Origin of the sequence: Streptomyces natalensis ATCC 27448 (assembly GCF_000935125.1) — a bacterium.
GTDB lineage: Bacteria > Actinomycetota > Actinomycetes > Streptomycetales > Streptomycetaceae > Streptomyces > Streptomyces natalensis.
In genome coordinates this window covers 345,859-402,811 of the sequence record NZ_JRKI01000061.1, presented here as the reverse complement: position 1 = coordinate 402,811, position 56,953 = coordinate 345,859, and the positions used below count along the sequence as shown (strand labels likewise).

The following is a 56,953-nucleotide window of genomic DNA, read 5'->3' as shown; positions in this document are numbered from 1 at the left end:
TGGGCGTGGTCCGGGTACTGCTCAGCGACCTCGCCGACCAGGGAAAGATCCGCGTCTACGGCACCGGGCACGGCTCCGGCCGGCCGAACCGCGCGCTGCTCGAAAGGGTGCTCGGTGGACTTCACAAGCTCTGACGCGACAACGGCCGGACCGGCGGTGAGCGGCGGATCCCTGGACGGCGGCCGGACCCCGGACACCGACGGCGGGCTCCAGGGCTGGCAGACCGACCGCAGCCGGGCCCCGGTCGCCACCAAGATCGTGGTCGCGGGCGGTTTCGGCGTCGGCAAGACCACCTTCGTCGGCTCCGTCTCGGAGATCACCCCGCTCCGGACCGAGGCGGTGATGACCCAGGCCAGCGAGGACACCGACGATCTGACCGCGACCCCGGACAAGACCACCACGACGGTCGCGATGGACTTCGGGCGGATCACCCTCGACGCGGACCTGGTGCTCTATCTGTTCGGCACGCCCGGCCAGCAGCGCTTCTGGTTCATGTGGGACGACCTCGTCCGCGGTGCGATCGGCGCGGTGGTGATGGCCGACACCCGGCGGCTGGAGGACTCCTTCCCGGCGCTGGACTACTTCGAGAGCTGCGGACTGCCGTACATCGTGGCCGTCAACCACTTCGAGGGCACCCGGTCCTACGCCGTGGACGACGTCCGCGAGGCGCTGACCGTGCCCGACCACGTCCCTGTCGTGATCATGGACGCACGGGAGCGGACCACCGTCGTGGCCTCGCTGCTGTCCCTGGTCGGCCATGCGCTGGAGACCGCCGCCGAATAGGCGGGTGCCGCCCCCCGTCACCCTCCCCTCACCGCAGTAACAGAGAAGAGCACCGCCATGCGGAAGATCCTTATCGTCGGAGCCGGCCAGTCCGGCCTCCAGCTCGCCCTCGGCCTCCAGGACAAGGGCTACGAGGTCACCCTCATGTCCAACCGCACCGCCGACGAGATCCGCTCCGGCCGGGTCATGTCGACGCAGTGCATGTTCGACACCGCCCTCCAGCACGAGCGCGATCTGGGGATCAACTTCTGGGAGAGCCAGGCCCCGCGCATCGAGGGCCTGGGCGTCTCGGTCGCCGCCCCCGGCAGCCACGAGGGGCCCGACGGCTCGCAGCGCGCCATCGACTGGGTCGGCCGGCTCGACGGCTACGCCCAGTCCGTCGACCAGCGGGTGAAGATGGCCGGCTGGATGGAGACCTTCGCCCAGCGCGGCGGTCAGCTGGTCATCCACGGCGCCGCCGTCTCCGACCTGGACTTCTTCGCCGGCCGCTACGACCTGACGCTGGTCTCGGCCGGCAAGGGCGAGCTGGTGTCCATGTTCGGCCGGGACGCGTCCCGTTCGCCGTACGACGCCCCGCAGCGCGCGCTGGCCGTCTCCTACGTCCACGGGATGGGCCCGCGCCCCGAGCACCCCGACGTCGAGGCGGTCCGCTGCAACCTCGTCCCCGGCGTCGGCGAGCTGTTCGTCATGCCGACCCTCACCACCTCCGGCCGGGCCGACATCCTCTTCTGGGAGGGCATCCCGGGCGGCCCGCTGGACGTCTTCCGGTCCGTCAAGGACCCCGAGGAGCACCTGGCCACCACGCTGGAGCTGATGAAGACGTTCCTGCCGTGGGAGTACGCGCGCTGCACCAAGGCCGAACTGACCGATGCGGGCGGCACGCTGGCCGGCCGCTACGCCCCGACCGTACGCAACCCCGTCGGCAAGCTGCCCTCCGGCGGCCTGGTCCTGGGCGTCGCGGACGTCGTCGTCGCCAATGACCCGATCACCGGCCAGGGCTCCAACTCGGCCGCCAAATGCGCCGCTTCGTATCTGACCTCCATCGTCGAGCGCGGCGAGGAGCCGTTCGACGAGGACTGGATGCAGGCCGCCTTCGACCGCTACTGGAAGACCGCGCAGCACGTCACCAAGTGGACCAACGCGATGCTGGCCCCGCCCCCGGAGCACGTCCTGAACATCATCGGCGCGGCCGGCCAGATCCAGCCGATCGCCGACCGTTTCGCCAACGGCTTCGACGACCCGTCCGACTTCGAGAACTTCTTCTACGACCCGGACAAGGCGAACGCCTACCTCGCCTCGCTCACGGGCTGAACCGGCCCCACCGGCTCACCCTGCCGTCAGGCCGGGCAGCCGGGCACAGGCCCTCCCGGCCGGCGGACTCCCGAAGACGGTCCGCCGGCCGGGTTCCTTGCCTTCAGGCCTCCGCCGGCAGATCACGTCGCACGCCGTCGGATGCCTGAACCTCCAGCCGCCGCAGGTCGGCCAGTTGCTCGGGGGACAGCCCCGCGAGCAGCCGCTCGACCTCCTTGAGCTTGCCCGCCGCCGTCTCGCGCTGGGAACATGCCCGGTCGGTGAGCGCCTGCTGCGCCTCCAGCGCGGCCCGCGCCCGGGTGGCCAGCACATCGGCCGTCTTCTCGTCGCCGGTCAGGCGCAGCACCGCGGCGCGCTGGCTGCGGGCCGCTTCCCGGATCAGATGCCGGGTGTCCATGGCCTGCTGGGGATTCTTCGCCAGCAGCACCCGCAGATACGACGCGACCGGCGAGGCCGCCCCCTGGTACTGGAGCCGCGCCAGCCGCCCCGCATCGGCCCGCCCGCCGGCCAGCTGCGTACGGGCCCGCGCCAGCTGCGCGGACAGGTCCTCGGAGTGCCGGCGGGCCGCCCGCAGATCCTGCTCCGTCGCGCGGTAGGCCGCGGTGGCGTCCTCGGACTCCCGGTAGAGCGTCTGGAGCTGCCGGAGCAGGGCGGCCGGGCTGCGGCGGTCGGTGGAGGGTTCGGCGGTCGCGCCCGTGGGGCCGCTGTCGGCCGGTTCGTCGGAGCCGCCGGTCCCGTCGGGCGTCCCGTCCGGCCCGGCGGGATCGCCGTTCATGCCTTCGGTGACCCTCCCCAGCTCGCCTTCGCCGGTGTCGGGGATCCAGGTGTCGGCCGTACCCGAGTCGGTGGTGGTGAGGGGGGTCGGCCCGGCCGACGGCTTGCCGGGCGAGGGCGAGGCGGCGGCCGGGGACCGGGTGTCCCGGGGCCGGGAGTCCGACGGTTTGGTGTCCTCCCACCCGGCGGACGCCGGGCCGCGCCGCGCGGGTCCCGCCGGGGCCGGCTCCCCTGCGGGTCCCGGATCGGCCAGGACGGACGAGGGCAGGGTCAGCGCCGCCGCGCCGAGGACCGCCAGGGTGCAGGCCCAGGGCAGAAAGCGCCGTGACACACGTCGGGTCGACACCGTTCCCACCTCCGCCGGAAGCATGCAAGCGCCCGGAGAGGCCCGGGCGATTCGGATGCTGTCACGACAGTCATACATTTCGGATGTACGGGCGTCGGTGGCGTCGCCCGGTCCACTCGATCAGCCGCCGGAACGGTCCCGCCGGAACAGCCGCCGCAGCCCGCCGCCGTCCTGCGGCGTGCCCTCGGGGTCGTACTCGTAGCGCCACCCGCTCGGCAGCCCCAGGCGCCCCACCCGTCCCGGAACCCGCCGGTAGACATGGACGGTCGGCGGCCGCCCGTCGTCGTTCGGCACCGGGATCTCATAGCTCTTCGGCGGCTGCCCGGTCGCGCCGACCAGCACGGGCAGGACCCGGCCGTCCAGGGGGCCGCCGACGAAGGGGGTGTTCTCACTGCGCACGCCCCCAGTGTCACATCCGCGCCGCCGGGCGGCCGATCACAGCAGGTGTGCGGCGCCGTGCGCGACCGGCAGGACCCGCCGGGCCAGATCGCCGACCGGCCCTGCGGCGGTCTCCAGCGCCAGCGCGGCCCGGGTGATCCGCGCGGTCTGCTCGTCCCGGGCCGCGGTGGCGGTCAGCAGTGCCACGAAATGGTCGACCAGCCAGTCGCGCAGTTCGTCGAGCGGCGGCCGCTTGCCCTCGTCGAGCCAGATCAGCGAGGCCGCCTCGACCGCCGTGATCCACATCCGCACCGTCATCCGCAGCCGCAGTCCCGGCTCCGGCTCGCCCAGATGCCGCAGGATCTGCTCGGCGGCCGCGCGCCGCACCTCGTCGACGATCGCGGTGGTGCGGGAGGTCTCCACGACGCTGCCGCCCTGGAGCAGCGCGCTGAACCCGGCGTCGTGCTCGTCGACGAACGCCAGATAGCGGTCCAGCGCGTGCGACAGCCGGTGGGTGAGCGGACCGGACTCCGGTTCGGCGAAACACCGCTCCAGCTGGTCGGCGGCGCTGCGCAGCGCCGCCTCGTACAACTGCTGTTTGCCGCCGGGGAAGTAGCGGTAGACCAGCGGCCGCGAGACCTCGGCGGCGGTGGCGACGTCGTCCAGCGAGACGTCCTCGGGAGCGCGCTGGGCGAACAGGCCCAGTGCGGCGGCGAGCAGTTGGCTGCGGCGTTGCTCGACGCTCAGCCTGCGGTAGGCGGGTCGGGGTACTGCTGGGGCGGTGCCGCTGCCGTTCATGAGCAGCAGCGTAACCGCCCCGTATTGCGCGTCGTACACCTGCTCGTGCCGAGGGGGCCGCATGCGCGTGCTTCACGCCAGCAGTCCGGAGCTGCGCCACAACCGGCGCCCCACACCCCGCAGTACGCCGATCTCGTCGAGGAAGTCGGTCAGCCGCAGGGCGCCGGACTGCATCACCTCGCGGCGGTGGCCGCTGGCCCTGACCTGTGCGACGGCCTCCCGCCGGTCGAGCCCGACGTTGGTGTAGACCTGCGGGTTGACGAAGGCGAGGGAGAAGACCCGGGCCGCCTCACCGCAGCTGACCCGGGTCAACTCCCGCTCCCAGCGCGGCGCGGTGACCATCTGGCGGCGCAGCTCCTCGCGGGCGTACCGGACGTGCCGGGCCTCCTCGACGACATGGATACGGGTCACGCCGCGCACCAGCGGCTGCACCCGCTCGTCGGGGAAGGTCAGCCGCTGCATCCAGTCGAGGATCTCCTCGCCGAGCAGGGTGCAGGCGAAGGAGCCGGGGGTGGTGGAGACCGTTTTGAGGATGCGGGCGAGGTTGTGGTTGAGGCGGGAGACGGGGTAAGTGGGCGCTTTGGAGCGCTGGATCATCCGCGCGAACATCTTGGAGTGCCGGCATTCGTCGGCGATCTCCGTGAGGGCGTAACGGACATGGGCGCTGGTGACCGGCTTGTCGTAGATGTGCCGGACCAGCAGCTGCATCAGGATGATCTCGAACCAGATGCCCAGCGAGGCGAGCGAGGCGGCCTCGTGCCGGGAGAGGTCCTGCTGCTGCTCGACGGACATCTTGTGCCACAGCGGGGTGCCGTAGAGCGAGAGGAGCTCCGGCGGCCAGAACCACTTGCCCTCTTCGAGGGGCGCGTCCCAGTCGAGTTCGGTGTCGGGGTCGAAGGAGTGCTTGGCGGAGGAGTCGAGCAGGCGCTCGGCGACCTGTTCCCGGTCCTTGAGCAGGCCGAGGGCGTCGCGCAGGACGTCGGTGTCCGTCATGGTCATTGCGGCTGGCGCGCTCGTCATGGCGTGGCTACCTCACTCATGGGTTTCTCGCTCATGCGGTACCGGAATCACGGGAGTTACCGGCGGTCACGCCGGAACGTCTCTTATGAGACTGCGTGTCAGTAAGCCCGTCAATCCCCCCTGCGCGACTTATTGACTCGCCAGTAAGAAACGTGTGAGCCTGCCAACGACTGCCCTCGGTGGCGCGTTTGATAAGCGTGTGTCGACTGAATCCGGTGTGTGTGCGATGAGTGTGAACAGCTGAGGAGGCGTCCGTGTCGAGCCGCGATCTGTACGTTCAGAACCCGGGCGAGGACCCGTGGGCGGTGCCCGCGACCGGGGCCGCCCGCTTCAGCTGGGAGTACGACGACGGCCGCGACCGGCTGCTCGCCCTCTACCAGAAGGGCAAGGACAAGCAGTGGGACGCCAATCTGCGCATCGACTGGGACCTGGAGGTCGACCCCAAGGACCCGCTCGGCACCCCGGATGAGTCCATGTCCCTGTACGGCACCAAGTACTGGGACAAGCTGACCGAAAAGGACCGCGGCGACCTCCGCCAGCACTACACCTCCTGGCAGTTCAGCCAGTTCCTGCACGGCGAGCAGGGCGCGATGGTGTGCGCTGCGCGCATCGTGGAGTCCGTCCCCGACATGGACGCGAAGTTCTACTCCGCCACCCAGACCATGGACGAGGCCCGGCACGCGGAGATCTACGCCCGCTTCCTGAAGGAAAAGATCGGGATGCTCTACCCGGTCAACGACAATCTCCAGTCGCTGCTCGCCGACACCCTGGGCGACTCCCGCTGGGACATGCCCTACCTCGGCATGCAGGTCCTGATAGAGGGCCTGGCGCTGGCCGCCTTCGGCATGATCCGCGACACCACCACCAAACCGCTGCCCAAGCAGATCCTCGCCTACGTCATGCAGGACGAGGCCCGCCACGTCGCTTTTGGCCGGATGGCGCTGCGCGACTACTACAAGCAGCTCACCGACGCCGAACTGCGCGAACGCGAGGACTTCGTCATCGAGGGCTGCTATCTGATGCGCGACCGGCTGCGCGGCCTGGAGGTGCTGGAGAACTTCGGCATACCCAAGCAGGAGGCCGCCGAGTTCACCGAGCGCTCCGAATTCCTGCACCTCTTCCGCAAGCTGCTCTTCAGCCGCATCGTGCCCTGCGTCAAGGACATCGGCCTGTGGGGCGAACGCCTCCAGCGCGCCTACGTGGACATGGGCGTCTTCGAGATGGGCGACTCCAACCTCGATCTGCTGATGGCCGAGGACGAGGAACTCGCCGAAAGACTGGACGCGGAACGCTTCGCCGCCGAGGAGGCGGCCCGTACGGCCGAGGTGGCCGAGGCCATCGCGCAGGGGACGCAGAACTGAGCGCGCGGCCCGCGGCGATCCCCGTCCGCGGCCCGCGGCCCCGGCGATTCATCGGACAGGTCCTACCGCCGCCCCGACCGCGCCAGCCAGCGGCCCTCGTGCCGGGACACCTCGATCGGCCGGCCGAAGCACGCGGTCATCCGTTCCCCGGTCAGCACCTCGGCCACCGGACCGCGCGCCTGCACCCGCCCATCGCGCAGCAGCAGGGCGTGGCCGATGGCCGGGGAGAGCTCCTCCAGGTGGTGGGTGACCGTGACGGTCGCCAACTCCGGCCGTCCCAGGGCCAGTTGGTGCAGGGTGTCGATCAGGTCCTCGCGCGAGGGCAGATCGAGGGCGTTGAACGGCTCGTCCAGGAGCAGCAGCGAGGGCTGTGACATCAACGCGCGGGCGATCAGGATCCGGGCCCGCTGGCCCCCCGAACACACCCCGTACGGCCGGTCCGCCAGCTCCTTGCAGTCCAGTTCGGCCAGCAGCTCGTGCGCGCGCTCGCGGACCTCCGCGTCGTATGTGCGCCACAGCGGCTGCACGGTGCCACTCGCACCGGTCAGCACGACCGTATGGCCCGTCGCGTCCTGCGGCACCTTCTGCGCGCCGGAGACCAGCCCGATGACGGCCCGCAGCTCGCGCACATCGACACGGCCGAGCCGGTGCCCCAGCACCTCGACACTCCCCACGGTCGGGAACATCAGCGCGCCGATGAGCCGCAGGATCGTCGTCTTGCCCGCGCCGTTGGCACCGAGCAGCGCCCAGTGCTCACCGGCGCGTACGGACCAGTCGATGCCGTCGAGGATGATCTGGTCGGTGGTGAAGCGGCGGACGCCCACGCCGTCCAGCGCGGCGATCACACGGGCGGGCCGGGGGGGCGAAGGCGGTGCGACGCTCGTCGGAAGGGTCATCGCCGCACAGTAGCTGCATACGGCAGCTTTCTGCGGGGCCGTCCGGCGTATGGACTCCCGCGGCGGCTACCGCAGGCCCAACAGGGCCCGTACCTTTGCGTACTTGGCCGTCAGCCGTTCCCGCGTCGCGCCGTCCAGGGCGGCCAGCCGGACCGGATCCGCGTTGTGCGCCAGATCCGCCTCCTTGACGAGCAGCGCACCGGGCGTGGCCAGGATGCGGGCGGTGTACGCCTCGACCCCTTCGCCCGCCCGCTTGGTGACGGCCAGGACCATCTCCTTGGTCGCCGGGCTCAGCGGAGCCCCCGCCAGCCACTCCTCGCTCAGCGCCGCATCCTCGACGGCGTCGTGCAGCCAGGCCGCCGCGATCTGCTCCGCGGTGCCGCCCCGCTCCCGTACGCACGCCGCCACCGCGGCCAGATGCTCGGCGTACGGGCGGCCGGCCTTGTCGGTCTGACCCGCGTGCGCCTGCCGCGCCAGCTCCTCGACCTCGGTGAGCGACAGCGGGCGGGCGGGTGTCGTTTCCGTCATACGGTCATTGTGACGGCGGCACGGTGTGCCCGTCGCGCCGCAGTGCGGCCGCCATCACCGCGCGGGCCACGGGCGCCGCGACGCTGCCGCCGCTGATGTCCGACCGGTCCGCCGAGGCATCCTCGACCACCACGGCCACCGCCACCGACGGCTCGGCGCTGTCCTCGGCCCGCGCCCAGGAGACGAACCAGGCGTACGGCACCCCTTCGTTGCGCACACCGTGCTGCGCGGTACCGGTCTTCCCGCCCACCGTCGCACCGTCGAGCGCGGCCTGCCGGCCGCTCCCGTGCGCCACCGCGTCGACCATCAGCTCCTGGAGCTGCCCGGCGACGGCCGGGGACATCACCTGGCGCGCGGGCCGCTGCGGACCGGTGTCGAGGGTGGTCCCGCGGGCATTGGTCACCGCGTCCACCAGATACGGCGGCGTGAGGATCCCCCCGTTGGCGACCGCCGATGCGACCATCGCCATCTGGAGCGGGGTGGCGGTGGTGTCGAACTGCCCGATCGCCGACTGCGCGACCTGCGAGGCGTCCATCGTCGTACCGAAGGTGCTGGCCGCCACGGGGAAGGGGATCCGCAGCCGGCGGTCGTTGAAGCCGAACCGCTCGGCGACCTGGGCCATGGTGTGCAGCCCGATCCGGGCTCCCAGCCGCGCGAAGACGGTGTTGCAGGAGAGCCGGAAGGCGTCCCTGAGGCTTGCGTTGCGGCAGCCGGGCACGGAGTTGCCCAGCCGGGTGGCGGTGCCGGGCAGGGTGTAGGGGTCGGGGGTGTCCGTGGGGGCGTCGATGTCGGTCACCGTACGGCTCTCCAGCGCCGCCACCGCGGTGACGACCTTGAAGACCGAACCGGGCGGATAGGCCCGCTCGACCGCCCGGTCGAGCATCGGCCGGTGGGCCGCACCGGTCAGCCGCCGCCAGTCGGCGGCGACCGACGTGCCGTTGCCGGAGAGGGCGGTGGGGTCGTACGACGGGGTGCTGGCCAGCGCCAGGATCCGTCCGCTGCGCGGTTCCAGCGCGACCACCGCGCCCTTCCTGCGGCCCAGCGCCCCGAACGCGGCGCGCTGGAGGGCGGGGTCGATGCTGGTGGCGACGCTGCCGGGGGGCCGGTGGCCGCGGATGATCCGGTCCCACCAGGGGAAGGTGGCCAGCCGGTCGTCGGTGCCGGCCAGGATGCCGTCCTCGGCGCGCTCCAGCAGGGAGGTGCCGTAGAGCTGCGAGGCATAGCCGGTGACCGGCGCGTACAGGGGGCCGTCGGTATACGTGCGCTCGTACCGCAGCCGCCCGCCGCTGTCCCGGGAGCCGGTGACGGGCCGGCCCGCCACGAGCACGGGCCCCCGCGGCTGCGCGTAACGGGCCAGTGCGGCACGGCGGTTGGCGGCATTGGCGCTGTAGGACCCGGCCTCCCACAGCTGCACCCGCGCGGCGTTGACCAGCAGCGCGACCAGGAGCAGGGCGCACAGCGCGGCGGTCTGCCGGATGCAGCGGGTCATGGGCGGGACTCCGGGGCGGAGCGGGGTTCGGGGGGCGGGCTGTGTTCCGGGACGGGGTGGTGTGCCGTTTCGTCCCTCCGCTCACCCGCCCCCTCCGGCGCCCGTGCCCGGTCGCTGATCCGCGCCAGCAGCGCCACGATGATCCAGTTCGTCACCACCGACGACCCGCCCTGCGCCAGGAACGGCATCGCCATCCCCGTGAGCGGAATCAGCCCCATCACCCCGCCCGCGATGACGAAGACCTGGACGGCGGGCAGCGCGGCCAGCCCCACGGCCAGCAGCCCGCCGAACGGCTCGCGGATGCCCAGCGCGGCGCGGAAGCCGCACCCCACCAGCAGCGCGTAGAGCACGAAGAGCGCGGTCAGCCCCGCCAGACCCAGCTCCTCGCCGACCGTCGCCAGCACGAAGTCGGACTTCATGGCGAATCCGATCAGCTGGGAGTCGCCCTGGCCGAGCCCCGTCCCCAGCAGTCCGCCCGCCGCGAACGCGAACAGCGACTGCGCCAGCTGCCCCGGCCCCCGGCCCGCCGCGATCCCCGCGAACGGATGCAGCCAGTCCGTCACCCGCCCGTGCACATGCGGCTCCAGCGTCGCCACCGCCGTCGCCCCGCCCGCCGCCAGCAGCAGCCCGACCGCCAGCCACCCGACCCGCCCGGTGGCCACGTACAGCAGCACCACGAAGATCCCGAAGAACAGCAGCGAGGTCCCCAGATCCCGCTCCAGCACCAGGACACCCACACTGACCAGCCAGATCGCCACCACCGGCCCCAGCACCCGGCCGGGCGGCAGCCGCCCGCTCCACCCCGCGTGCCCGATGTCGGCCAGCACCTCGCGGTTCGCCGCCAGATACGCCGCGAAGAAAACGGTGATCAGCACCTTGGCGAACTCCCCGGGCTGGAACGAGAACCCCGCCACCCGGATCCAGATCTTGGCGCCGTTGACGGCCGGGAACAGGATCGGCGCCACCATCAGCAGCAGGGCGAGCGCGGCACAGGGGTAGGCGAACCGCTGGAGCGTGCGGTGGTCGCGCAGCAGCACCACCACGGCGGTGAACAGCCCGACGCCCACCGTCGACCACACCAGCTGCGCGGGCGCGGCCCGGTCGCCGGGCGTCTCCAGATCGAGCCGGAAGATCAGCACCAGGCCGAGACCGTTGAGCAGCACGGCGATGGGCAGCAGCAGCGGATCGGCGTACGGGGCGCGCAGCCGTACGGCGAGATGCGCGAGCAGGGCGAGCGCGGCCAGTCCGGCGCCGTAGGTGACCGCTCCGGCCGGCAGCGCGTGCCCGGTGGCGGCGCCCACCGTCAGATAGCCGCAGATGCTGATGAGTACGGCGCCCACCAGGAGGCCCAGTTCGACGCCCCGCCGCTTCGGGGGCAGCGGCAAGGGTGGGGGAGTGTCCGCGGGTCGCGCGGGAGCCGCCGATGCCGTTGCCGTCATGCCAGGCAACGTAGCAAGCGGTGAGCCATATATCCGTTATGTCGCACCCGGTGTTCGGGGCGGCGGCCGCTTCCAGGATCGCGCGCCGTCGCCCGCGCCCCCACCCGCGACGCACCCGGCACCAACTCCGCCCCTCGCGTCGTGCCGTTGGCCACCGTCGGTGCGGGTGTCGGTGTCGGTGTCGCTGTCACCGGCCCGTCGTACGGATCGCGGGGACCGCCCGATCGGGGCATGAGGCGTTCGCCACGCCCCGCACCCGCCGCCGGCGCCGCCCGGAAGGCGCCGGGCTGCCGGCCGGGACGACGGCACCCGGCATCCCGACGCCGTCCCGGCCTACTGGCAGGCCCAGTTCGCGACGGCAAGGCGGCGCGCAGGGGGGTACGACGGCCGGGGTACCTCCCTGACATCCCGCCGTCCCCTTCTTCGTTACGCCCTCGTTCCGTCAACGCCCCCAAGGGCACTTTGTAAACTCGTCCGGACCGACCGGACAACCTGAACGCTCCGACCGGCGTCAAGGAACTCGACGCACCGCCGCGCCGAACTCCCTCGACGGCCGCCGACCGAACGCAGCACCCGAAGAAGACGCGAAGAACACCCGAAGAACGCCCGCAGAACACCCCGAAAAGCCCCACCGCACCGCAGCACCGACCGCACCACCGCCGAAAAGACCCACCAGCCCACCAGGCAACCAAGCCCCTCAGCCCCCAGCCCTCACCGACCCCACAGACCGAAACCACACCGAACCACGAGGCCGAGCCGACACGCTGCTGCGGCCGACCGGGACACCGGTCGAGGGCATGGACCCCGCGCCATGACCCGCCGCCGCCGAGCGAGGGGCTATGGCGTACGTCTCATCCGTGCACGCCGAGTGGAGGTCCCGTGCCGTCTCGGCCCCGATGGGCCGCGGAGTGCGGGTGACCGACCCCCTCGACGAAAGGCAGTATTAGCGTCATGACGACTCTCCGTTCCCGGATCATCGCCTGGGCCGGCCGCATGTATCTGGCGAGAACGCGCAGGAAAGGCTTCGACCTGTCTCGAATGTCTTTCTTGCCCGAGTCCGTTCTGATGCCGCTGCGGCGCGAGGGGCTCGACCCCGTGGGCGAATTGGGTGCGGTCCGGGAGAAGGAGCCGATCTCCCAGCTTCCGGTGCCGATAGCCGCCAACGTCTGGCTGGTCACCGGCTATGACGAGGTCAAGCAGGTCCTCGGGAAGGTCAATGCCTTCAGTTCGGACTTCACCAACCTCGTCGGCAAGGCGGGTGCCGGCGCCGAACAGAACCCCGGCGGCCTGGGATTCGCCGACCCGCCGGTCCATACGCGCCTCCGCCGCCTCCTCACCCCCGAATTCACGATGCGCCGCCTCGGCCGCCTCACCCCCCGTATCCACGAGATCGTCGAAGAGCGTCTCGACGCCATGGAAGCGGCGGGCAAAAACGGCGACCCCGTCGATATCGTCCATTCCTTCGCCCTGCCCATCCCCTCCCTCGTCATCTGCGAACTCCTCGGCGTCCCTTACGAGGACCGAGTCGACTTCGAACGCCTCAGCGCCGCCCGCTTCGACCTGTTCAGCGGGGCGAACGCCTCCTTCGGCGCCATATCCGAATCCCTCTCCTATTTCCGGGACATCGTCAAGAAGCAGCGGGAGAACCCGGGCGACGGCCTGCTCGGCATGATCGTCAAGGAACACGGCGACTCGGTCAGCGACGAAGAACTCGCGGGCCTCGCCGACGGCGTGCTGACCGGCGGCTTCGAAACCACCGCCAGCATGCTCGCCCTCGGCGCCCTGGTCCTCCTCCAGGACCCGAAGCATTTCGACGCCCTCAAGAACGACGACACCGACTCCGACACCATCGAGCGCTACGTCGAAGAACTCCTCCGCTATCTCACCGTCGTCCAGGTCGCTTTCCCCCGCTTCGCCCGCGAGGACCTCGAAATCGGCGGCGTACAGATCTCTTCCGGAGACGTCGTCCTCTGCTCCCTCAGCGGCGCCGACCGCGATGGCAAACTCGGCCCGGAAATGGAGCAGTTCGACCCCTCCCGCAATGTTCCCTCCCACCTCGCCTTCGGCTACGGAATACACCGCTGCGTCGGCGCGGAACTCGCCCGTATGGAACTGCGGGCCGCCTATCCCGCCCTGGTCCGCCGCTTTCCCGCCATGCGCCTGGCCGCCCGGCCCGAGGACCTCGAATTCCGCAAGCTCTCCATCGTCTACGGAATCGAGTCCCTCCCGGTCCACCTCAACGGCTGACCGGCCACCACCCCGCTCCGCGCCGACCGCCGGGGGCCACGGGCGCGCAGCATGCGGCCGCGTGCGGCGCCCCGGGCCCGCAGCCGGGGCAGCGCGTCGGCCTCCCCGCGCCGCCACCGCCGTACGCAAAGGCCCCACGGGCAAAGGACGTCGCCGCCGGCGCACTCAAGCGCATCCACGGCTCCAGGCGCCCCCGCGGCCCGCTCCGCCATGCCAAGGGGCCGGACCACAAGAACGGCAAAGGGCGGGACCCACGAGAAACGCCAAAGGGCCGGGCCCATGAAACTGGGACCGACCCTTTGATTTTCGGCACTCGCGCAGATACCCGGCATGATCACGCTGGTTTCTGCGAAGTGCCCCCGGCAGGATTCGAACCTGCGCACACGGCTCCGGAGGCCGTTGCTCTATCCCCTGAGCTACGGGGGCGTTGTCGCCGGTGTTCTCTCGGCGACGGGTAGAACACTACCAGCTCTGATGGGGTGTTCAGGAACAGGGTTTTGCGGGGCCGCGGGGAGGGGCCCGGAGGCGGTCGTAGCGCATGGCGAGGGTGCCGTGGCGGGGGTCGGGGAAAGGTCCCCCGCATGGGGGCGGAAGTGGGCAAAACCGGGACGCAGCCGCAGGTGGGCCCCTAGTCTCATGGTGTGCCTGGCTTGTCCGGTCGGATCCTTGTTGTCGATGACAACAAGGTGATCCGCCAGTTGATCAGAGTCAATCTCGAGCTGGAGGGCTTCGAGGTGGTGACCGCGGCTGATGGTGCCGAATGTCTGGATGTCGTGCACGAGGTCAGACCGGATGTCGTCACCCTCGATGTCGTGATGCCGCGGCTGAACGGCCTGCGCACCGCCGCGCGGCTGCGGTCCGATCCCCGCACATGGGACATCCCCATCGCCATCGTCAGCGCCTGCACCCAGGGCGAGGTGGACAACGGCGAGTGGGTGGGCGTCGATGCCTTCCTGGCGAAGCCGTTCGAGCCGGGGGAGCTGGTACGGACCGTGGGGATGCTGGCTCGCGAGGGGCGGCAGCGGGAGCGCGGGGCCGAGGGGGACGGTGGGCGTACGGTCCAGCGGGGCGAGGGGGCCCCGGGGGACGCCGGGCGGGGCGGCGGATGCGAGGAGCTGCCCGGGCTCGGGGAAACGGGTGTGCGGGATCAGCGGCCGCCTGCCGCCTGAGGGTGTCCACAGGGCGAAACCGGTGGGCTGACCCGGACCCTTCTCCCATACGCTTGTCTCGTGACCCCCGCCGAGCTCTCCCGTACCGTCCTGCGCTCCGTGCGCGGTGCCGTGGACGATGAGGAGCTCTCCGTGCCGGTGCCGGCCCGGATCGTGGTGCGGCCGCCGCGGCGGGCCGGATGCGGGGACTACGCCTCGAATGTGGCGCTCCAGCTCGCCAAGGACGCCGGGCGGCCGGCCCGGGAGGTCGCCGAGATTCTGCGCAGGCGGCTGGCGGGGAGCGCCGGGATCGACCGGGTCGAGATCGCCGGGCCGGGGTTCTTGAACTTCACGCTGGGCGGCGGGGCGCGGGGCGCGCTGGTACGGGAGGTACGGGCCGCCGGCGCCCGTTACGGGGAGCAGCAGCGGAGAGCGGGGGAGGCCGCAACCAGTGCGCCGGTTGCCGGTGCGCCCGTTTCCCGCGGCCCGGTCCCCGACGCCCCCCTTCACCGCGGCGCCCGTGGCCTCGTCGTCGCCGAGGCCCTGGGGCGGATCGTGGCGGCGGCCGGGGGCGGGCGGCCGCGCGACGTGGCCGCGGCGCCGGAGGCCGCCCGGGAGTGTGCCGGGATGGTTGCCCGGCTGGGGGAGGACGAGGCGCGCTGGGCGCTGCTGCGGCCTGCGGCGCGGGATGCCGTACGCCTGCCGGAGCGGCCGGAGCAGCGGGAAGAGAATCCGCGGTTCCGGGTGCAGTACGCCTACGCCAGGACGCGGGCCCTGGTACGGCAGGGCCATGACCTCGGGTTCGCGCCCGAGGGCGGGGAAACGGTGACGTCCACAGGGACGCCCACGGGCACGGGTACGGACGCGGCCGCCGCCGAGCCCGCGGCTCAGGAGCTGCTCACCCTCCTGGCCACCTATCCCGCCGCCGTCGAGTCCGCCGCCCGGCTCCGCGCGCCGGACCGGCTGGTGCGGCATCTGGAGGCGACGGCGGATGCGTTGCCCGGGTGGTGCGAGGAGTGCCCGCCGCTGCCCGTCGGGGAGGGCAAACCCCTGGCCGTGCACCGCGGCCGGCTGGCTCTTGCCGAGGCCACCGGGACGGTGCTCGCCAACGGCCTGCGTCTGCTCGGCATCTCCACGCCCGACTACCTTTGATGTGTACTGAGAATTTGAGGGGATCCCCGCTGTCATGAGTCGTTCCGCGCACCCTGCCGGGCCCCGGCATGCCGATGTACTGCCCGAGGGGCACTACGCCGGGCCGCCCGCCGATCTCAATACCCTTGACCCGCAGATCTGGTCCCGTACCGTCCGGCGCAATGCCGACGGCGTGGTGACGGTCGGCGGGCTGGACGTCCGCGCGCTGGCCGAGGAATTCGGTACGCCGGCGTATTTCCTGGACGAGGACGATTTCCGGGCGCGCTGCCGGGCCTGGAAGGACGCCTTCGGATCGGACGCCGATGTCTTCTACGCCGGAAAGGCGTTCCTGTCCCGCGCCATCGTGCGGTGGCTGAACGAGGAAGGGCTGCATCTCGACGTCTGTTCCGGAGGAGAGCTCGCCACGGCGCTCGATGCGGGTATGCCGGCCGAGCGGATCGCCCTGCACGGCAACAACAAGAGCGTCGAGGAAATCACCCGGGCCGTGGAAGCGGGCATCGGGCGGATCGTGCTGGATTCGTTCCAGGAAATCGTGCGGGTCGCGCATATCGCCGAGAAGCTCGGCAAGCGGCAGCGGGTGCAGATCCGCGTCACGGTCGGTGTCGAGGCGCATACGCATGAATTCATTGCGACCGCCCACGAGGACCAGAAGTTCGGCATTGCGCTGGCCGAGGGGCAGGCCGCGGAGGCCGTACGGCGGGCGCTGAAGCTGGACGGGCTGGAACTGATCGGAATTCACAGCCACATCGGGTCGCAGATCTTCGATATGGCCGGTTTCGAGGTGTCCGCCCGCCGGGTCGTGCAGCTGCTCACCGAGGTGCGCGACGAGCACGGCATCGAGCTGCCGGAGATCGATCTCGGCGGCGGTCTGGGCATCGCCTACACCTCGGCGGACGATCCGCGCGAGCCGCACGAGATCGCCAAGGCGCTCGGCGAGATCGTGACCAAGGAGTGCGAGGCGGCCGGCCTCGGGGTACCGCGGCTGTCCGTCGAGCCGGGCCGGGCGATCGTGGGGCCGACGGCCTTCACGCTCTACGAGGTCGGCACGGTCAAGGAGCTGGAGGGCCTGCGGACGTACGTGTCCGTGGACGGCGGGATGTCGGACAACATCCGCACCGCTCTGTACGACGCGGAGTACAGCGTGGCCCTGGTCTCGCGTACCTCCGACGCCGAGCCGATGCTCTCGCGGGTGGTCGGCAAGCACTGCGAGAGCGGGGACATCGTCGTGCGCGATGCGTTCCTGCCGAGCGATGTGGCGCCGGGCGACCTCCTCGCGGTGCCCGCCACCGGCGCGTACTGCCGGTCCATGGCGAGCAACTACAACCACGCACTGCGGCCCCCCGTCGTGGCGGTCAGGGACGGTGCGGCCAGGGTGATCGTCCGCAGGGAGACGGAGGAAGATCTTCTGCGGTTGGATGTCGGGTAGGGCCGGATCCACGGGGCCGGGCCCCGGATGAAATAAATGTCTCGGAATCCGGACGACTGACGGAAACTGCCGTCCGGTGCGTGAGACTGGTGCATGAGCACGCTGCTGCGTGCCGGGGCGAGCTGCCGGTGCACCGGCCAACGAACAATCGCTGATCGATGAGAAGCAGGGGTCGAATGATGCGTACGCGTCCGCTGAAGGTGGCGCTGCTGGGCTGTGGTGTGGTCGGCTCAGAGGTGACGCGCATCATGACGACGCACGCCGACGACCTCGCTGCCCGTATCGGCGCGCCCGTGGAGCTCGCCGGAATCGCCGTCCGCCGTCCCGACAGGGTCCGCGCCGGCGTCCCGGCCGAGCTGGTCACCACCGATGCGACCGCGCTGGTCAAACGCGGTGACATCGACGTGGTCATCGAGGTCATCGGCGGCATCGAGCCGGCCCGTACGCTGATCACCACCGCGTTCGAGCACGGCGCGAGCGTCGTCTCGGCCAACAAGGCGCTGGTGGCGGCCGACGGCGCGGCGCTGCATGCGGCGGCCGAGGCCAATGGCGCGGACCTGTACTACGAGGCGGCCGTCGCGGGCGCCATCCCGCTGGTGCGGCCGCTGCGCGAGTCGCTGGCCGGCGACAAGGTCAACCGCGTGCTCGGCATCGTCAACGGCACCACCAACTTCATCCTCGACAAGATGGATTCGACCGGCGCCGGCTACAGCGAGGCGCTGGACGAGGCGACCGCGCTGGGCTACGCCGAGGCCGACCCGACCGCCGACGTCGAGGGCTTCGACGCCGCCGCCAAGGCCGCGATCCTGGCCGGTATCGCCTTCCACACCCGCGTGACCATCGACGATGTGCACCGCGAGGGACTGACGGAGGTCACGGCGGCCGATATCGCCTCCGCCAAGCGGATGGGCTGCACGGTCAAGCTGCTCGCCATCTGCGAGCGGGCGGCGGACGGGGCGTCGGTGACGGCCCGGGTGCACCCCGCGATGATTCCGCTGACCCATCCGCTCGCCTCGGTGCGCGAGGCATACAACGCGGTGTTCGTGGAGTCCGACGCGGCCGGGCAGCTGATGTTCTACGGGCCCGGAGCGGGCGGTGCGCCGACCGCCTCCGCGGTCCTGGGCGATCTGGTCGCGGTGTGCCGTAACAAGCTCGCCGGGGCCACCGGACCGGGCGAGTCCGCCTATACGCGGCTGCCCGTCAGCCCCATGGGCGAGGTCGTCACGCGCTACCACATCAGTCTCGATGTGGCCGACAAACCCGGCGTTCTCGCGCAGGTCGCCACCATTTTCGCCGAACACGGCGTATCCATCGATACGGTCCGTCAGCAGGGCAAGGACGGAGAGGCCTCCCTCGTCGTCGTCACCCACCGGGCGGCCGACGCGGCCCTGTCGTCGACCGTCGGGGCACTGCGCGAGCTGGACACCGTCCGCGGCGTCGCCAGCATCATGCGGGTCGAAGGGGAGTAAAGGAACCCATGTCTGCCAATTCCACCGCGTCCTCCGCCAACGGTCAGTGGCGCGGCATCATCGAGGAATACCGCGACCGGCTGCCGGTCAGCGACACGACCGAGGTCATCACCCTCCGGGAGGGCGGCACCCCCCTCGTACCGGCCCAGGTGCTCTCCGAGCGCACCGGCTGTGAGGTGCATCTCAAGGTCGAGGGCGCCAACCCCACCGGCTCCTTCAAGGACCGCGGGATGACGATGGCCATCACCCGGGCCAAGGAGGAGGGCGCCAAGGCCGTCATCTGCGCCTCCACCGGCAACACCTCCGCCTCGGCCGCCGCCTACGCGGTGCGCGCCGGCATGGTCTGCGCCGTGCTCGTCCCCCAGGGCAAGATCGCCCTCGGCAAGATGGGCCAGGCGCTGGTGCACGGCGCGAAGATTCTCCAGATCGACGGGAATTTCGACGACTGTCTGACGCTGGCCCGCGGCCTGTCCGACAACTACCCGGTCGCACTTGTGAACTCCGTGAACCCGGTGCGCATCGAGGGCCAGAAGACCGCGGCCTTCGAGATCGTCGACATGCTGGGCGACGCGCCCGACATCCACGTCCTGCCCGTCGGCAACGCCGGCAACATCACCGCGTACTGGAAGGGCTACCAGGAGTACGCGGCGGACGGTATTGCCACCCACAACCCGCGGATGTGGGGCTTCCAGGCTTCCGGCAGCGCCCCGATCGTGCGCGGCGAGGTCGTCAAGGACCCGCACACCATCGCCACCGCGATCCGTATCGGCAACCCCGCCTCCTGGCAGTTCGCGGAGCGGGCGCGGGACGAGTCCGGCGGCTTCATCGATGAGGTGACCGACCGTCAGATCCTGGCCGCCTACCGCCTGTTGGCCTCCCAGGAGGGCGTCTTCGTCGAGCCCGCCTCGGCCGCGTCGGTCGCCGGTCTGCTCAAGGCCGCCGAGGAGGGCCGGGTCGATCCGGGCCAGAAGATCGTCTGCACGGTCACCGGTAACGGCCTCAAGGACCCGGACTGGGCGGTGGCCGGTGCGCCGCAGCCGGTGACGGTCCCCATCGACGCGGACGCCGCCGCCGAGAAGCTGGGCCTGGCCTGACGGCCCCGGGTGCGGGCCCGCAGCCGTCCCGCACCCGTCCAGCACCGCACGAAAAGCAAAGAGTGCAAAGGCTGCAAAGCCCGAAGAGGCCGACGTCGGGGCACGGGAAGGCGCGCGACACGCTTCGTGCGCCTCCTGTGCGCCCTATGTCGTCACAGAACCTTCCTTCGATAGGCTGGCAGCCAACTCCCCTCCCCACGGCATAACGCAGTGGTGTGCAGGGCAGGTCAGAACAGACCCCATGAGCCGTCCGGGCGCTCCGGCGCCGGAGTTCTGGGGCAGTACCGCAGCATCAATCAAGGAGAGTCATCGAGCGATGGCCGGTCCCGCGTTCCGCGCCGCCGCCGTCCGGGTGCGCACCCCCGCTTCCAGCGCCAATCTCGGTCCCGGCTTCGACGCCCTCGGCCTGTCCCTGGGCCTGTACGACGATGTCGTGGTGCGGGTCGCCGATTCCGGTCTGCACGTCGATATCGCAGGTGAGGGCGCCGAGACGCTCCCGCGAGACGAGAGCCATCTGCTCGTGAAGTCGATGCGCGCCGCCTTCGACCGGCTCGGCGGGCAGCCGCGCGGCCTGGAAATCGTGTGCGCCAACCGCATCCCGCACGGCCGCGGTCTGGGCTCCTCGTCGGCGGCCATCTGCGCAGGCATCGTCGCCGCCCGCGCCGTGACGATAGGCGGCGAGCAAAAGCTCGACGACATCGCGCTGCTGGAGCTGGCCACCGAGCTGGAGGGCCATCCCGACAACGTCGCCGCGTGCCTGATGGGCGGTTTCACGCTCGCCTGGATGGAGACCGGGACCGCCACCGCGCGGGCGATCCGGATGGATCCCGCCGATTCCATCGTTCCGGTGGTCTTCGTGCCCGGAAAACCGGTGCTGACCGAGACCGCCCGCGGACTGCTGCCGCGTACCGTCCCGCACGGGGACGCCGCGGCCAACGCCGGCCGCGCCGCACTGCTCGTCGAGGCCCTGACCAGGCGCCCCGAGCTGCTGCTGGCCGCGACCGAGGACCGACTTCACCAGGAATACCGCGCCCCGGCGATGCCGGAGAGCCTGGCCCTGGTGAGCCGACTGCGCGCGGACGGCGTCCCCGCAGTCGTCTCCGGTGCGGGCCCCACGGTGCTCGCACTGGTCGAGGATGCGACGGCCGACAAGGTTGCCGCGCTGGCGGGTGAGGGGTGGGCGGCCAACCGGCTGACCCTCGATGTGGCGGGCACATGTGTGCTGCCGCTCGCCGGGTGATCACGCGTGTGATCGACTGATTGCCGGTCTTGGAGAGGGGGAATGTTTGTTGGATCCGGTAGTGTTAACCTCAAGTCAGTACCCGACACCTATGGGGTGCGGTGCTTGGTGTCCCCAGTTGGGACCACTTTCTTCCGGGAGCCTCCCAAACTGCTTGGAGCAATGGCCTGAGCAGGAGTGAGCACGCTCCGGAATTCGGCGTGACGTCATGAGTCACTCTGCATCTCTTCACGCCGGAACCATGAATTGATCTTTCCGCCGTATCCGGCGGGACCACCGCCCCGGCCAGGTCCGCAAGACCCGAGGACATCGAGCCGGACAGCACAACCCGGTCGCCGAGCCAGACAGGCCGACGCCCGCTCCAGGGAAGGACCCTTCGTGAGCGACACCACCGATCTGATGGGCGTGCGCGCCGATGGCGGTGCCACCGCGCCCGCCACGGACGCTCCTGCCGCGCCTGCAACCACGCGTCGCCGCCGTTCCGGCACCGGCCTTGAGGGCATGGTCCTGGCGGAGCTCCAGCAGGTTGCCTCCGGCCTCGGCATCAAGGGCACCGCGCGGATGCGCAAGAGCCAGCTGATCGAGGTCATCAAGGAGAAGCAGGCCGGAGGCAGTGCCCCGGCCAGGGCCGACGCGCCCGCCGCCGAGACCAAGCCCAAGCGCCGTACGACCTCCAAGGCCCGTACGGGTGAGGACACGGCCGCCAAGAGCGCCGACAAGGCCCCCAAGGGCGACAAGGCCGCCGAGCAGCCCGCGGCCGCCCAGCAGCAGATCGAGATCCCCGGCCAGCCGGTCAGCGACGAGCAGCCGGCCGGTGAGCGCCGCCGGCGGCGCGCCACCGCCGCCGCGGGCGCCCCCGAGGCCGCCGCGGGCGACGTCAAGACCGACACGAAGGTTGAGGCGAAGGCCGAGACCAAGGCCGAGCCGAAGGCCGAGACGGCGGTGGACACCGCCGAGGGCCGTCCGGGCAAGGACCGCCAGGACCGCGGCGACCGCCAGCAGAAGGGTGACCGCGAGGGCCGCGGCCAGCGTCAGCGCGACCGCCGCAAGGGCGAGACCGGCGACGGCGGACAGGGCGGCCAGGGCGGACAGGCCGGCCAGCGCCAGCGCGACCGCCGGGACGACCGCCGTGATGACGACGACGACTTCGAGGGCGGACGCCGGGGCCGTCGCGGCCGCTACCGCGACCGCCGGGGCCGTCGCGGCGGCCGCGAGGACTTCGGCAACGAGCCGCAGGTCACCGAGGACGACGTCCTGATCCCCGTCGCGGGCATCCTCGACATCCTCGACAACTACGCCTTCATCCGGACCTCCGGCTACCTGCCCGGCCCGAACGACGTGTACGTCTCCCTCGCCCAGGTCCGCAAGAACGGCCTGCGCAAGGGCGACCACGTCACCGGTGCGGTGCGCCAGCCCAAGGACGGCGAGCGGCGCGAGAAGTTCAACGCGCTGGTGCGCCTGGACACCGTCAACAGCATGGCGCCCGAACAGGGCCGCCAGCGGCCGGAGTTCGGCAAGCTGACGCCCCTTTACCCGCAGGAGCGGCTGCGCCTGGAGGGTGAGTCGGGCGGTCTGACGACCCGGATCATCGATCTGGTCACGCCCATCGGCAAGGGGCAGCGCGGTCTGATCGTGGCCCCGCCGAAGACCGGCAAGACCATGATCATGCAGGCGATCGCCAACTCGATCACCCGCAACAACCCCGAGTGCCACCTGATGGTCGTCCTGGTCGACGAGCGTCCCGAAGAGGTCACCGACATGCAGCGGTCGGTCAAGGGCGAGGTCATCTCCTCGACCTTCGACCGTCCGGCCGAGGACCACACCACCGTCGCCGAGCTCGCCATCGAGCGCGCCAAGCGGCTGGTGGAGCTGGGCCACGACGTCGTCGTCCTGCTGGACTCCATCACCCGTCTGGGCCGCGCGTACAACCTCGCGGCGCCCGCCTCCGGCCGCATCCTGTCCGGTGGTGTCGACTCGACCGCGCTCTACCCGCCGAAGCGCTTCTTCGGTGCCGCGCGCAACATCGAGGACGGCGGTTCGCTGACCATCCTGGCCACCGCGCTGGTCGAGACCGGTTCGCGAATGGACGAGGTGATCTTCGAGGAGTTCAAGGGCACCGGCAACCTCGAGCTCAAGCTCGACCGCAAGCTCTCGGACAAGCGCATCTTCCCGGCGGTGGACGTGGACGCGTCCAGCACCCGTAAGGAAGAGATCCTGATGGGCAGCGACGAGCTGTCCGTCGTCTGGAAGCTGCGCCGGGTGCTGCACGCCCTGGACCAGCAGCAGGCCATCGAGCTGCTGCTGGACAAGATGAAGCAGACGAAGTCCAACGCGGAGTTCCTGCTCCAGATCCAGAAGACGACGCCGGGTATGGGCGGCAACGGCAACGACTGACGCCCTTAGCGACGCCGCACACCGAGCCCTTCTCACCCCTGTGGGTGGGGAGGGCTTCGTGCTGCGCGCTCAACGGTGTGATGTGCACCGCGCCGCCGCCGCGCGCCGCTGAGACGTTCCGCACAGGGCACAGCGCCGTACACCCGTTCACACAATGTCCGGAAACAGCCTGTAAGCGCAGGTGAGAAGGACGAAAGTCCCGGCGCACGAGGCGCGGGCCGGCGCGTTTTCTAAGAAAGGGCTCATACGGCGCTGTGCAACCCTTCCCGTCTGCCCCCCGTCTGACACGACAGGCCGTGAGGTACGGAGCGACGTACGCAGCACGGTGCGGCGAGGGCCAGCCGAGCGACCAAGGACTGAGGAACACATGGCGGACAGCAACGGGACCGCGATGGCGGCCAAGAGCCGTGCCCGCGGCATACGTGCCACCGGCCGCCGGCGCAAGGGCCGGACCCGGCGCCGCCGGGCCCTGACCATCACCCTGTGTGCGCTGGTCAGCGCCGTACTGCTCGGCGGTGCCGGGCTCGGATACGTCTACTTCAAGCTCAACGGCAACCTCAAGGGCGTCGACATCAACGCCGCCCTGGGGCACGACCGGCCGCAGAACTTCGACAACGGCTCGATGGACATCCTGGTGATGGGCTCGGACTCCCGGGCGGGCAAGAACGGCGCCTACGGCCGGGACGAGGGCGGCGCCCGCTCCGACACCGCGATGGTCGTGCACGTCTACAAGGGCCACAAGAAGGCCAGCGTGGTGAGCATCCCCCGCGACACCATGGTCAAGCGGCCCGACTGCACCACCGGCAACGGCCACACCGTGCCCGGTGCGCAGCGCGCGATGTTCAACACCGCCTACGAGGTCGGCGGCCCGGCCTGCGCCGTCAAGACCGTCGAGTCGATCAGCGGCATCCGGATGGACCACTTCCTCGAGGTGGACTTCACCGGCTTCAAGAAGCTCATCGACGCGCTGGGCGGGGTGGACCTCACCACCACCCGGCCGATCAACGACAAGGACAGCCATCTGCACCTGCCCGCCGGCAAGCACACGCTCAACGGCGAGCAGTCGCTGGGCCTGGTGCGCACCCGGCACGGTGTCCCCGGCGGCGACGGCAGCGACCTGGGCCGCATCCAGCTCCAGCAGACCTTCGTCAAGGCGCTGATGAACCAGGTCCGCAACGTCGGGGTGCTGACCAATCCCGCCAAGCTGTACGACATCGCGGACACCGCGACCAAGGCCGTGACCACCGACACCGACCTCAACTCCGTCGGCGAGCTGACCGGCCTGGCCAAGAGCCTGGGCGCCATCGGCTCGGACCACATCGACATGATGACGCTGCCGGTGACCTACGACCCGGCCGACCCCGAGCGCGTGGTGCCGCTGACCCGGAAGAGCGCGCAGGTCTGGGACGCCCTGCGGCAGGACAAGGCCATCCCGAAGGCCGCGACCAAGGGCTCGGCCGGTGACCAGGGCGGCACGGGCCGGTACGTGAAGTAGCCGTCCGACGCCGGTACGGGGCCGCGCGGGGTCCCGTACCGGCGGGGGAATAGCGGCGGACGTCCCCCCGTTTTGGGAGATACGGCTAGTCCTGGCAGACTGGACCGTCGGCCCCGGTTCACGTGACGCAACCCGCGACACGACCCGGTGCACTCCCGAACCTAGGAGAATCCCTTGAAGCGCGACATCCACCCGGAGTACGTCGAGACCCAGGTCAGCTGCACCTGTGGCGCGTCGTTCACCACCCGTAGCACCGTTGCCGGCGGCAGCATCCGCGCCGACATCTGCTCCGAGTGCCACCCGTTCTACACGGGCAAGCAGAAGATCATGGACACCGGCGGCCGCGTGGCCCGCTTCGAGGCCCGCTTCGGCAAGTCCGCCGCAGCCGCCAAGAAGTAGCGACCCGCAAGGCGCCGGTTCGCGGTCGCCCCTCGATGGGGCGACCGGACCGGCGTCTTTGTCGTCCTGCCCCGCAGCCCACCGGCCGGGGCCCCGGAAGTCCAGTCAGCAGAGGAACACACGATGTTCGAGGCGGTCGAGGAACTGGTCGGCGAGCACGCCGATCTTGAGAAGCGGCTGGCCGACCCCGCGGTCCATGCCGACCAGCGCGAGGCCATGCGGCTCAACAAGCGCTACTCCGAGCTGACCCCGATCATCACCACCTACCGCTCCTGGCGGCAGACCGGCGAGGACATGGAGACGGCCCGCGAACTGGCCGCGGACGACCCGGACTTCGCCGACGAGGTCAAGGAGCTCGACGCCCGGCGCGAGGAGCTCACCGAGAAGCTGCGGCTGCTGCTCGTCCCGCGTGACCCCAGCGACGACAAGGACGTCATCCTGGAGATCAAGGCGGGCGCGGGCGGCGACGAATCCGCGCTGTTCGCCGGCGATCTGCTGCGGATGTATCTGCGCTACGCCGAGCGCATCGGCTGGAAGACCGAGATCATCGACTCCACCGAGTCCGAGCTCGGCGGCTACAAGGACGTCCAGGTCGCCGTGAAGACCAAGGGCGGTCAGGGCGCGACCGAACCCGGCCAGGGCGTCTGGGCGCGGCTGAAGTACGAGGGCGGGGTGCACCGCGTCCAGCGGGTGCCCGCCACCGAGTCGCAGGGCCGCATCCACACCTCGGCGGCCGGCGTGCTGGTCACCCCCGAGGCCGAAGAGGTCGACGTCGAGATCAACATGAACGATCTGCGCATCGACGTCTACCGCTCCTCGGGCCCCGGCGGCCAGTCCGTCAACACCACCGACTCCGCGGTGCGCATCACCCACCTGCCCACCGGTGTCGTCGCCTCCTGTCAGAACGAGAAGAGCCAGCTCCAGAACAAGGAGCAGGCCCTGCGCATCCTGCGCTCGCGGCTGCTGGCCGCCGCCCAGGAGGCCGCCGAGCAGGAGGCCGCCGACGCCCGCCGCAGCCAGGTGCGCACCGTCGACCGCTCCGAGAAGATCCGCACCTACAACTTCCCGGAAAACCGCCTCTCGGACCACCGGGTCGGCTTCAAGGCGTACAACTTGGACCAGGTGCTCGACGGCGAACTGGACGCGGTCATCCAGGCGTGCGTCGACGCCGACTCGGCGGCCAAGCTCGCCGCCGCCCAGTAAGCCGCACCGACCCGCAGCACACCCGCAGCACACCCGCACGACCCTGTACGTACCGGCTGGAGGACTCCCCGTGAACCTGCTGCTCGCAGAGGTGGCTCAGGCCACCCAGCGGCTGGCCGACGCCGGCGTGCCCTCACCACGGTTCGACGCCGAGGAGCTCGCCGCGCATGTGCACGGCGTCAAGCGGAGCCAGCTGCACACGGTCGCCGACGCGGACTTCGACGCCCGCTACTGGGAGGCGATCGCCCGCCGCGAGGCCCGCGAGCCGCTTCAGCACATCACCGGCCGCGCCTTCTTCCGCTACCTCGAACTCGCCGTCGGGCCGGGGGTGTTCGTGCCCCGCCCGGAGACCGAGTCGGTGGTCGGCTGGGCGATAGACGCGGTGCGCGCCATGGACGTCGTCGAACCGCTGATCGTCGACCTGTGCACGGGCTCCGGCGCCATCGCCCTGGCCCTGGCGCAGGAGGTGCCGCGCTCGCGGGTGCACGCCGTGGAGCTGTCCGAGGAGGCGCTGGGCTACGCCCGCAAGAACGTCGCCGGCACCCGCGTCAACCTCCACCACGGCGACGCCCTCACCGCGCTGCCCGAGCTGGACGGACAGGTCGATCTGGTCGTCTCCAACCCGCCGTACATCCCGCTGACCGAATGGGAGTACGTCGCGCCCGAGGCCCGCGACCACGACCCGCAGCTGGCGCTGTTCTCCGGGGAGGACGGCCTGGACACCATCCGCGGCATCGAGCGCACCGCCCACCGCCTGCTGCGGCCCGGCGGTGTGGTCGTCGTCGAGCACGCCGACACCCAGGGTGGCCAGGTGCCGTGGATCTTCACCGAGGAGAAGGGCTGGGCGGACGCCGCCGACCACCCCGACCTCAACAACCGTCCCCGCTTCGCCACCGCGCGCCGGGCGATGCCATGACGTATCCGGACCCGACGCCCGATGCAGCCGGTGCCGAGGTGGCCTGCGCTGTATCCGCTGTAACCGCTGTATCCGTTCCGCACGAGGAGGTCCGCTAAATGGCCCGGCGTTACGACTGCACCGACGCGACCGACCGCGCGACCGGTCTGCGCGAGGCCGCCTCGGCCGTCCGCCGCGGCGAACTGGTCGTGCTGCCGACCGACACCGTCTACGGCATCGGCGCGGACGCCTTCAGCGCCGAGGCGGTCAGCGATCTGCTGCAGGCCAAGGGCCGCGGCCGGGGAATGCCCACGCCCGTGCTGGTCGGCTCGCCCAACACCCTGCACGGCCTGGTCACCGACTTCTCCGAGCAGGCATGGGAGCTGGTCGACGCCTTCTGGCCCGGCGCGCTCACCCTCGTCGCCCACCACCAGCCGTCGCTGACCTGGGACCTCGGCGAGACCGGCGGTACGGTCGCGGTGCGGATGCCGCTGCACCCGGTCGCCATCGAGCTGCTGACCGAATTCGGCCCAATGGCCGTCTCCAGCGCCAATCTCACCGGCCACCCCTCGCCGCAGGACTGCGACGCCGCCCAGGAAATGCTGGGCGATGCGGTCTCCGTCTACCTCGACGGCGGCCCCACCCCCGCCGCCGTGCCGTCCTCGATCGTCGATGTCACCGGCAAGGTCCCGGTGCTGCTGCGCCAGGGTGCGATCAGCGCCGACGAGCTGCGCAAGGTGGTACCCGAGTTCGAGGTGGCCAATTGATGGCGCCCCTGGGGCGTGGCATAGCGGGACCCGGCGACGACCTCCTTCCTCCTGCGGTACGCCCCTTCCGCATCCTTCACGTCAGCACCGGCAACGTCTGCCGCTCGCCGATCACCGAACGGCTGCACCGGCGTGCCCTGGAGCTGCGGCTCGGCCCGGAGTGCAGCACCGGGCTGCTGGTGGAGAGCGCCGGCACCTGGGGGCACGAAGGCGCCCCGATGGAGGCGCACGCCGCCACCGTGTGCAGCGACTACGGCGCGGACCCGGGCGGCTTCATCGGCCGTGAGCTGCTCGACGAGCACGTCATCCGCGCCGACCTGGTGCTCACCGCCACCCGCGACCACCGCGCCCAGGTCATCTCCATGGGCCACTCCGCGGGGCTGCGCACCTTCACGCTCAAGGAGTTCAACCGGCTGGTACGGGCGATAGACCCCGCCACGCTGCCCGAACCCGACCCGGACCTGCCCGACGGCGGGCTGATCGAGCGGGCCCGCGCGCTGGTCGGCGCCGCCGCGGCGCTGCGCGGCTGGCTGCTGGCGCCCGACCCGGAGTCCGACGAGGTCCACGACCCCTACGGCGCGCCCATCACCTTCTTCCGCTCCATCGGGGACGAGATCAACCAGGCGCTGGACCCGGTCGTCACGGCCCTGACGGGCGTCCCGGAACGCGCCTAGGACCCCTGGCCGCGCCACCGAAGGGCCCCGACGCGGCACCGGAGGCGCCCGCCGCGCCACCGGCGGCCCCGCACGCCGCGCCCGATCGCCCCGCCGCGCCTACATTGGACGTACGTCCCCGTACGAGGCCCGGAGCCAGCGATGTCCGCCACCACCGCGTCAGCCCGTAGCGCCGGCAAGGCCGCCGAGGAGAGGGCCCGGGCCGCCGTCCGCGACGGCGGTGCCCCGCCGGCCGGCGCCCCCGACTTCGCCGCGCTGCTGGCCCAGGACCCCGAGATCGCCGGGGTGCTGCTCGGCGAGGGCGCCCGGCAGGCCGACGGCCTCCAGCTGATCGCCGCGGAGAACTTCACCTCGCCCGCGGTGCTCGCCGCCCTCGGCTCCCCGCTCGGCAACAAATACGCCGAGGGCTATCCCGGCGCCCGCCACCACGGCGGCTGCGAGATCGTCGACCTCGCCGAGCGGATCGCCGTGGAGCGCGCCAAGGCCCTCTTCGGTGCCGAACACGCCAACGTCCAGCCGCACAGCGGCTCTTCGGCCGTCCTGGCCGCCTACGCCGCCCTGCTGCGCCCCGGGGACACCGTCCTGGCGATGTCCCTGCCGCACGGCGGCCATCTCACCCACGGCTCGCCCGCGAACTTCTCCGGCCGGTGGTTCGACTTCGCCGGCTACGGCCTCGACGAGGAGAGCGGGCTGCTCGATTACGACGCGGTGCGCGCGCTGGCCCTGGAACGTCGTCCCAAGGCGATCGTGTGCGGCTCGATCTCCTATCCCCGCCATGTCGACTATGCGGCCTTCCGCGATATCGCCGATGAGGTGGGCGCGTACCTGATCGCCGATGTGGCGCACCCGATGGGGCTGATCGCGGGCGGTGTGGCGCCCAGCCCGGTCCCGTACGCCGATGTGGTGTGCGCCACCACCCACAAGGTGCTGCGCGGGCCGCGCGGCGGGATGGTGCTGTGCGGGGCGCGGCTGGCCGAGCGGATCGACCGGGCGGTGTTCCCGTTCACCCAGGGGGGTGCTCAGATGAACGCGGTCGCGGCCAAGGCCGTCGCCTTCGCGGAGGCCGCCACGCCCGCGTTCGGCGCGTACGCCCACCAGGTGGTCGCCAATGCCCGCCGGCTGGCCGCGGCGCTGGCCGAACGGGGCCTGACGATCGGCACCGGCGGGACGGACACTCATCTGATCACCGCGGATCCCGCGCCGCTGGGGGTGGACGCGCGCACGGCCCGGGGCCGGCTGGCCGCCGCCGGGATCGTCCTGGACACCTGCGCGCTGCCGTGCGCAGAGACGTCCGGCAAGGAGGCGGCTGCCAAGGAGGCTCCCCCGAGCGCTCAACTCCGTTCGAGCAGGGAGGGGCCCCCAGGCAAGCGCGCGCCGCGCCGTAACGGGCTGCGGCTGGGCACCGCGGCGGTGACCACCCAGGGGATGGGCGAGACGGAGATGGAGCGGATCGCCGACCTGATCGTGGCGGCGCTGCGGGAGGACGGCGCGGCGCGTGCGCAGACGGCCGGGCTGGTCCACCGTTTCCCGCCGTATCCGGATCGCGCCTGATCCGTCGGGCGGCGGGAACCATTCTGCGGCCGGATACGTCTTCACCTGTATTCACGGCCAGGGGGCGGACACGCATAAGGTGTGGGGCTGTGATGGCCAGCGATACCAATGGGGCAGCCCGTGCGTGAATACCTGCTGACGCTGTGCGTCACGGCCGCGGTGACCTACCTGCTGACCGGGCCGGTGCGGAAGTTCGCGATCGCCGCCGGTGCGATGCCGGAGATCCGTGCCCGTGACGTGCACCGCGAACCGACACCCCGGCTCGGCGGGATCGCGATGTTCGGCGGGCTGTGCGCGGGGCTGCTGGTCGCCTCGCATCTGACGAACATCAAGAGCGTCTTCGACACCAATGAGCCGCGGGCGCTGCTGTCGGGTGCCGCGCTGATCTGGGTGCTCGGGGTGCTGGACGACAAGTGGGGCGTGGACGCGCTGGTCAAACTGGGCGGCCAGATGATCGCCGCGGGCGTGATGGTCCTCCAGGGCCTGACGATCCTGTGGATCCCGGTGCCCGGCGTCGGCACGGTCTCGCTGACACCGATGCAGGGCACGCTGCTGACCGTCGCGCTGGTCGTCGTCACCATCAACGCCGTCAACTTCGTCGACGGTCTGGACGGCCTGGCCTCCGGCATGGTGTGCATCGCCGCCGCGGCGTTCTTCATGTACGCCTACCGGATGTGGTTCGGCTACGGGATCGAGGCGGCCGCGCCGGCCACGCTGTTCTCGGTCGTGCTGATGGGGATGTGCCTGGGCTTCCTGCCGCACAACATGCACCCGGCGCGCATCTTCATGGGGGACTCCGGCTCGATGCTGATCGGGCTGGTGATGGCGGCCGGTGCGGTGTCGGTGACCGGTCAGGTGGACCCGGATCTGCTGGGGCAGAAGGCCGGTGGTCTGCGCGAGGCCACGCACGCGATGGTGCCGGTCTACATTCCGCTGCTGCTGCCGCTGACGGTGATCGCGGTGCCGGTCGCGGACCTGATTCTGGCCATTGTGCGGCGCACCTGGAAGGGCCAGTCGCCGTTCGCCGCGGACCGCGGGCATCTGCACCACCGGCTGCTGGAGATCGGTCATTCGCACAGCCGCGCGGTGCTGATCATGTACTTCTGGTCGGCGCTGATCGCCTTCGGCGCGGTGGCGTACTCGGCGAACAACGCCAGCATGTGGATCGTCCTGGGCATCGTCCTGCTGAGCGCGGTGGGCCTGGTGCTGCTTCTGCTGCCGAGGTTCACGCCGCGGGCGCCGCGCTGGGCGGAGTGGATGGTTCCGCCGCGGTACCGCAGCAGCCTGCGCACCGCCGTCGCGGTGGTGGACGACGAGGGAGCCGGCGACGGTGGGGAGGAGCGCGAGCCGGTGCCGGCCGGACTGCACGGAGCCACCGCGATCGGGGACCGTTCACGCTTCGTGGATCGCCGGAAGGCGGGAAGTAACCGCTGACAGGGTGACCGGCGTCCCCCGGAGGGGGTCAAAAATCGCCATGGTTGACCCCATACCAGACATTTACCTGGCTGTCAGTGCACCAACGCGCGGGTTCACGCTCAGGTGTGACAGGGTCCACACGGACCAGGTAAAGACCTCATCAAATAGTTTGTGATACCGTTCACGAAACCCGGCGGCAGAGCCGAAGGGCCGTAGTGCGACGGCTCTTTGGCCTCAGTTGCATACCCAGGCCGGGTCTACGCTCGTCCTTGACGACACACCCCCACCTTTTGCCGGAGCGCCGCCATGCAGTCGAATGACGCCCGACTACTTCTGTCCGCCGTTGTGCCCACCCTCGCCACCGGCGTCCTCGCCGTTGCCGTGAGCGCCGTGGCCGTCGGCGGGACGGCAGTGATCGGCGCCGTCATCGGCACCGTGCTGACCGTGCTCGTCATGGGCGTGGGGCTCGTCGTCCTGCAGCAGACCGCCAGGAAGCTTCCGCAGCTGTTCCAGATGATGGGCCTGCTGCTGTACACCGTGCAGATCCTGCTCGTCGCGGTCTTCGTGATCGCGTTCAAGGACACAACGCTCTTCGACACCAAGGCATTTGCGTTCACGCTGCTCGGCGCCACCCTCGTATGGATCGCGGCCCAGACCCGCGGTCATATGAAGGAGAAGATTCTGTACGTGAATCCCGACTCCGCTCAGACCAAGAACGCGGAGACGGCGGGGTCGCCGACGTGAGACGTAGGGCCGGGATAAATGCCCTCATGCGGGCCTGCTATCGTCCGGTGCCAACTGCGGCGCAGAGGGCGCAGGCGGCTGAGCTTCCAGATTCCACGGAATCCGACGGGCAGTTCTCGCGGCCGATGCCTGTGATCCGGTCCGGCCCAGCGCCGACCAGCCGCCCCCCAATCCGTAAGACCAGTCCAGTGCCGCTCCGTGGCTCAACGCCGCGCCGACACAACGAGGTTGCCGTACCCATGCGCCACGCTGAAGGAGCCCGCGGTGAGTGCTGAAACGATGCTCGCCTTCGACACTCAGTGCCACCTCTTTATTCCGGGGTGTGGCTTTGAGGCCCCGGGCCTTCATTCCTTCGTCTTCGAGCCGCTCTTCACCATCGGTGGCTACGAGTTCAACAAGCCGATGCTGCTCGCCCTGCTCAGCACCGTCGTGGTCGTGTGGTTCTTCTGGGCCGCATTCGGCCGGGCCAAGGTGGTCCCCGGCAAGCTGCAGATGGTCGGCGAGGCGGGATACGACTTCGTGCGCCGCGGGCTCGTCTACGACGCGCTCGGCAAGAAGGAGGGCGACAAGTACGTCCCCTTCATGGTCTCGCTGTTCTTCTTCGTGTGGATCATGAACCTCTGGTCCATCATTCCGCTCGCCGCCTTCCCGGTCACGTCGGTCATCTCCTTCCCCATCGGGCTGGCGCTGATCGTCTACATCATCTGGATGTCGCTGACCTTCAAGAAGCACGGCTTCGTCGGCGCCTGGAAGAACCTCTCCGGCTACGACAAGTCGCTCGGCTGGGTGCTCCCGCTGATCATGGTGCTGGAGCTGCTCCAGCACCTGATCATCCGGCCCTTCACCCACGCGGTCCGGCTCTTCGCGAACATGTTCGCGGGCCACATGCTGATCCTGATGTTCACCATCGGCAGCTGGTACCTGCTGAACGGCATCGGCGTCGTCTACGCCGGCGCATCGTTCGTGATGACCGTGGTGATGACCGCCTTCGAGCTGTTCATCCAGGCCGTCCAGGCGTACATCTTCGTGCTCCTGGCCTGCAACTACATCCAGGGCGCGCTCGCCGAGAACCACTGAGCACCCCGGCTCCCCGCAAACCGCTAGTCGTCCGGTGGCCAACCCCCACCGGTCCGTGAAACTGAGAAGGAAGTAACGGCATGTCCGCTGCTCTCGAGACTGTCAACCTCGCCGCCGGCCTCACCGGCAACATCGCCTCGGTCGGTTACGGCCTCGCGGCCATCGGCCCCGGCGTCGGCGTCGGCATCATTTTCGGTAACGGCACCCAGGCCCTGGCCCGTCAGCCCGAGGCGGCCGGTCTGATCCGCACCAACCAGATCATGGGTTTCGCCTTCTGTGAGGCGCTCGCCCTCATCGGCATCGTCATGGGCTACGCGTACAAGTAAGCGCACCCTTCGACGACGCCCCATTAGACGGAAGGCATTGATGTGAACGCCGACGCCCTGGTGAACATGGCGGTGGAGGTTCCCGAGAACCCCCTGATCCCGCCGATTCCCGAGCTGGTCATCGGTCTGGTCGCCTTCTTCATCGTCTTCGCCATCCTGGCCAAGAAGCTCCTCCCGAACATCAACCGTGTTCTGGAAGAGCGCCGCAGCCAGATCGAAGGCCGTATGGAAGAGGCCGAGGCGCTCCAGGCCGAGGCCCAGCAGGTGCTCGCCGACTACCGGGCACAGCTGGCCGACGCCCGCCACGAGGCGGCCCGCCTGCGCCAGGAGGCGCAGGAGCAGGGCGCGACTCTCATCGCCGAGATGCGCGCCGAGGGCCAGCGGCAGCGTGAGGAGATCATCGCTGCCGGTCACGCCCAGATCGCGGCGGACCGCAAGGCTGCCGCGCAGTCGCTGCGTCAGGACGTGGGCAAGCTCGCCACCGACCTGGCCGGCAAGCTCGTCGGCGAGTCCCTTGAGGACGCCGCCCGGCAGAGCCGGACCATCGACCGCTTCCTCGACGAGATCGAGGCCCAGGCGGCGGACACGACGAAGGCTGAGGCCGGCCGATGAACGGAGCGAGCCGCGAGGCACTCGCCTCCGCACGCGAGCAGCTCGACGCGCTGACGGACAACACGTCCGTCGACGCCGCGAAGCTCGCCGAGGAGCTGGCTGCCGTCACCGCTCTGCTCGACCGCGAGGTGTCGCTGCGTCGGGTCCTGACCGACCCGGCGCAGGGCGGCGAGGCACGCGCCGAGCTGGCCCAGCGGCTGCTCGGCAGCCAGGTCGGCGGCCCGACCGCCGAGCTGGTGTCCGGCATGGTCCGCTCCCGCTGGTCGCGCTCGCGCGATCTGACGGATGCGATGGAGGAGCTGGCCTACAGCGCGGACCTGGCCGCGGCGCAGCGCTCCGGCGCGCTCGACGACGTCGAGGACGAGCTGTTCCGGTTCGGCCGGATCATCGCCTCGGCCCCCGAGCTGCGCAGCGCGCTGACGAGCGGCATCGCGACGACCTCGGCCAAGACGGAGCTGCTGCACTCGCTGCTGGGCGGCCGGGCCAACCCGGTCACCGAGCGGCTGGTGGTCCGTCTCGTGGGCGCGCCGCGAGGCCGTAGCCTGGAGGCAGGGCTCGATGCCCTCTCCAAGCTGGCCGCGCACCGCCGGGACCGCGTGGTCGCGGTGGTCACCTCCGCGGTGCCCCTCAGCGAAGGGCAGCGGCAGCGCCTCGGCGCCGCGCTGGCCACCGTGTACGGACGGCAGATCCACCTGAACCTCGACGTGGACCCTGAGGTCCTCGGCGGCGTCCAGGTCCGGATCGGCGACGAGGTCATCAACGGGACCATCGCGGAGCGCCTCGACGAGGCGAACCGGCGGATGGCCGGCTGACCCGGCCACCAACTCAACAGCTGCGACGCAGCACAAGCAGGACGGCGGCCCGAGTTGGGCCGTAAGCGGAAACCCACCGAGGGGACAAGCCCCTCGGCAACCCGCAAGAAACTTCGGGCCCAACAAGGAGAGCAGGGAACCCAGATGGCGGAGCTCACGATCCGGCCGGAGGAGATCCGGGACGCGCTGGAGAACTTCGTCCAGGCGTACAAGCCGGACGCGGCCTCGCGCGAAGAGGTCGGCACGGTCAGCGAGGCCGGTGACGGCATCGCGAAGGTCGAGGGCCTTCCCTCGGCGATGGCGAACGAACTGCTGAAGTTCGAGGACGGCACGCTCGGTCTTGCGCTGAACCTGGAAGAGCGCGAGATCGGTGCGGTCATCCTCGGTGAGTTCAGCGGTATCGAGCAGGGCCAGCCGGTGCAGCGCACCGGTGAGGTGCTCTCGGTCGCCGTGGGCGAGGGCTACCTCGGCCGCGTCGTCGACCCGCTGGGCAACCCGATCGACGGTCTCGGCGAGATCGAGTCCGAGGGCCGCCGCGCCCTGGAGCTTCAGGCCCCGGGCGTCATGGTCCGTAAGTCGGTGCACGAGCCCATGGAGACCGGCTACAAGGCCGTCGACTCGATGGTGCCGATCGGCCGTGGCCAGCGTCAGCTGATCATCGGCGACCGCCAGACCGGCAAGACCGCCCTGGCCGTCGACACGATCATCAACCAGCGCGACAACTGGCGCTCGGGCGACCCGAAGAAGCAGGTCCGCTGCATCTACGTCGCCATCGGCCAGAAGGGCTCCACCATCGCGTCCGTGCGCGGCGCGCTGGAGGAGGCCGGTGCCCTGGAGTACACCACCATCGTCGCCGCCCCGGCGTCCGACCCGGCGGGCTTCAAGTACCTGGCGCCCTACACCGGCTCGGCCATCGGCCAGCACTGGATGTACCAGGGCAAGCACGTCCTGATCATCTTCGACGACCTCTCGAAGCAGGCCGACGCCTACCGCGCCGTCTCCCTGCTGCTGCGCCGCCCGCCGGGCCGCGAGGCCTACCCGGGCGACGTCTTCTACCTGCACTCGCGTCTGCTGGAGCGCTGCGCCAAGCTCTCCGACGAGATGGGCGCCGGTTCGATGACGGGCCTGCCGATCGTCGAGACCAAGGCGAACGACGTGTCGGCGTTCATCCCGACCAACGTCATCTCCATCACCGACGGCCAGTGCTTCCTGGAGTCGGACCTCTTCAACGCCAACCAGCGTCCGGCGCTGAACGTGGGTATCTCCGTCTCCCGTGTCGGTGGCTCGGCCCAGCACAAGGCCATGCGCCAGGTCTCCGGCCGACTGCGCGTCGACCTCGCCCAGTACCGCGAGCTGGAGGCGTTCGCCGCCTTCGGTTCCGACCTGGACGCGGCCTCGAAGGCGCAGCTGGAGCGCGGTAAGCGGATGACCGAGCTGCTCAAGCAGGCTCAGTACTCCCCGTACGCGACCGAGGACCAGGTCGTCTCCATCTGGGCCGGCACCAACGGCAAGATGGACGACGTCCCGGTCGAGGACATCCGCCGCTTCGAGCGCGAGCTCCTCGACCACCTCCACCGGGAGAAGAAGGACCTGCTGACCAGCATCCGCGAGGGCGCCAAGATGTCCGACGACACCATCGGTGCGATCGCCGAGGCCGTCGACGGCTTCAAGCGGCAGTTCGAGACCTCGGACGGCAAGCTGCTCGGCGAGGACGCCCCGGCCGGCACCTCCAAGTGACGACGGAAGGGACCTGATCCATGGGAGCCAAGCTCCGGGTCTACAAGCGTCGCATCCGCTCCGTCACCGCGACCAAGAAGATCACCAAGGCGATGGAGATGATCGCCGCCTCGCGCGTCGTCAAGGCGCAGCGCCAGGTGGCGGCGTCGACGCCGTACGCGAGTGAACTGACCCGCGCGGTGACGGCGGTTGCCACGGGCTCGAACACCCAGCACCCGCTGACGACCGAGGTCGACAAGCCGACCCGGGCCGCGCTGCTGCTCATCACGAGCGACCGCGGTCTGGCCGGCGGCTACTCCTCCAACGTCATCAAGGCCGCGGAGCAGCTCACCGAGCGGCTCAGGGCCGAGGGCAAGGAGGTCGACGTCTACATCGTCGGGCGCAAGGGGGTGTCGTACTACGGCTTCCGCGAGCGCACGATCGTGGAGTCGTGGACCGGCTTCACCGACAACCCGACGTACGGGGACGCGAAGACGATCGCCGCACCGCTGATCGAGGCCGTCCAGAAGGACACCGCCGAGGGCGGCGTGGACGAACTCCACATCGTCTTCACCGAGTTCATCTCGATGATGACGCAGACGGCGCTCGACGACCGGCTGCTGCCGCTGTCCCTCGACAGGACCGCGGCCGAGTCGGCGGAGACGTCCAAGGGCGAGATCCTTCCGCTCTTCGACTTCGAGCCGTCGGCCGAGGACGTCCTCGACGCCCTGCTGCCGCGCTACGTCGAGTCGCGGATCTACAACGCTCTCCTGCAGGCCGCCGCCTCCAAGCACGCCGCCACGCGGCGCGCGATGAAGTCGGCGACCGACAATGCAGAAGATCTCATCAAGTCGCTCTCGCGGCTTGCCAACGCGGCCCGCCAGGCCGAAATCACCCAGGAAATCAGCGAGATCGTCGGTGGCAGTGCCGCACTGGCCGACGCGACCGCGGGGAGTGACTGACAACTATGACCACCACTGTTGAGACGGCCACGGCGACGGGCCGCGTCGCGCGGGTCATCGGCCCGGTCGTCGACGTGGAGTTCCCCGTCGACGCGATGCCGGACATCTACAACGCGCTGACCGTCGAGGTCGCGGACCCGGCCCAGGCCGGTGCCAAGAAGACCCTGACCCTCGAGGTCGCCCAGCACCTGGGCGAGGGTCTGGTCCGTGCGATCTCCATGCAGCCCACCGACGGCCTGGTCCGCCAGGCCACGGTCACCAACACCGGCAGCGGCATCACCGTTCCGGTCGGTGACATCACCAAGGGCAAGGTGTTCAACACCCTTGGTGAGATCCTGAACAAGCCGGAGGCCGAGTCCGAGGTCACCGAGCGCTGGCCGATCCACCGCAAGGCCCCGAACTTCGACCAGCTCGAGTCGAAGACCGAGATGTTCGAGACCGGCGTCAAGGTCATCGACCTGCTGACCCCGTACGTCAAGGGCGGCAAGATCGGTCTGTTCGGCGGCGCCGGCGTCGGCAAGACGGTGCTCATCCAGGAGATGATCTACCGTGTCGCCAACAACCACGACGGTGTCTCCGTGTTCGCCGGTGTCGGCGAGCGCACCCGTGAGGGCAACGACCTGATCGAGGAGATGGCGGACTCCGGCGTCATCGACAAGACCGCGCTGGTCTTCGGCCAGATGGACGAGCCCCCGGGCACCCGTCTGCGCGTCGCGCTGGCCGGCCTGACCATGGCCGAGTACTTCCGTGACGTCCAGAAGCAGGACGTGCTGTTCTTCATCGACAACATCTTCCGCTTCACCCAGGCCGGTTCCGAGGTCTCGACCCTGCTCGGCCGGATGCCCTCCGCGGTGGGTTACCAGCCGAACCTGGCCGACGAGATGGGTCTCCTCCAGGAGCGCATCACCTCGACCCGCGGTCACTCGATCACCTCGATGCAGGCGATCTACGTCCCCGCGGACGACCTGACCGACCCGGCGCCGGCGACGACCTTCGCGCACCTCGACGCGACGACGGTCCTCTCCCGTCCGATCTCGGAGAAGGGCATCTACCCGGCGGTCGACCCGCTGGACTCGACGTCCCGGATCCTGGACCCCCGCTACATCTCGCAGGACCACTACGACTGCGCCTCGCGCGTCAAGAAGATCCTGCAGAAGTACAAGGACCTCCAGGACATCATCGCGATTCTGGGTATCGACGAGCTCGGCGAGGAGGACAAGCTCACCGTCTTCCGCGCCCGTCGTATCGAGCGGTTCCTGTCGCAGAACACCCACGTGGCGAAGCAGTTCACCGGTGTTGACGGCTCGGACGTCTCGCTGGACGAGTCGATCACCGCGTTCAACGCGATCGCGGACGGCGAGTACGACCACTTCCCCGAGCAGGCGTTCTTCATGTGCGGTGGCATCGAGGACCTGAAGGCCAATGCCAAGGAGCTGGGCGTCTCCTGACCCCGGCACCGGTCCCGGGGGCGGCCCTGGCCGCCCCCGGCCCGTACGACCACTAGTATTTGACCCAACATCTGCCACGCCAGGCAGGTGGAGACCCGAGGAGCCATCGTGGCTGAGCTGCACGTCGAGTTGGTCGCCGCGGACCGTCAGGTCTGGTCGGGCAAGGCCAGCCTGGTCGTCGCGCGCACCTCGTCGGGCGACATCGGCGTCATGCCCGGACACCAGCCGCTGCTCGGCGTGCTGCAGTCGGGCCCGGTGACGATTCGTACGACCGGCGAGAGCGGGGACGGCACCGTCGTCGCCGCGGTGCACGGCGGCTTCATCTCGTTCGCCGACAACAAGCTGTCTCTGCTCGCGGAGATCGCGGAACTGTCGGACGAGATCGATGTCCAGCGCGCGGAGCGGGCCCTGGAGCGAGCGAAGTCGGACGCTGACGCGGCCGCCGAGCGTCGCGCCGATGTCCGCCTGCGCGCGGTGACGGGCGTCCACTGAGCCCCGTCACCGACGAGATCGATCCTCAGCCGCGGGCTGCCCGGAATCCTCCGGAGCGGCCCGCGGCTGAGGCAATGCAGGTGCGTTTCCCTGCCTCCGGACTCCACCCGGGGGTACACCCAACGAAGCGAGGAGGTCGGTCGAGATGGTCCTCGCTCTGCTTGTGAGCGGCATCGTCCTGGTCCTGGTGCTACTGGGACTGTTCGTCTTCGGACTGCGCCGGCGGCTCATCCAGCGCTCCGGCGGCACCTTCGACTGCAGCCTGCGCTGGAACGTTCCGGAGGGCCAGGACACGGCCGCCGACCCCAGCGGCAAGGGCTGGATCTACGGCGTCGCCCGCTACAACGGCGACCGCATCGAATGGTTCCGGGTGTTCTCCTACGCCCCCCGCCCCCGCCGGATCCTGGAGCGCGACGCCATCGAGGTGCTGCACCGCCGCACCCCCCAGGGCGAGGAGGAACTCGCCCTCCTGTCCGACTCCCTCGTGCTGGCCTGTCGCCACCGCGGCACCCGCCTGGAACTGGCCATGAGCGAGGACGCCCTCACGGGCTTCCTGGCCTGGCTGGAGGCGGCGCCGCCCGGTCAGAGGGTGAACGTGGCCTGACGGCTGCCCGGGCCTGACGACCACTGGGTCTGTGGGCCGCCCAAGGGGCCGCCACCCCCAACTCCTGTGCCGGCGCGGCCGCTTGCACCCGGCTGCGCAGCCCCCGCTTCCCCAGCAGCCGGCCCATATGCGTTTTGACGGTGGCCTCCGCCATCGCCGGCCGCAGCGCGATCTCCGCGTTGGACAGCCCCTGTCCCAGACAGCCCAGCACCTCCCGTTCGCGCGGCGCCGGCCCGTCCAGGACGGAGAGATCCATCAGGACGGGGTCGGGTCGCAGCTCGCGGGCGAGCCGTACCGCCTCCTCGCCGTCCGCCGCCTCCCCCGGCCGCCTCGATGGTGAACGAGGGGGACGGCCCGAACAGCGGGGGACCGCCGTGCGGATGCAGCGTCCTCAGCACCAGTCCGCACAGCAGCCCGCCGCCCGTGAGCAGCACATCGTGCCGGTGCGGGCGGCGGGGCGCGGCGGGAAGGCGGGTCTCAGCGCTCGCCGCCCGGCACCCACAGCACGTCACCGACCTCCTTGTTGGCCGTACGGGCCAGGATGAACAGCAGGTCCGACAGCCGGTTGAGATAGGTGGCGGTCAGCGGATTCATGGTCCCGCCGTGCTCCTCGAACGCCGCCCAGGTGGCGCGTTCCGCGCGGCGGACGACCGTGCACGCCTGGTGGAGGAGGGCGGCGCCCGGGGTGCCGCCCGGGAGGATGAAGCTGCGGAGCTTTTCCAGCTCGGCCAGGAAGCGGTCGCAGTCGGCCTCCAGCTTGTCGATATAGGTCTGTTCGACGCGCAGCGGCGGGAACTCCGGGTTCTGCACCACCGGCGTCGACAGATCCGCACCGACATCGAAGAGGTCGTTCTGTACGCGCAGCAGCACCGCGGCGACCTCGTCCGGCAGCGAGCCGAGGGCGAGGGCCACGCCGATGGCGGCATTGGCCTCGTTGGCGTCCGCGTAGGCCGCGATCCGCGAATCGGTCTTGGCGGTGCGGCTCATGTCACCGAGGGCGGTGGTGCCCTTGTCCCCGGTGCGGGTGTAGATGCGCGTCAGATTCACCATACGGGCGAGCCTACGCCGCGGCCCTGCGGAATGCCCGGGTGCGCAGGGCCATGGACAGGGCGGCGAAGGCGACCGCGACCAGTGCGCCGTAGAGCAGGGCCGAGGAGGCGTACGCGCCGACGTACGCCGACCGGACCGCGTCGACGAGATAGCGCAGCGGCATGACATGCGAGAGCACATCGAGCCAGGTGGGCCCCAGCGTCATCGGCAGCATCAGCCCGGACAGCAGCATCGACGGCATGGTGACGGCGTTGATGACGGGGGCCGAACTCCTGGGGTGTGTGCGCGTCATTCGTTCGAGGGTCATACGGGCGGCCACACCCCGGCTGGCCGGGTAACGGGAGCGCGATTGGTCCGGGAGCCGGACGGCTGGTATGTGGCGTTCCGCTGCGCGTTGCAACGAGAAAGCCCCGTGCAGGGAACTCACAGTGGGCCTGCTGTGGGACTGGACCGTGGCGTAGTGGTGCCACTCGCCACCTCTGCACCCGATATGCCGTATGTGAGTCACGGGCCGTGGCTGCACCCGAAGGAAAGGGAGCGGCTGCGCCGTTTCGAGCGCAAGGCCGCCCGGCAGCGGCGGTCGGCTCGGCGTGGTCGGCCCGTTTCGGGGAGGCTCCAGCGTACGTACACGCACATCGCAGAGCTGCGAGGCCGGGAGAAGCGACGTAGGGCGGACTGGCACCACAAGGTGACCACTGTGCTCGCTGATCGCTATGCCCTGATCGGCGTGGAGCAGTTGAACGTCCGCGCGATGACAGCCCGCGTCCGGGGCAGCGTCGATCGACCGAGCAGGGCCGTGGCGCAGAAGACCGGATTGAACCGGGCGATTCTCGGTGAAGGGCGGTCGCGCATCCTCGCATTGTTGGACTACAAGGCTGCCGAGCGCGGTGGTGTCGTAGTACGGGTGCCGACCGGAGCCGCGGACGACGACCCGCTGCCCGGTCTGATGGCCGGACAGATCAACTGGGTCCACCAGGCCCTGATGACCACCGTCACCGAGGAGATGATCGCCGGCCGCAAGCCCGCGGAGGTCTCGCGCGAGGCGCTGGTGCTCCTGGACGACATGGAGGAGCTGCTGAGCGAAAAGGTCCTCAACTACGCCGTACGGGCGGCGCGCTGACGGCTCGGCGCACGGCCCGGTGCACGGCCCGTGGGGCCATGTGGGTGTGACGTCCGTCATGGCGGAGGCGGCTGTGGGCCGTAACGGCCTCACCGCGGCGCGACGGGCGGAGTGACGCGCATCTCTTACCCGCCAAAGGATCGTGCTCGCCCGCTAACGTCAGCCTGACCGACAACTTTCAAGTGCACAGGGCGTTAGGGGACAGCAGTGGCAAGGAAGCTCGCCGTCATCGGGGCCGGACTCATGGGGTCCGGTATCGCGCAGGTCTCCGCCCAGGCGGGGTGGGACGTCGTGCTGCGCGATGTGACGGACGAGGCGCTGGCCCGTGGCAGGGGCGGCATCGAGGCCTCGTACGAGAAGTTCGTCGCCAAGGGCAAGCTGGAGGCGGCCGCCGCCGAGCAGGCGCTGGCGCGGATCACCACCACGACCGACCTGGAAGCCGTCGCCGACGCCGATGTCGTGGTCGAGGCGGTCTTCGAGAAGATCGAGGTCAAGCGCGAGATCTTCCAGTCGCTGGACAAGATCGCCAAGGACGGGGCGGTGCTGGCCTCCAACACCTCCGCCATCCCGATCACCAAGATCGCCGCGGCCACCTCCCGCCCCGAGCGGGTCGTGGGCACCCACTTCTTCTCGCCGGTGCCGATGATGCAGCTGTGCGAGCTGGTACGCGGCTACAAGACCAGCGACGAAACCCTCGCCGCCGCCCGGGAATTCGCCGAGTCGGTCGGCAAGACCTGCATCGTCGTCAATCGCGATGTGGCCGGCTTCGTCACCACCCGGCTGATCTCGGCGCTCGTCGTCGAGGCCGCCAAGCTCTACGAGTCCGGCGTGGCCACCGCCGAGGACATCGACATCGCCTGCAAGCTGGGCTTCGGTCACGCCATGGGGCCGCTGGCCACCGCCGACCTGACGGGCATCGACATCCTGATGCACGCCACCGAGAACATCTACACCGAAACCCAGGACGAGAAGTTCGCACCGCCGGAGAGCATGCGGCGGATGGTGGATGCGGGCGATATCGGCCGCAAGAGTGGGCAGGGGTTCTACGAGCACTGATCCCGCCGTTACCGCATCGGGCCGGCAGCCGGCAAGGTACCGGCCCGATGCACTCACCCTTCGGGGTGAATTCGGTATCGGTTCGCTTACAGGCGGCAACTTCGCCGCATGAGAGGCCATACCGAGCGAGAAGCCCTTGGTGCGCTTCCTGGCCACCGAGGTCAGCCCCACCGTGTCCAGCACCTCGGCGACCCGGGCGCGCGGGATGCCGTTGCTCTGCGCCAGACACAGCAGATGGTGGTAGGCGCGGCGGCCGCCGTGTGTCGCCTTGGCGTCCAGCAGCGCACCGACATACGTCAGCGGATCCCTCAGCTGCCGGTAGTGCCTGCCGTCGATACGGACCGTACCCTCGGTCGGATTGTCCAGATCGAGCATCATCCGCATGGTGGTCGACTTGCCCGCGCCGTTGGGACCGAGAAAGCCGGTGACGATGCCGGGGCGCACCGTGCACGTCAGATGGTCGACCGCCACCTTGTCGCCGTAGTGCTTGGTCAGCCCGTCCAGCTCGATCATGTACAGCACGCTAAGGGCGCCCCCGGGCCCCCGCCACCGCGCCGCGCGGGCCGCGCGCGTCCGCGCCCCCGCACCGCCACAGCGGCGGTACGAGGGCGCGGACGGCGGACCGGGAGCCCGTCAGCGGGACTGCTGGGCGGGCACGCCGCGGGAGATCTCGTCCTCGCCGGGCGCGCCGGCCGCGGCCACCGCCGCACCGGTGAGCGTCGCCAGCATCTCGCGGACGTTGGTCAGCTGCGCGTTGATGGAATCGCGACGGTTGGTCAGCGCCGCCAGCTCGCGCTCCGATTCGCTGCGGATCCGGTCGGCCTTGGCATTGGCGTCGGCGACGATGTCCTCGGCCTGGCGCTGAGCGGTCTCCACCGTCTGGCGGGCCCGGCGCTCGGCGTCCGTCCGCAGCTTCTCGGCCTCCAGGCGCAGCTGCTCGGCGCGGTGCTCGATCTCGGCCAAACGCTTCTCCGCCTTGGCCTGACGCGAGGCCAGATCCCGCTCGGACTGCTCGCGGCGCTTGGCGAGGTTCGTCTCGAAATCCGCGGCGGCCTGTGCGGCCTTGGCGCGGGTCTCCTCGAAGAGGGAGTCGGCCTCCTCGCGCTTGGACTGCGCGTCCTTCTGCGCCTCGGCCCGCAGCGTGGCGGCCTCGCCCTTGGCCTTCTCGACGATCCGGGCGCCCTCGTCCTCGGCCTTCGCCTTGCGCTCCACGGCGAACTGCTCGGCGTCGTTACGGACCTGCTGGGCGGCCGACTCGGCCAGCTCACGGTGCTGCTCGGCGGCCCGGCGGGCCTCCTCGCGCAGGTCCTTGGCCTCCTCCTCGGCGAGGCGGAGGATCTTCTCGACGCGCGCACCGAGACCTGCGTAGGACGGTTCGGCGTCATTGACCTGAGCCTGGGCGTTCTGCGTCTCGAGGTGCAGCTCCTCGATGCGCTTTTCCAGTGACGTGATACGGGCAAGGGCGCTGTCGCGGTCGGCGACGAGCTTGCTGATGCGGTCGTCCACCTGACCGCGGTCGTACCCACGTCGCACGAGCTCGAAGCCGTAGGGGGAGGATGTGTCGCTCATGGGGTTCCTGTCGAAAGAGACCGGTGGAGGTGATAAGGGGAATCCTAGGGGGCTTAACGGCGTGTCATCGAGTCATTGCGCGTTTGAAGTGGAGAATGACCCCTCATTTGAGTGGCTACCCTTCAGACTGCTTGCCACTCGAACGAGTTGCACCGGCTCCCGCGCCCGCCTTGACGCCCCCTTTGCCCTCCCCGCCGCCGGCGGGCGACTCAAAGGACTCCAGAGCCTCCAAAACGTCCTGAACCCGGGAGATTTCGGCGTTGATGTCCTCGCGCCGGCGCACCAGGACCTCCAGCTCGCGCTTACCCTCCTCCACGATGCGGCCGGCCTCCGCCTCCGCCTCGCTGCGCATCCGCTCGGCGTTGCGTACGGCTTCGGCCTTTTTGTTCTCGGCCTCCTTGATGAGCCCCTCGGCCTTCTTGACCGCCGCGATCCGCACCTTGCTCGCCTCGCTGCCGGCGTCCGACAGCAGCCGGTCGGCCTTCTCCCTGGCCTCCACCTGCTGCGCGGTGGCCTGCGCGATCAGCTTGTCGACCCGCTCGCCGGCGTTCTTCATCGCCTCCGCCGACTCCCGGCGGGCCCGGTCGTGCAGCTCCTCGACCTCGGACTCGACACGCGTGCGCAGCTCCTCGGCGCGCTCCCGTATGGCGGTGGCGTCCCCGCGGGCCTCCTCCAGCAGTGTGTTGGCGTCCGTACGGGCCTTCTCCACCCGCCCATTGGCCTCCGTCGTCGCCTCCGTGACGAGCCGGTCGGCCTCCTTGCGGGCCGCGCCGACCATCGTGTCGGCCTGCTCCTCCGCGGACGTGGCCGTCTTGAGCGCCTCTTCCTGCGCCTTGGCGATGAGCTGGTCGGCCTGCTCGGCGGCGTCCCCGCGGCGCTTGGCGGCGTCCTTGCGGGCCTCGTCCAGCAGCCGGTCGGCCTCCTGCTGGGCGTCGGTGCGCAGCCGCTCCGCCTCGGCCTCCGCGTCCTCCCTGACCTTGGCGGACTCGCTGCGGGTGCGGTTGGCGTGCTCCTGTGCGGCGGTGATCGTCTCGGCCGCCTCCGTCCGCAGCCGGTCCGCCTCGACGGTGGCCGCGGCCAGCATCTGGTCGGCCTGCTCGCGGGCCTCGGCCCGGGTGCCGTCCGCCTCCCGCTCGGCACCGGCGACGGTCTCCGCCGCCTCGGCGCGCAGCCGCTCGGCCTCCGTACCGGCCTCCGAGACCAGCTCGTCGGCCTGCTGCGCGGCGTCCGAGCGGGCCTTGTTGGCCGCCGTGCGCGCCTCGTCGCCGGTCCGCTCCGCGTCCGCCCGCGCCTTCTCCAGCGTCTCGGCCGCCTCGGTGCGCAGCCGCTCCGCGGTCGCCGACGCCTCGGCGAGGGCGGCGTGCGCCTGCTGCTCGGCCTCCGCCCGCAGCCGGTCGGCCTCCTGCCGGGCCTCCTGGACCATGCGGTCGGCGTCGTCCTGCGCCGAAGACGTCAGCTCGGTGGCCTCGGTGACGATCCGTTCGGCCTCCGTACGGGCCTCGGTGATCAGCGCATCGGCCTGCCCGGCGGCGTCCGACCGCATCCGGTTGGCGTCCTCGCGCGCCTCCGCACGGGCCCGTGCCGCGTCCTGCTCGCCCGCCGCCAGCGCATCGGACGCCTCCGTACGCAGCTGCTGCGCCCGCGCACTGGCGTCCGCGACCAGCTTCTCGGCCTGCGCGCTCGCCTCCGACACCAGCCGGTCGGCCTGCTCCGCGGCCTCCGACCGCGCCGCATTGGCGTCGCGCCGTGCCTCGTCCAGGACGCCGGCCGCCTCGTCGCGCAGCCGGTCGCCCTCCTCGATGGCCTCCGCCACCGTCCGCTCCGCCAGCGACTTCGCCGCCTCCGAGGCAGCCTGCGCCTCGCTGCGCACCCGCGTCGCGTCCTGCGAGGCCCGCTCGCGCTCGTCGTAGGCGTCCGTGCGGACCCGGTCGGCCTCCTCCTGCGCCTCGGTCTTCGTCCGCTCCGCGGCATGCTCGGCCGCCGACCGCAGCCCGGCGATCTCCTCCTCGGCCTGCTCGTGCAGACCCGCGACCGAATCGCGCACCTGCTGCGCGGTCTGCTCGGCCGCCGCGACCAGCTCGGCCGCCCGCCGGTCGGCCTCCTCGACCAGCCGCTCGGCCTCCGCCTGCGCCTCGCTCACCCGCGTACGGGCCGACGCCAGCAGCTCCTCGGACTGCTCGCGCGCCGCCGTGCGCTCCTGGTGGGCCTCCTCGCGGGCCTCGCCCAGCAGTTGCTCGGCCTCCCGGCGCCGCCGCGCGGCCTCCTCCTGGGCCTCGGCCAGCGCCTGCGCCGCCTCCGTACCCGTCCGCTCCGCGGCCGCCGCGGCCTCCGCGCGCACCCGGTCCGCGGTCTCCTGCGCCTCCGCCTTGAGCCGCTCGGCCTCGGCCGCCGCCTCGCCGCGCAGCCGTACGGCCGCCGCCTCCGCCTCCGAACGGGCCGTCGACGCATCCGTGGCGGCCTCCGTCCGCAGCCGCTCGGCCTCCTCCTCGGCCGCCTGCTGGAGCGAGCGCCGCCGGTCGGCGGCCTCCGCCTTGAGCCGGGCCGCCTCCTCCTGGGTCTCGCGGCGCAGCCGCTCCGCCTCGGCGCGCGCCTCGCGCAGCGCCTCCTCGGCGGCGGTGACCCTGCCCTCCGCCTCGTCGCGCAGCCGGTCCAGCTCGGCCTGCGCCTCGGTCCGCTTCTCCTCGGCGGCCCGCTCGGCCTCCGCGCGCAGCTCCTGGGCGCCCGCCTCCGCCGCCGACGTCAGCTCCTCCGCGGCCTGGGTGCCCTCCAGCAGCAGCTGCTCGGCCTCCGTACGGGCCTTCTCCAGCGCCTCCTCGGCCTGCCGGCGCAGCGCCGAGGCCCGCTCGATGGCCTCGGTACGGACCCGCTCGCTCTCCGCGACGGCACCCGAACGGGTCTCCTCCGCATCCGCCTTGGCCTTGCCCAGCAGCTCCTCGGCGGACCCGGCCGCCTCCTCGATCTGCTGGAGCGCCTCCCGGCGCGCCTCGCTGCGGATCCGCTCGCCCTCGGCGACCGCGTCCGCCCGCAGCGTCTCCGCCTCGCCGCGCAGCCGCCGCGCCTCCTCCTGGAGTTCGACGGTCTTGGCGCGGTACTCCTTGGTGTCGTCCTTCGCCGCGCCCTTGAGCTGGGCGGCGATGTCGTGCGCCTCCTCGCGCAGCCGGTCCGCCTCGGACTCGGCGTCCTTGCGCAGCCGTTCGGCCTCCTCGGCCGCCGCCTTGGTGGTCGCCTTGGCGTCCTCGGACGCCTTGGTCAGCACCTCCTCGGCCGACCGCGCCGCCTTCGCCAGCTGCGCCGCGGTGTCCTCCGCCGCCTGGCTCCGCGCGCTCTCCTGCGCCTCGGCGACCAGCCGCTCGGCCTCTGTACGGGCGTCCGCGCGCAGTTGCTCGGCCTCGGCCTTGAGCGCCTCGGCGTCCTTGGTGGCCTCACCGACCAGGCGCGCGATCTCCGCCTTGGCCGTACGGGTGCGCTGCTCGTTCTCCGACTCGGCCGCCGACAGCCGCTTGCCCGCGGTCTGCTGGGCCTCCTCGACCAGCTTCTCGGCCTCGGCGCGCGCCTCGCGCAGCGCCGTGTCCGCCTCCTGGATCCGCGCCTCGGCACTGCGGGTCAGCTCCGCCGCCGCGCGGCGCGCCTCCTCCGACTCGGTACCGGCCGTCGTCCGCAGCTGCTCGGCCTGATCGGTGGCCTCCTGCGCCTGGTTGGACGCGGCGGTCAGCAGCCGCTCGGCGTCCGTACGCGCCCGGCGCAGGATGGATTCCGCTTCGGCGCGGGCCTCTTCGGCCGCCGTCCCCAGCCGCTCCCGCGCCTGCTCGGTCAGCCGCTGCGCCTCGGCCCGCGCTGCCGCCAGCGACTGTTCGGCCTCGGCCCGCGACTCCTCCATGAGCCGGCGCGCCTGGGATTCGGTACGGGCGCGGAGCTGTTCGGCCCACGCCACGTTCTCGTTGACATGCGATTCGACGGTCTGGCGGCGCTCATTGAGCTCTTCGTCCAGCCGCTGGCGGCGGGTGACCGCCTCGGCGTGCAGGTCGGCCTCCAGCCGGGCCTGCCGCTCGGCCTGCTCCTGGAGCAGCCGCTGGGTCTGCGCCCGTGCCTCGCGCAGCTCCCGCTCCGCGTCCGTGCGCAGCTGGTCCGCCTGGATCTGCGCATTGCGCAGCAGCTGTTCGGCCTGGTGACTGACGTTGTCGTAGGCAGGGCGGGTCGCGAGGTTGCGGCGCGCCTCATGCAGCTTGGCGCGCAACACCTCGACCTGGTAGCCGAGGTCGTCGGCGTGCTGGACGGCCTTGTCCCGCTCGGTCTTCAGCCGCTCCATCTCGGCCTCGAACTGCGAGAGGTGGTCGTCAGCCTCGTAGCGGTCGTTGCCCCGCACTGCGCGGTCCCATCCGTCCCCTGGTCATGGTGGCGGCCGACTCCGTCCTGCGGAAGCTCGTCCCGTACACGTCACGTCGTACCGGACTCGCGCCCATCGGAGCTGACCCTTCCGAAGAAATGGTGTCAGATCATCGGCAGAGTACGGGCCGGGCCCCACTCCCGTACCCCGGCCGAAGGTGCACTCTACCGGCCGGGGAAGGGGAAGGTCAGTGCTCCGTCGGGGAGGAAGGCGCAGCGGTGACGAGTTCGGTGAGCACTCCGTGACAGTCCTTGGGGTGCAGGAAGGTGATCCGGGACCCCATCGACCCGGTCCGCGGCTCCTCGTAGAGCACCCGTACGCCCTTGTCCCGGATGGCCTCGGAGTCGGTGTCCACATCGGCCGTGCCGAAGGCGATGTGGTGCACGCCCTCACCGTTCTTCTTCAGCCACTTGCCCACCGCGGAGTCCTCCCGCGTCGGCTCCAGGAGCTGGAGATACGAGGCGCCGCCGTCGGAGGTCCCGTTGATTTTGAGCATCGCCTCACGGACGCCCTGCTCTTCGTTGACCTCGGAGTGGAACACCTCGAACCCGTACGTGGCACGGTAGAACTCGACAGTCTTGTCGAGGTCGAAACAGGCGATCCCGATGTGATCGATTCGCGTCAGCATGGCTCCAGTGCACCGCTCGCACGGCTGGTTACGCAACGTGCCAGCCATCACACCCGCTTCCCGGTGACCCCGGGCCTACCGCTCAGTACATTGACGGGAACCCTCGTTAACTTCCCTGCAAAGGAAGGCCGGATCGCATGTCTGCAACCAACGGCACCACCTCCGTCATCGTGGCGGGAGCACGCACCCCCATGGGCCGGCTCCTGGGTTCCCTGCGCACCTTCTCCGGTGCCGACCTGGGCGGCTTCGCCATCAAGGCCGCCCTGGACCGGGCCGGTATCGGCGGTGACCAGGTGCAGTACGTGATCATGGGCCAGGTCCTCCAGGCCGGCGCCGGGCAGATCCCCGCCCGCCAGGCCGCCGTCAAGGCCGGCATCCCGATGAACGTTCCCGCGCTGACCGTCAACAAGGTCTGCCTCTCGGGTCTGGACGCCGTCGCCCTGGCCGACCAGCTCATTCGCGCCGGCGAATTCGACGTGATCGTCGCCGGTGGCCAGGAGTCGATGACCAACGCCCCGCATCTGCTGCCCAAGTCCCGCGAGGGCTACAAGTACGGCGCGGTCGAGATGCTCGACGCGATGGCCCACGACGGTCTGACCGACTCCTTCGAGGGCATCGCCATGGGCGAGTCCACCGAGAAGCACAACACCCGCCTGGGCATCGCCCGCCCCGAGCAGGACGAGGTCGCCGCCCGCTCCCACCAGCGGGCCGCCGCCGCCCAGAAGAACGGCCTGTTCGCGGCCGAGATCACCCCCGTCGAGATCCCGCAGCGCAAGGGCGACCCGGTCCTGTTCAGCGAGGACGAGGGCATCCGCGGCGAGACCACCGCCGAGTCCCTCGGCAAGCTGCGCCCGGCCTTCGCCAAGGACGGCACGATCACCGCGGGCACCTCCTCGCAGATCTCCGACGGCGCGGCCGCGGTGGTCGTGATGAGCAAGGCCAAGGCCCAGGAGCTGGGCCTGGAGTGGATCGCGGAGATCGGCGCCCACGGCAACGTCGCCGGCCCCGACAACTCCCTCCAGTCGCAGCCGTCCAACGCCATCGACCACGCCCTGAAGAAGGAGGGCCTGGCCGTCGAAGATCTTGACCTGATCGAGATCAACGAGGCGTTCGCGGCGGTCGCCGTGCAGTCAATGAAGGACCTGGGAGTATCCCCGGAAAAGGTGAATGTCAACGGCGGGGCGATCGCCCTCGGCCACCCGATCGGCATGTCCGGCGCCCGTATCGTGCTCCACCTCGCGCTGGAGCTGCGCCGCCGGGGCGGGGGCGTGGGCGCCGCCGCGCTGTGCGGTGGCGGCGGTCAGGGCGATGCGCTGATCATCCGCGTACCGGGAAACAACTCGGGCAAGTAACCGGGCAACACGTACGCGAGCGAGCCGAAGGAGACGGGCAGCGATGGTGGACGTCCCGCAGCTGGTGGAGCAGGCCCGCGAGGGCCGGCCGAGGGCGGTGGCCCGGCTGATCTCCCTCGTGGAGGGGGCGGCCCCGGAGCTGCGCGAGGTGATGGCGACGCTCGCGCCGCTCACCGGCAACGCCTATGTGGTCGGGCTGACCGGCTCACCCGGGGTCGGGAAGTCCACCACCACCTCCGCGCTGGTGACGGCCTACCGCAAGGCGGGCAAACGGGTCGGGGTGCTCGCCGTCGACCCGTCCTCGCCGTTCTCCGGCGGGGCGCTGCTCGGCGACCGCGTCCGGATGTCGGACCACGCCTCCGACCCCGGCGTCTACATCCGCTCCATGGCCACCCGCGGCCATCTGGGCGGCCTGGCCTGGGCGGCGCCGCAGGCGATCCGTGTCCTGGACGCGGCCGGCTGCGACATCGTCCTCGTCGAGACGGTCGGCGTCGGGCAGTCCGAGGTGGAGATCGCCTCGCAGGCCGATACGAGCGTGGTGCTGCTCGCGCCCGGTATGGGCGACGGGATCCAGGCCGCGAAGGCGGGCATTCTGGAGATCGGCGACGTCTACGTCGTCAACAAGGCCGACCGGGACGGAGCGGACGCCACCGCCCGCGAGCTCAACCACATGCTCGGCCTGGGCGAATCGCGGGCGCCGGGCGACTGGCGCCCGCCGATCGTCAAGACGGTCGCGGCGCGGTCCGAGGGCGTCGACGAGGTGGTCGAGGCCCTGGAGAAGCACCGCGCGTGGATGGAGGAGCACGGCGTGCTGTCCGCCCGGCGCCGGGCCCGCGCCGCGCGGGAGGTCGAGACGATCGCCGTCACGGCGCTGCGCGAGCGGATCGGCGACCTGAGCGGAGACCGCCGGCTGGACGCGCTGGCCGAACGCATCGTGGTCGGCGAGACCGACCCCTATCGGGCGGCGGACGAACTGGTGGAGGGGTTGACGAACGGGGGCTGAGCCCGTTTCGGGCCGGTTCGGCCGGGCGGGGCGGCGCCGGCCTGCGGCGGCGCCGGCCGCATCCGGCTCCGGGGTCGGTGCGGCGCCCGCGGCCGGGGAAGTGGCCGATTCTCGCCGTCAGTTGGGCCGTATGGCGGCGCCTGCCCCGGCCCGCCCCCGACGGCTGCGCCTCACACGCCCCCGCGGTGCGCGCGCAGATGCTCGGCCACCGGGGCCAGCGAGGCTCGCAGCACTTCGAGGTCCTCGGCGGAGAACAGGTCGATGAAGTGCCGGCGCACCGAGGCGACGTGGTGCGGGGCGACCCGGCGCATGGTGTCCCAGCCCTCGTCGGTCAGCACCGCGTACAGGCCCCGGCGGTCCGACTCGCAGCTCTCGCGGCGCACCAGACCGGCGTTCTCCATCCGGGTGATCTGGTGCGAGAGCCGGCTCTTGGACTGGAGGGTGGCGGTCGCCAGGTCGCTCATCCGCAGCCGGTGGTCGGCGGCCTCGGAGAGGTTGACGAGGATCTCGTAGTCGTTGTTCGTCAGGCCGAACGGCTGGAGATCGCGTTCCAGCTGGTGCATCAGCAGCCGGCTGACGTCCAGATGTGTACGCCAGGCACGCTGCTCCTGGTTGGTCAGCCAGGGGGTGTCGTCGGTCGTCTCGGTCGTCATGGGGGAATTCTATCCGTAAAAGTTGAATACTGAATTAAGTTGGCAGGGGTGGGCCGGGTGTGCGGTGAGCCGCGGCGGATGCCCGCCGGCCCCCGCGCCGGCCGGTGAGACGCCGGCGTGACCTCGGGCGATGGGTCAGGCGTTCGAGGTCACCGTCCGCAGACTACCGCTCACAGCCCGAAGCGGCGCTGGAGCCCCCCGAGGCCACCGGGCAACTGGGGCAATTGTGAGCCACTTTGCGCCGCCTGCCCACCACCGCCCGGAACGCCCGCCTCGTCCGGCACCGCGCCCGTCTCCAGCTCCGGCATCAGCGCCTCCGTCGACTGGAGCAGGACCGTACCGGCCCCCACGAACTCGAACTGGTGCTCCTCGCCGGAGACCCCGCCGATCCCGGTGTGCGCCCGCAGCCCGCCGAGGAATCCCCGCAGGTACTGATGGTCGTAGTGATGGCACGGCGAGGGGCAGTCGGCCCAGCCGACCAGCGCCTGCGGGTCCACCCGGATGGGCGGCTCGACGAACACCACCGGACCGTTGGAGGCGGCCACGAACTTCCCCGTACCGATCAGGGTGAGAAAGCCGGGAATGATCGACTGCTTCAGCGACAGAGATGGCTGAAAGGCGAGCAGATTGCCGGAACGAATGGTGAGGTTGCCGTCCTCCAGGTCAAAGGAATTGACGTCGAAGGCGCGGTCGGCGAGCAGCATCTTGCCGCGGCCCTCGGCGACGACCCAGTCCGTGGCATGCAGCGGCGAATGAAAACTGCCCGCGATCAGCCGGTCGAGCCGACCGTGCCCGATGCCCTGGAAGTCGATCTGCCCGTAATAGGCGATCATCTTCCCCTTCTGGAGGAACCACTGCCCGTCCAGCGCCACGCTGAAGGCGTACGGATTGACGTTGTCGTCGGCCGGCAGCGTCTGGACGTCATGAATGACGGGACCGGTCACAGCTTTTCCTCCGACGCCTGGACGTAGACGGTGCCCTGGCCCGACAGCTCCAGCTGGAAGGCCTCCCCCGAGCCGCGGCCGACGAATTCGCGCCAGCCGAGCGCCGCGGACAGTTTGTTGCGGATCTCGCCGCGGTGCGCCACGTACGCCTGCGGGTCGACGTGCACCGGGCGCTGCGGGGTGACCGGCAGCTCGATCACCCCTCCGTGTGCCATCACCGCCGCCGAGCCGTGGCCCCTGAGCGTGGTGGTGAACAGGCCCTGCCCGGTGACCTGACCGCGCACCATGCCCATCACCCCGCCCTGCGAGCCCATGAACATCGTGCCCTGCTCCAGCGAACCGTCGAAGGCCAGCAGCCGGTCGGCCTCGACGAACAGCGTCTCGCCCGTCAGATCGACGACATGGACGTGATGGCCGCCGTGGCCGAACATCACCGTGCCACTGCCCTCCACCGTCATCAGCGGCGTCGCCTCGCCCGCGATCCGCCGCCCGATCATCGAGCCGATACCGCCCTGCCCGCCCTGGATGTTCGGCGTGAAGGACACCTCGCCCCGGTAGGCGAGCATCGCCCCGCGCTGGCTGAACATCCGCTGCCCCGGGGTGATGTGCGCCTCCACCATGCGGGAGTTGAGCGCCGTGAACGGCATCAGACGTCACCCCCCACGGTGTTGCGCTCGCTGGGCTGGACGTACACCAGGCCCTCCCCCTCGAACCGGATCTGGAACGCCTCGCCCGAGCCCTCCCCCATGAACGTCCGGAAGTTCACCCCGGACTGGAAGTGCTGCTTGAGGTTCCCGGTGTGCGCGATGTACGCCCCGGGGTCCACCTGGAGCGGATACTGCTTGGTCACCCGCAGCACCACCGCCGGCCCGTCCGAGGTGAGCGCCGCCTGGCCGTGGCCCTCGACCGTGGTGGTGAACAGGCCGTTGCCCTGGGAGGCGCCGCGCAGCCCGGTGAAGGTGGTGCCGGTGCGCAGCGCGGCATCCGTGCACAGCAGGTTGCTCGCCTCGACATAGAGCTTCTCGCCGGTCAGCTGCACCAGGTTGATCTCGCTCGCACGGTCCGCGAAGTAGCAGGTGCCGTGCCCCTTCACCTCCATCACGGTCATCTGCTCGCCCGTCAGCCGACGGGTGACCATGCCGCGCAGACCGTCGCCGCCCCCGGTCATCTTCTTGAACGACATCTGGCCGTCGTACGCGACCATCGCGCCGTTTTTCGCCTTGACGGCGTCGCCCGTCATATCGACGGCGAGCACCTTGCTCCCCTGGAGCCGAAACTGAGCCACGGATCAGACCGTAGTCGGCCCGCACGGCATGCGGCAGGCCCTTTTGGCCGTGCGAGGGCGATCTGTCCGGGTCCGGAGGGCCGGGTGGCGTCGGAGCCGGGCTTGCCGGACCCGCCCGCGGTGATCGTCCGGACGGCTGTCACAATGGACCGGCGCTTGTGAACTCTTGCACAAGCCGTTTGCCGCCTCCGCCCGCCGTACTGACGAGGTTCCCGTGGACATCAAGACCGCCGCCGCCCTGCACCGACTGCGCCTGGCATCCATCCCGGAGGCCATCTCCTTCCCGGCGCTGCTGATCTTCGGTACCGGATTCCGTCTGGCCTTCGGCTACGACGCCCTGGTGATGCCGCTCGGCCTGGTCCACGGCGTGCTGTTCATCACGTACGTGGTGCTGCTGCTCGACCTGTGGAACCGCACCAAGTGGCCCTTCAAGCGCGTCGCCTTCTTCTTCGTCCTCGCGATCGTGCCGTTCGGCGGGCTCTACGGGGACCGGGTGCTGCGGCGCGAGGAGGAGGCGGGCGTGATCGCGGCCCGGGCGCGCAAGGAAGGCGTCGTCGCTTCGCTCTAGGTTTCTCCCCACGTTGTCGGCTTTCCCGCCGTGGGGGGTGTTCGCCGTTGCGCCTGCGGCGGGCGTGGGTTGTACGGGTGCGGTGCCACGCCTCCGGACTTCGTCCTGCGGCGCGGCCCCTCCCGACGGTGGGGGGTAAAAGGCCGGTGGTCCGCCCCCACCGTCTGTTTCCACCCCCAACGGGGAGGTGCCGGTCCGTAGCGGCGGAGCCGTGTAGGTCCGGTGCCGCTGCCGGACAGCCCCGCGCCAGCGGCAACGCCCGCCGCAGGCGCAACGACGGGAAAGCCGAACCGTCGGCTCAGGTAAAGCGCAGCGAACGGGCCGCAGGCGCAACGGCGACAAACCCCCACGGCGGGGAAGCCGAAAACGTGGGGCCCAAGCCAAGCGCAGCGGACCCGTGATTCGGGGGGACCGAAAAATGAGACAGGGCTGCCCACGATATGACCGACCGGTAGGGTCGCAGACGTGTCGAAGCCGCTCAGCCTTGCCTTTGACCCCATCGCGCGTGCCGACGAGTTGTGGCGGCAGCGATGGGGTGCCGTGCCCTCGATGGCCGCGATCACCTCGATCATGCGGGCCCAACAGATTCTGCTGTCCGAGGTGGACGCCGTGGTCAAGCCGTACGGCCTGACCTTCGCGCGGTATGAGGCGCTGGTGCTGCTGACCTTCTCCAAGGCCGGTGAGCTGCCGATGTCCAAGATCGGCGAGCGGCTGATGGTGCACCCGACCTCGGTGACCAACACCGTCGACCGCCTGGTGAAGTCCGGTCTGGTGGCCAAGCGCCCCAACCCCAACGACGGCCGCGGCACCCTCGCCTCCATCACCGAAAAGGGCCGCAAGGTGTGCGATGCGGCC

At 70.7% G+C, this 56,953-nt stretch carries 52 protein-coding genes, 1 tRNA gene and 3 pseudogenes (2 of these 56 running past the window's edge); 36 read left to right on the top strand and 20 right to left on the bottom strand.

Annotated elements, in window-relative coordinates:
* The 3 genes in view from SNA_RS32480 to SNA_RS32470 are tightly spaced (at most 57 nt apart) and all read left to right on the top strand, a layout consistent with a single transcriptional unit that may run on beyond the window.
* Nucleotides 1-134 carry the end of a DUF742 domain-containing protein gene (locus SNA_RS32480; protein ID WP_030065509.1) on the top strand. It extends 268 nt beyond the left edge of the window, so only the last 134 of its 402 coding nucleotides appear in the window; its start codon lies off the left edge, out of view; the stop codon is at nt 132-134.
* A 22-nt stretch (nt 135-156) separates the two neighbouring features.
* Entirely contained in the window at nt 157-783 is a 627-nt protein-coding gene (locus SNA_RS32475) for a GTP-binding protein (RefSeq protein WP_241779928.1), read from the top strand.
* Between the two features lie 57 nt (nt 784-840).
* On the top strand, nt 841-2,094 hold the full coding sequence (locus SNA_RS32470) for a styrene monooxygenase/indole monooxygenase family protein (protein ID WP_030065511.1): 1,254 nt from the start codon (nt 841-843) through the stop codon (nt 2,092-2,094).
* Nucleotides 2,095-2,197: 103 nt separating this feature from the next.
* On the opposite strand, the gene SNA_RS38725 is transcribed toward SNA_RS32470, so the two are convergent.
* From SNA_RS38725 to SNA_RS32450, 4 genes are all read right to left on the bottom strand, one after another.
* On the bottom strand, nt 2,198-3,214 hold the full coding sequence (locus SNA_RS38725) for a coiled-coil domain-containing protein (protein WP_157880156.1): 1,017 nt from the start codon (nt 3,212-3,214) through the stop codon (nt 2,198-2,200).
* 120 nt (nt 3,215-3,334) lie between these two features.
* A complete protein-coding gene (locus tag SNA_RS32460; RefSeq protein ID WP_044367967.1) occupies nt 3,335-3,613 on the bottom strand; it encodes a hypothetical protein in 279 nt (92 codons plus the stop codon).
* A gap of 36 nt (nt 3,614-3,649) precedes the next feature.
* On the bottom strand, nt 3,650-4,390 hold the full coding sequence (locus tag SNA_RS32455; protein ID WP_044368340.1) for a TetR/AcrR family transcriptional regulator: 741 nt from the start codon (nt 4,388-4,390) through the stop codon (nt 3,650-3,652).
* A gap of 72 nt (nt 4,391-4,462) precedes the next feature.
* Entirely contained in the window at nt 4,463-5,389 is a 927-nt protein-coding gene (locus SNA_RS32450; protein WP_104532119.1) for an AurF N-oxygenase family protein, read from the bottom strand.
* Nucleotides 5,390-5,664: 275 nt separating this feature from the next.
* Here SNA_RS32450 and SNA_RS32445 point away from each other — a divergent pair, with 275 nt between their 5' ends.
* The gene (locus tag SNA_RS32445; RefSeq protein ID WP_030065515.1) at nt 5,665-6,771 is read left to right on the top strand and encodes a ferritin-like domain-containing protein; all 1,107 of its coding nucleotides are present in this window, start codon (nt 5,665-5,667) and stop codon (nt 6,769-6,771) included.
* Between the two features lie 62 nt (nt 6,772-6,833).
* Here the strand turns inward: SNA_RS32445 and SNA_RS32440 are convergent, their stop codons facing one another.
* From SNA_RS32440 to SNA_RS32425, 4 genes are all read right to left on the bottom strand, one after another.
* A complete protein-coding gene (locus SNA_RS32440; protein WP_044367966.1) occupies nt 6,834-7,667 on the bottom strand; it encodes an ABC transporter ATP-binding protein in 834 nt (277 codons plus the stop codon).
* Nucleotides 7,668-7,733: 66 nt separating this feature from the next.
* Nucleotides 7,734-8,195 (bottom strand): HD domain-containing protein, encoded by a 462-nt coding sequence (locus SNA_RS32435; protein ID WP_030065517.1) that lies wholly within the window; start codon nt 8,193-8,195, stop codon nt 7,734-7,736.
* A 4-nt stretch (nt 8,196-8,199) separates the two neighbouring features.
* A complete protein-coding gene (locus SNA_RS32430; RefSeq protein WP_044367965.1) occupies nt 8,200-9,684 on the bottom strand; it encodes a penicillin-binding transpeptidase domain-containing protein in 1,485 nt (494 codons plus the stop codon).
* Nucleotides 9,681-11,123, bottom strand: a complete 1,443-nt coding sequence (locus tag SNA_RS32425; protein ID WP_078970352.1) for an FtsW/RodA/SpoVE family cell cycle protein — start codon at nt 11,121-11,123, stop codon at nt 9,681-9,683. Before SNA_RS32425 ends, SNA_RS32430 begins: the two co-directional genes overlap by 4 nt.
* A 951-nt stretch (nt 11,124-12,074) precedes the next feature.
* Here SNA_RS32425 and SNA_RS32420 point away from each other — a divergent pair.
* Nucleotides 12,075-13,370, top strand: a complete 1,296-nt coding sequence (locus SNA_RS32420) for a cytochrome P450 (RefSeq protein ID WP_078970351.1) — start codon at nt 12,075-12,077, stop codon at nt 13,368-13,370.
* 354 nt (nt 13,371-13,724) lie between these two features.
* Here SNA_RS32420 and SNA_RS32415 read toward each other — a convergent pair.
* A tRNA-Arg gene (locus SNA_RS32415) sits at nt 13,725-13,796 on the bottom strand.
* A gap of 215 nt (nt 13,797-14,011) precedes the next feature.
* On the opposite strand from SNA_RS32415, the gene SNA_RS32410 reads away from it, so the two are divergent.
* From SNA_RS32410 to SNA_RS32290, 25 genes are all read left to right on the top strand, one after another.
* Entirely contained in the window at nt 14,012-14,539 is a 528-nt protein-coding gene (locus tag SNA_RS32410) for a response regulator (RefSeq protein ID WP_030065523.1), read from the top strand.
* 60 nt (nt 14,540-14,599) lie between these two features.
* The gene (gene nrtL / locus SNA_RS32405; protein ID WP_030065524.1) at nt 14,600-15,670 is read left to right on the top strand and encodes an ArgS-related anticodon-binding protein NrtL; all 1,071 of its coding nucleotides are present in this window, start codon (nt 14,600-14,602) and stop codon (nt 15,668-15,670) included.
* A gap of 34 nt (nt 15,671-15,704) precedes the next feature.
* The gene (lysA, locus tag SNA_RS32400) at nt 15,705-17,096 is read left to right on the top strand and encodes a diaminopimelate decarboxylase (RefSeq protein ID WP_030065525.1); all 1,392 of its coding nucleotides are present in this window, start codon (nt 15,705-15,707) and stop codon (nt 17,094-17,096) included.
* A gap of 176 nt (nt 17,097-17,272) precedes the next feature.
* Nucleotides 17,273-18,565: a homoserine dehydrogenase gene (locus SNA_RS32395; protein WP_030065526.1), complete on the top strand. Its 1,293-nt coding sequence runs from the start codon at nt 17,273-17,275 to the stop codon at nt 18,563-18,565.
* Nucleotides 18,566-18,573: 8 nt separating this feature from the next.
* Nucleotides 18,574-19,659: a threonine synthase gene (gene thrC, locus SNA_RS32390; RefSeq protein WP_044367964.1), complete on the top strand. Its 1,086-nt coding sequence runs from the start codon at nt 18,574-18,576 to the stop codon at nt 19,657-19,659.
* Nucleotides 19,660-19,975: 316 nt separating this feature from the next.
* Nucleotides 19,976-20,899 (top strand): homoserine kinase, encoded by a 924-nt coding sequence (gene thrB / locus SNA_RS32385; RefSeq protein WP_030065528.1) that lies wholly within the window; start codon nt 19,976-19,978, stop codon nt 20,897-20,899.
* Nucleotides 20,900-21,277: 378 nt separating this feature from the next.
* The gene (gene rho, locus SNA_RS32380) at nt 21,278-23,293 is read left to right on the top strand and encodes a transcription termination factor Rho (RefSeq protein WP_044367963.1); all 2,016 of its coding nucleotides are present in this window, start codon (nt 21,278-21,280) and stop codon (nt 23,291-23,293) included.
* Between the two features lie 367 nt (nt 23,294-23,660).
* Nucleotides 23,661-24,788: an LCP family protein gene (locus SNA_RS32375; RefSeq protein ID WP_030065531.1), complete on the top strand. Its 1,128-nt coding sequence runs from the start codon at nt 23,661-23,663 to the stop codon at nt 24,786-24,788.
* Nucleotides 24,789-24,962: 174 nt separating this feature from the next.
* Nucleotides 24,963-25,187: a 50S ribosomal protein L31 gene (rpmE, locus tag SNA_RS32370; RefSeq protein WP_030065532.1), complete on the top strand. Its 225-nt coding sequence runs from the start codon at nt 24,963-24,965 to the stop codon at nt 25,185-25,187.
* Nucleotides 25,188-25,310: 123 nt separating this feature from the next.
* The gene (gene prfA, locus SNA_RS32365; RefSeq protein WP_044367962.1) at nt 25,311-26,390 is read left to right on the top strand and encodes a peptide chain release factor 1; all 1,080 of its coding nucleotides are present in this window, start codon (nt 25,311-25,313) and stop codon (nt 26,388-26,390) included.
* A gap of 70 nt (nt 26,391-26,460) precedes the next feature.
* Nucleotides 26,461-27,306, top strand: a complete 846-nt coding sequence (gene prmC, locus SNA_RS32360; protein WP_044367961.1) for a peptide chain release factor N(5)-glutamine methyltransferase — start codon at nt 26,461-26,463, stop codon at nt 27,304-27,306.
* A 98-nt stretch (nt 27,307-27,404) separates the two neighbouring features.
* Nucleotides 27,405-28,052 (top strand): L-threonylcarbamoyladenylate synthase, encoded by a 648-nt coding sequence (locus SNA_RS32355; protein ID WP_030065535.1) that lies wholly within the window; start codon nt 27,405-27,407, stop codon nt 28,050-28,052.
* On the top strand, nt 28,049-28,726 hold the full coding sequence (locus SNA_RS32350; protein WP_030065536.1) for an arsenate reductase/protein-tyrosine-phosphatase family protein: 678 nt from the start codon (nt 28,049-28,051) through the stop codon (nt 28,724-28,726). The genes SNA_RS32355 and SNA_RS32350 overlap by 4 nt, the downstream gene beginning before the upstream one ends.
* Before the next feature lie 141 nt (nt 28,727-28,867).
* A complete protein-coding gene (locus tag SNA_RS32345) occupies nt 28,868-30,277 on the top strand; it encodes a serine hydroxymethyltransferase (RefSeq protein ID WP_078970350.1) in 1,410 nt (469 codons plus the stop codon).
* A gap of 108 nt (nt 30,278-30,385) precedes the next feature.
* Nucleotides 30,386-31,711, top strand: coding sequence for an MraY family glycosyltransferase (locus SNA_RS32340; RefSeq protein ID WP_030065537.1), 1,326 nt, complete (start codon nt 30,386-30,388; stop codon nt 31,709-31,711).
* A 288-nt stretch (nt 31,712-31,999) separates the two neighbouring features.
* Nucleotides 32,000-32,437, top strand: coding sequence for a Cg1360 family ATP-synthase-associated protein (locus SNA_RS32335; RefSeq protein ID WP_030065538.1), 438 nt, complete (start codon nt 32,000-32,002; stop codon nt 32,435-32,437).
* A gap of 279 nt (nt 32,438-32,716) precedes the next feature.
* Nucleotides 32,717-33,514 carry a F0F1 ATP synthase subunit A gene (gene atpB, locus SNA_RS32330; RefSeq protein ID WP_030065539.1) on the top strand — a complete coding sequence of 266 codons (798 nt, stop codon included), beginning with the start codon at nt 32,717-32,719 and terminating at the stop codon, nt 33,512-33,514.
* Between the two features lie 80 nt (nt 33,515-33,594).
* Nucleotides 33,595-33,840 (top strand): ATP synthase F0 subunit C, encoded by a 246-nt coding sequence (gene atpE, locus SNA_RS32325; protein ID WP_030065540.1) that lies wholly within the window; start codon nt 33,595-33,597, stop codon nt 33,838-33,840.
* Nucleotides 33,841-33,906: 66 nt separating this feature from the next.
* The gene (locus tag SNA_RS32320; protein WP_198535177.1) at nt 33,907-34,452 is read left to right on the top strand and encodes a F0F1 ATP synthase subunit B; all 546 of its coding nucleotides are present in this window, start codon (nt 33,907-33,909) and stop codon (nt 34,450-34,452) included.
* Complete coding sequence (locus SNA_RS32315) at nt 34,449-35,264, top strand: F0F1 ATP synthase subunit delta (RefSeq protein ID WP_030065542.1); 816 nt, start codon at nt 34,449-34,451, stop codon at nt 35,262-35,264. Before SNA_RS32320 ends, SNA_RS32315 begins: the two co-directional genes overlap by 4 nt.
* 144 nt (nt 35,265-35,408) lie before the next feature.
* Nucleotides 35,409-37,001, top strand: coding sequence for a F0F1 ATP synthase subunit alpha (atpA, locus tag SNA_RS32310; protein WP_030065543.1), 1,593 nt, complete (start codon nt 35,409-35,411; stop codon nt 36,999-37,001).
* A 20-nt stretch (nt 37,002-37,021) separates the two neighbouring features.
* Complete coding sequence (locus SNA_RS32305) at nt 37,022-37,942, top strand: F0F1 ATP synthase subunit gamma (protein ID WP_044367959.1); 921 nt, start codon at nt 37,022-37,024, stop codon at nt 37,940-37,942.
* 5 nt (nt 37,943-37,947) lie between these two features.
* Complete coding sequence (gene atpD / locus SNA_RS32300) at nt 37,948-39,390, top strand: F0F1 ATP synthase subunit beta (protein ID WP_030065545.1); 1,443 nt, start codon at nt 37,948-37,950, stop codon at nt 39,388-39,390.
* 108 nt (nt 39,391-39,498) lie between these two features.
* Nucleotides 39,499-39,882 (top strand): F0F1 ATP synthase subunit epsilon, encoded by a 384-nt coding sequence (locus tag SNA_RS32295; protein WP_030065547.1) that lies wholly within the window; start codon nt 39,499-39,501, stop codon nt 39,880-39,882.
* A 145-nt stretch (nt 39,883-40,027) separates the two neighbouring features.
* Complete coding sequence (locus SNA_RS32290; RefSeq protein WP_030065549.1) at nt 40,028-40,486, top strand: DUF2550 domain-containing protein; 459 nt, start codon at nt 40,028-40,030, stop codon at nt 40,484-40,486.
* Nucleotides 40,487-40,538: 52 nt separating this feature from the next.
* On the opposite strand, the pseudogene SNA_RS44525 reads toward SNA_RS32290, so the two are convergent.
* From SNA_RS44525 to SNA_RS32280, 3 genes and pseudogenes are all read right to left on the bottom strand, one after another.
* Nucleotides 40,539-40,739: pseudogene (locus SNA_RS44525) on the bottom strand (response regulator transcription factor); the annotation flags it as partial.
* Between the two features lie 224 nt (nt 40,740-40,963).
* Nucleotides 40,964-41,536, bottom strand: a complete 573-nt coding sequence (locus SNA_RS32285; protein ID WP_030065551.1) for a cob(I)yrinic acid a,c-diamide adenosyltransferase — start codon at nt 41,534-41,536, stop codon at nt 40,964-40,966.
* A 10-nt stretch (nt 41,537-41,546) separates the two neighbouring features.
* Nucleotides 41,547-41,817, bottom strand: a pseudogene (locus SNA_RS32280) (ABC transporter permease); the annotation flags it as partial.
* Here SNA_RS32280 and SNA_RS45395 point away from each other — a divergent pair.
* Nucleotides 41,814-42,656 (top strand): transposase, encoded by an 843-nt coding sequence (locus SNA_RS45395; RefSeq protein WP_420823533.1) that lies wholly within the window; start codon nt 41,814-41,816, stop codon nt 42,654-42,656. The pseudogene SNA_RS32280 and the gene SNA_RS45395 overlap by 4 nt on opposite strands.
* Nucleotides 42,657-42,863: 207 nt before the next feature.
* Nucleotides 42,864-43,712, top strand: a complete 849-nt coding sequence (locus SNA_RS32270; RefSeq protein ID WP_030065554.1) for a 3-hydroxyacyl-CoA dehydrogenase family protein — start codon at nt 42,864-42,866, stop codon at nt 43,710-43,712.
* Nucleotides 43,713-43,829: 117 nt separating this feature from the next.
* Here the strand turns inward: SNA_RS32270 and SNA_RS40745 are convergent.
* The 4 genes and pseudogenes from SNA_RS40745 to mce all read right to left on the bottom strand — a co-directional run.
* Nucleotides 43,830-44,225: pseudogene (locus SNA_RS40745) on the bottom strand (ATP-binding cassette domain-containing protein); the annotation flags it as partial.
* 120 nt (nt 44,226-44,345) lie between these two features.
* Nucleotides 44,346-45,281 carry a coiled-coil domain-containing protein gene (locus SNA_RS32265; protein WP_030065569.1) on the bottom strand — a complete coding sequence of 312 codons (936 nt, stop codon included), beginning with the start codon at nt 45,279-45,281 and terminating at the stop codon, nt 44,346-44,348.
* Nucleotides 45,282-45,396: 115 nt separating this feature from the next.
* Nucleotides 45,397-49,644: a polarized growth protein Scy gene (gene scy / locus SNA_RS32260; protein WP_044367958.1), complete on the bottom strand. Its 4,248-nt coding sequence runs from the start codon at nt 49,642-49,644 to the stop codon at nt 45,397-45,399.
* Nucleotides 49,645-49,852: 208 nt separating this feature from the next.
* Complete coding sequence (gene mce / locus SNA_RS32255) at nt 49,853-50,293, bottom strand: methylmalonyl-CoA epimerase (protein WP_030065574.1); 441 nt, start codon at nt 50,291-50,293, stop codon at nt 49,853-49,855.
* Between the two features lie 137 nt (nt 50,294-50,430).
* Here mce and SNA_RS32250 point away from each other — a divergent pair, with 137 nt between their 5' ends.
* On the top strand, nt 50,431-51,645 hold the full coding sequence (locus SNA_RS32250) for an acetyl-CoA C-acetyltransferase (protein WP_030065575.1): 1,215 nt from the start codon (nt 50,431-50,433) through the stop codon (nt 51,643-51,645).
* A gap of 43 nt (nt 51,646-51,688) precedes the next feature.
* Nucleotides 51,689-52,648 carry a methylmalonyl Co-A mutase-associated GTPase MeaB gene (gene meaB / locus SNA_RS32245; RefSeq protein ID WP_030065576.1) on the top strand — a complete coding sequence of 320 codons (960 nt, stop codon included), beginning with the start codon at nt 51,689-51,691 and terminating at the stop codon, nt 52,646-52,648.
* 170 nt (nt 52,649-52,818) lie between these two features.
* Here meaB and SNA_RS32240 read toward each other — a convergent pair whose 3' ends face one another.
* From SNA_RS32240 to SNA_RS32225, 4 genes are all read right to left on the bottom strand, one after another.
* Nucleotides 52,819-53,301, bottom strand: a complete 483-nt coding sequence (locus SNA_RS32240) for a MarR family winged helix-turn-helix transcriptional regulator (RefSeq protein ID WP_030065577.1) — start codon at nt 53,299-53,301, stop codon at nt 52,819-52,821.
* A 170-nt stretch (nt 53,302-53,471) separates the two neighbouring features.
* Nucleotides 53,472-54,245 carry an AIM24 family protein gene (locus SNA_RS32235; RefSeq protein ID WP_030065578.1) on the bottom strand — a complete coding sequence of 258 codons (774 nt, stop codon included), beginning with the start codon at nt 54,243-54,245 and terminating at the stop codon, nt 53,472-53,474.
* Nucleotides 54,242-54,892 carry an AIM24 family protein gene (locus tag SNA_RS32230; RefSeq protein WP_030065579.1) on the bottom strand — a complete coding sequence of 217 codons (651 nt, stop codon included), beginning with the start codon at nt 54,890-54,892 and terminating at the stop codon, nt 54,242-54,244. The genes SNA_RS32235 and SNA_RS32230 overlap by 4 nt, the downstream gene beginning before the upstream one ends.
* On the bottom strand, nt 54,892-55,530 hold the full coding sequence (locus tag SNA_RS32225) for an AIM24 family protein (RefSeq protein WP_030065580.1): 639 nt from the start codon (nt 55,528-55,530) through the stop codon (nt 54,892-54,894). The genes SNA_RS32230 and SNA_RS32225 overlap by 1 nt, the downstream gene beginning before the upstream one ends.
* Nucleotides 55,531-55,744: 214 nt before the next feature.
* Between SNA_RS32225 and SNA_RS32220 the strand changes: the two genes are divergently transcribed.
* Nucleotides 55,745-56,098 (top strand): DUF3817 domain-containing protein, encoded by a 354-nt coding sequence (locus SNA_RS32220; RefSeq protein ID WP_030065581.1) that lies wholly within the window; start codon nt 55,745-55,747, stop codon nt 56,096-56,098.
* A gap of 465 nt (nt 56,099-56,563) precedes the next feature.
* Nucleotides 56,564-56,953, top strand: partial view of a MarR family winged helix-turn-helix transcriptional regulator gene (locus SNA_RS32215; RefSeq protein ID WP_030068076.1) — the 5' portion only. Its footprint extends 132 nt past the window's final position; only the first 390 of its 522 coding nucleotides appear in the window; the start codon lies at nt 56,564-56,566; the stop codon falls past the right edge of the window.

Bases quoted from the DNA above. Each gene is read 5' to 3' on its own strand.
- SNA_RS32470 (WP_030065511.1), top strand. From the start codon at position 841: ATGCGGAAGATCCTTATCGTCGGAGCCGGCCAGTCCGGCCTCCAGCTC.
- SNA_RS32455 (WP_044368340.1), bottom strand. From the start codon at position 4,390: ATGAACGGCAGCGGCACCGCCCCAGCAGTACCCCGACCCGCCTACCGC.
- SNA_RS32450 (WP_104532119.1), bottom strand. From the start codon at position 5,389: ATGACCATGACGGACACCGACGTCCTGCGCGACGCCCTCGGCCTGCTC.
- SNA_RS32440 (WP_044367966.1), bottom strand. From the start codon at position 7,667: ATGACCCTTCCGACGAGCGTCGCACCGCCTTCGCCCCCCCGGCCCGCC.
- SNA_RS32435 (WP_030065517.1), bottom strand. From the start codon at position 8,195: ATGACGGAAACGACACCCGCCCGCCCGCTGTCGCTCACCGAGGTCGAG.
- SNA_RS32430 (WP_044367965.1), bottom strand. From the start codon at position 9,684: ATGACCCGCTGCATCCGGCAGACCGCCGCGCTGTGCGCCCTGCTCCTG.
- SNA_RS32425 (WP_078970352.1), bottom strand. From the start codon at position 11,123: ATGACGGCAACGGCATCGGCGGCTCCCGCGCGACCCGCGGACACTCCC.
- SNA_RS32420 (WP_078970351.1), top strand. From the start codon at position 12,075: ATGACGACTCTCCGTTCCCGGATCATCGCCTGGGCCGGCCGCATGTAT.
- lysA (WP_030065525.1), top strand. From the start codon at position 15,705: ATGAGTCGTTCCGCGCACCCTGCCGGGCCCCGGCATGCCGATGTACTG.
- SNA_RS32395 (WP_030065526.1), top strand. From the start codon at position 17,273: ATGATGCGTACGCGTCCGCTGAAGGTGGCGCTGCTGGGCTGTGGTGTG.
- thrC (WP_044367964.1), top strand. From the start codon at position 18,574: ATGTCTGCCAATTCCACCGCGTCCTCCGCCAACGGTCAGTGGCGCGGC.
- thrB (WP_030065528.1), top strand. From the start codon at position 19,976: ATGGCCGGTCCCGCGTTCCGCGCCGCCGCCGTCCGGGTGCGCACCCCC.
- SNA_RS32375 (WP_030065531.1), top strand. From the start codon at position 23,661: ATGGCGGACAGCAACGGGACCGCGATGGCGGCCAAGAGCCGTGCCCGC.
- prfA (WP_044367962.1), top strand. From the start codon at position 25,311: ATGTTCGAGGCGGTCGAGGAACTGGTCGGCGAGCACGCCGATCTTGAG.
- SNA_RS32355 (WP_030065535.1), top strand. From the start codon at position 27,405: ATGGCCCGGCGTTACGACTGCACCGACGCGACCGACCGCGCGACCGGT.
- SNA_RS32345 (WP_078970350.1), top strand. From the start codon at position 28,868: ATGTCCGCCACCACCGCGTCAGCCCGTAGCGCCGGCAAGGCCGCCGAG.
- SNA_RS32340 (WP_030065537.1), top strand. From the start codon at position 30,386: ATGGGGCAGCCCGTGCGTGAATACCTGCTGACGCTGTGCGTCACGGCC.
- SNA_RS32335 (WP_030065538.1), top strand. From the start codon at position 32,000: ATGCAGTCGAATGACGCCCGACTACTTCTGTCCGCCGTTGTGCCCACC.
- atpB (WP_030065539.1), top strand. From the start codon at position 32,717: ATGCTCGCCTTCGACACTCAGTGCCACCTCTTTATTCCGGGGTGTGGC.
- atpE (WP_030065540.1), top strand. From the start codon at position 33,595: ATGTCCGCTGCTCTCGAGACTGTCAACCTCGCCGCCGGCCTCACCGGC.
- SNA_RS32320 (WP_198535177.1), top strand. From the start codon at position 33,907: ATGGCGGTGGAGGTTCCCGAGAACCCCCTGATCCCGCCGATTCCCGAG.
- SNA_RS32315 (WP_030065542.1), top strand. From the start codon at position 34,449: ATGAACGGAGCGAGCCGCGAGGCACTCGCCTCCGCACGCGAGCAGCTC.
- atpA (WP_030065543.1), top strand. From the start codon at position 35,409: ATGGCGGAGCTCACGATCCGGCCGGAGGAGATCCGGGACGCGCTGGAG.
- SNA_RS32305 (WP_044367959.1), top strand. From the start codon at position 37,022: ATGGGAGCCAAGCTCCGGGTCTACAAGCGTCGCATCCGCTCCGTCACC.
- atpD (WP_030065545.1), top strand. From the start codon at position 37,948: ATGACCACCACTGTTGAGACGGCCACGGCGACGGGCCGCGTCGCGCGG.
- SNA_RS32290 (WP_030065549.1), top strand. From the start codon at position 40,028: ATGGTCCTCGCTCTGCTTGTGAGCGGCATCGTCCTGGTCCTGGTGCTA.
- SNA_RS32285 (WP_030065551.1), bottom strand. From the start codon at position 41,536: ATGGTGAATCTGACGCGCATCTACACCCGCACCGGGGACAAGGGCACC.
- SNA_RS32265 (WP_030065569.1), bottom strand. From the start codon at position 45,281: ATGAGCGACACATCCTCCCCCTACGGCTTCGAGCTCGTGCGACGTGGG.
- mce (WP_030065574.1), bottom strand. From the start codon at position 50,293: ATGCTGACGCGAATCGATCACATCGGGATCGCCTGTTTCGACCTCGAC.
- SNA_RS32250 (WP_030065575.1), top strand. From the start codon at position 50,431: ATGTCTGCAACCAACGGCACCACCTCCGTCATCGTGGCGGGAGCACGC.
- meaB (WP_030065576.1), top strand. From the start codon at position 51,689: ATGGTGGACGTCCCGCAGCTGGTGGAGCAGGCCCGCGAGGGCCGGCCG.
- SNA_RS32240 (WP_030065577.1), bottom strand. From the start codon at position 53,301: ATGACGACCGAGACGACCGACGACACCCCCTGGCTGACCAACCAGGAG.
- SNA_RS32230 (WP_030065579.1), bottom strand. From the start codon at position 54,892: ATGCCGTTCACGGCGCTCAACTCCCGCATGGTGGAGGCGCACATCACC.